At 37.4% G+C, this 56968-nt stretch carries 62 protein-coding genes (1 of these 62 cut by a window edge); 32 read left to right on the top strand and 30 right to left on the bottom strand.

Going from position 1 to position 56968, the window contains the following annotated elements:
• Together H4J67_RS16530 and H4J67_RS16525 are read right to left on the bottom strand one after the other, a co-directional pair.
• Window positions 1-82 carry the 5' portion of a DUF1294 domain-containing protein gene (locus H4J67_RS16530; RefSeq protein WP_182170869.1) on the bottom strand. It extends 257 nt beyond the left edge of the window, so only the first 82 of its 339 coding nucleotides appear in the window; the start codon lies at window positions 80-82; its stop codon lies beyond the left edge, outside the window.
• 188 nt (window positions 83-270) lie between these two features.
• The gene (locus tag H4J67_RS16525; RefSeq protein ID WP_182170866.1) at window positions 271-519 is read right to left on the bottom strand and encodes a hypothetical protein; all 249 of its coding nucleotides are present in this window, start codon (window positions 517-519) and stop codon (window positions 271-273) included.
• 196 nt (window positions 520-715) lie between these two features.
• Here H4J67_RS16525 and H4J67_RS16520 point away from each other — a divergent pair, with 196 nt between their 5' ends.
• The gene (locus tag H4J67_RS16520) at window positions 716-889 is read left to right on the top strand and encodes a DUF3545 family protein (RefSeq protein WP_157470826.1); all 174 of its coding nucleotides are present in this window, start codon (window positions 716-718) and stop codon (window positions 887-889) included.
• Window positions 890-944: 55 nt separating this feature from the next.
• On the opposite strand, the gene H4J67_RS16515 is transcribed toward H4J67_RS16520, so the two are convergent.
• Complete coding sequence (locus tag H4J67_RS16515; protein WP_182170863.1) at window positions 945-1427, bottom strand: GNAT family N-acetyltransferase; 483 nt, start codon at window positions 1425-1427, stop codon at window positions 945-947.
• Window positions 1428-1675: 248 nt separating this feature from the next.
• On the opposite strand from H4J67_RS16515, the gene H4J67_RS16510 reads away from it, so the two are divergent.
• From H4J67_RS16510 to H4J67_RS16495, 4 genes are all read left to right on the top strand, one after another.
• Window positions 1676-3187, top strand: a complete 1512-nt coding sequence (locus H4J67_RS16510) for a dipeptidase (protein ID WP_182170860.1) — start codon at window positions 1676-1678, stop codon at window positions 3185-3187.
• Window positions 3188-3220: 33 nt separating this feature from the next.
• A complete protein-coding gene (locus H4J67_RS16505; protein WP_182170857.1) occupies window positions 3221-3958 on the top strand; it encodes an SDR family NAD(P)-dependent oxidoreductase in 738 nt (245 codons plus the stop codon).
• Window positions 3959-4135: 177 nt separating this feature from the next.
• The gene (locus tag H4J67_RS16500) at window positions 4136-5002 is read left to right on the top strand and encodes an amidohydrolase (RefSeq protein WP_182170854.1); all 867 of its coding nucleotides are present in this window, start codon (window positions 4136-4138) and stop codon (window positions 5000-5002) included.
• 82 nt (window positions 5003-5084) lie between these two features.
• Window positions 5085-5543: an Lrp/AsnC family transcriptional regulator gene (locus tag H4J67_RS16495; RefSeq protein WP_182170851.1), complete on the top strand. Its 459-nt coding sequence runs from the start codon at window positions 5085-5087 to the stop codon at window positions 5541-5543.
• Window positions 5544-5602: 59 nt separating this feature from the next.
• Here H4J67_RS16495 and H4J67_RS16490 read toward each other — a convergent pair whose 3' ends face one another.
• From H4J67_RS16490 to H4J67_RS16480, 3 genes are all read right to left on the bottom strand, one after another.
• Complete coding sequence (locus H4J67_RS16490; RefSeq protein ID WP_182170848.1) at window positions 5603-6787, bottom strand: mandelate racemase/muconate lactonizing enzyme family protein; 1185 nt, start codon at window positions 6785-6787, stop codon at window positions 5603-5605.
• Between the two features lie 84 nt (window positions 6788-6871).
• Complete coding sequence (locus tag H4J67_RS16485; RefSeq protein ID WP_182170845.1) at window positions 6872-7642, bottom strand: class II aldolase/adducin family protein; 771 nt, start codon at window positions 7640-7642, stop codon at window positions 6872-6874.
• Window positions 7643-7769: 127 nt separating this feature from the next.
• Window positions 7770-7943, bottom strand: coding sequence for a hypothetical protein (locus H4J67_RS16480; protein WP_182170842.1), 174 nt, complete (start codon window positions 7941-7943; stop codon window positions 7770-7772).
• A gap of 100 nt (window positions 7944-8043) precedes the next feature.
• Between H4J67_RS16480 and H4J67_RS16475 the strand changes: the two genes are divergently transcribed.
• The 4 genes from H4J67_RS16475 to H4J67_RS16460 all read left to right on the top strand — a co-directional run bounded on the left by H4J67_RS16475 (window position 8044) and on the right by H4J67_RS16460 (window position 11938).
• Window positions 8044-9270: a threonine/serine exporter ThrE family protein gene (locus tag H4J67_RS16475; RefSeq protein WP_070374419.1), complete on the top strand. Its 1227-nt coding sequence runs from the start codon at window positions 8044-8046 to the stop codon at window positions 9268-9270.
• Window positions 9271-9282: 12 nt separating this feature from the next.
• Window positions 9283-9897: a TetR/AcrR family transcriptional regulator gene (locus H4J67_RS16470; RefSeq protein ID WP_182170840.1), complete on the top strand. Its 615-nt coding sequence runs from the start codon at window positions 9283-9285 to the stop codon at window positions 9895-9897.
• Between the two features lie 12 nt (window positions 9898-9909).
• Window positions 9910-10518 carry a PilZ domain-containing protein gene (locus H4J67_RS16465; protein WP_182170837.1) on the top strand — a complete coding sequence of 203 codons (609 nt, stop codon included), beginning with the start codon at window positions 9910-9912 and terminating at the stop codon, window positions 10516-10518.
• A gap of 124 nt (window positions 10519-10642) precedes the next feature.
• Window positions 10643-11938, top strand: coding sequence for a Xaa-Pro peptidase family protein (locus H4J67_RS16460; RefSeq protein WP_182170834.1), 1296 nt, complete (start codon window positions 10643-10645; stop codon window positions 11936-11938).
• A gap of 109 nt (window positions 11939-12047) precedes the next feature.
• Here H4J67_RS16460 and H4J67_RS16455 read toward each other — a convergent pair whose 3' ends face one another.
• The 3 genes from H4J67_RS16455 to H4J67_RS16445 form a co-directional block, all read right to left on the bottom strand.
• A complete protein-coding gene (locus H4J67_RS16455) occupies window positions 12048-12638 on the bottom strand; it encodes a LysE family translocator (RefSeq protein ID WP_070374423.1) in 591 nt (196 codons plus the stop codon).
• Between the two features lie 304 nt (window positions 12639-12942).
• A complete protein-coding gene (locus tag H4J67_RS16450; protein ID WP_070374424.1) occupies window positions 12943-13149 on the bottom strand; it encodes a cold-shock protein in 207 nt (68 codons plus the stop codon).
• Between the two features lie 116 nt (window positions 13150-13265).
• Entirely contained in the window at window positions 13266-13589 is a 324-nt protein-coding gene (locus tag H4J67_RS16445; protein ID WP_070374425.1) for a hypothetical protein, read from the bottom strand.
• A gap of 402 nt (window positions 13590-13991) precedes the next feature.
• Between H4J67_RS16445 and H4J67_RS16440 the strand changes: the two genes are divergently transcribed.
• On the top strand, window positions 13992-14630 hold the full coding sequence (locus tag H4J67_RS16440) for a phospholipid-binding protein MlaC (protein WP_182170832.1): 639 nt from the start codon (window positions 13992-13994) through the stop codon (window positions 14628-14630).
• A gap of 26 nt (window positions 14631-14656) precedes the next feature.
• Entirely contained in the window at window positions 14657-15514 is an 858-nt protein-coding gene (locus H4J67_RS16435) for a mechanosensitive ion channel family protein (RefSeq protein ID WP_182204385.1), read from the top strand.
• Between the two features lie 87 nt (window positions 15515-15601).
• Here H4J67_RS16435 and H4J67_RS16430 read toward each other — a convergent pair whose 3' ends face one another.
• The 7 genes from H4J67_RS16430 to H4J67_RS16400 form a co-directional block, all read right to left on the bottom strand.
• Window positions 15602-16471 carry a mechanosensitive ion channel family protein gene (locus tag H4J67_RS16430; RefSeq protein ID WP_182170826.1) on the bottom strand — a complete coding sequence of 290 codons (870 nt, stop codon included), beginning with the start codon at window positions 16469-16471 and terminating at the stop codon, window positions 15602-15604.
• A gap of 135 nt (window positions 16472-16606) precedes the next feature.
• Window positions 16607-16930: a RimK/LysX family protein gene (locus H4J67_RS16425; protein ID WP_310650619.1), complete on the bottom strand. Its 324-nt coding sequence runs from the start codon at window positions 16928-16930 to the stop codon at window positions 16607-16609.
• On the bottom strand, window positions 16927-17964 hold the full coding sequence (locus H4J67_RS16420; RefSeq protein WP_182170823.1) for a succinylglutamate desuccinylase/aspartoacylase family protein: 1038 nt from the start codon (window positions 17962-17964) through the stop codon (window positions 16927-16929). The genes H4J67_RS16425 and H4J67_RS16420 overlap by 4 nt, the downstream gene beginning before the upstream one ends.
• Window positions 17965-17978: 14 nt before the next feature.
• Complete coding sequence (gene rimK, locus H4J67_RS16415; protein WP_070374431.1) at window positions 17979-18884, bottom strand: 30S ribosomal protein S6--L-glutamate ligase; 906 nt, start codon at window positions 18882-18884, stop codon at window positions 17979-17981.
• A gap of 524 nt (window positions 18885-19408) precedes the next feature.
• Window positions 19409-19660: a hypothetical protein gene (locus H4J67_RS16410; protein ID WP_070374432.1), complete on the bottom strand. Its 252-nt coding sequence runs from the start codon at window positions 19658-19660 to the stop codon at window positions 19409-19411.
• A 26-nt stretch (window positions 19661-19686) separates the two neighbouring features.
• Window positions 19687-19905 (bottom strand): hypothetical protein, encoded by a 219-nt coding sequence (locus H4J67_RS16405; protein ID WP_070374433.1) that lies wholly within the window; start codon window positions 19903-19905, stop codon window positions 19687-19689.
• Window positions 19906-20291: 386 nt separating this feature from the next.
• Window positions 20292-21638 carry a magnesium transporter gene (locus tag H4J67_RS16400; RefSeq protein ID WP_182170820.1) on the bottom strand — a complete coding sequence of 449 codons (1347 nt, stop codon included), beginning with the start codon at window positions 21636-21638 and terminating at the stop codon, window positions 20292-20294.
• Between the two features lie 130 nt (window positions 21639-21768).
• On the opposite strand from H4J67_RS16400, the gene H4J67_RS16395 reads away from it, so the two are divergent.
• Entirely contained in the window at window positions 21769-22245 is a 477-nt protein-coding gene (locus H4J67_RS16395; RefSeq protein WP_220471670.1) for a DUF1353 domain-containing protein, read from the top strand.
• Window positions 22246-22343: 98 nt separating this feature from the next.
• Here H4J67_RS16395 and maoP read toward each other — a convergent pair whose 3' ends face one another.
• The gene (gene maoP, locus H4J67_RS16390) at window positions 22344-22664 is read right to left on the bottom strand and encodes a DUF413 domain-containing protein (protein WP_182170814.1); all 321 of its coding nucleotides are present in this window, start codon (window positions 22662-22664) and stop codon (window positions 22344-22346) included.
• Between the two features lie 101 nt (window positions 22665-22765).
• Here maoP and H4J67_RS16385 point away from each other — a divergent pair, with 101 nt between their 5' ends.
• From H4J67_RS16385 to H4J67_RS20815, 5 genes are all read left to right on the top strand, one after another.
• The gene (locus tag H4J67_RS16385; protein WP_182170812.1) at window positions 22766-23641 is read left to right on the top strand and encodes a LysR family transcriptional regulator; all 876 of its coding nucleotides are present in this window, start codon (window positions 22766-22768) and stop codon (window positions 23639-23641) included.
• A 159-nt stretch (window positions 23642-23800) separates the two neighbouring features.
• Window positions 23801-24082: a hypothetical protein gene (locus tag H4J67_RS16380; protein WP_182170809.1), complete on the top strand. Its 282-nt coding sequence runs from the start codon at window positions 23801-23803 to the stop codon at window positions 24080-24082.
• A 368-nt stretch (window positions 24083-24450) separates the two neighbouring features.
• Window positions 24451-24885 carry a tetratricopeptide repeat protein gene (locus H4J67_RS16375; RefSeq protein ID WP_182170806.1) on the top strand — a complete coding sequence of 145 codons (435 nt, stop codon included), beginning with the start codon at window positions 24451-24453 and terminating at the stop codon, window positions 24883-24885.
• A 475-nt stretch (window positions 24886-25360) separates the two neighbouring features.
• Window positions 25361-26836: a carbon starvation protein A gene (locus H4J67_RS16370; RefSeq protein WP_182170803.1), complete on the top strand. Its 1476-nt coding sequence runs from the start codon at window positions 25361-25363 to the stop codon at window positions 26834-26836.
• A gap of 399 nt (window positions 26837-27235) precedes the next feature.
• Window positions 27236-28144, top strand: a complete 909-nt coding sequence (locus H4J67_RS20815; protein WP_259368646.1) for a hypothetical protein — start codon at window positions 27236-27238, stop codon at window positions 28142-28144.
• A gap of 183 nt (window positions 28145-28327) precedes the next feature.
• On the opposite strand, the gene H4J67_RS16360 is transcribed toward H4J67_RS20815, so the two are convergent.
• Window positions 28328-29323, bottom strand: a complete 996-nt coding sequence (locus tag H4J67_RS16360) for a catalase family peroxidase (protein ID WP_182170800.1) — start codon at window positions 29321-29323, stop codon at window positions 28328-28330.
• 299 nt (window positions 29324-29622) lie between these two features.
• Between H4J67_RS16360 and H4J67_RS16355 the strand changes: the two genes are divergently transcribed.
• The 5 genes from H4J67_RS16355 to cobD all read left to right on the top strand — a co-directional run bounded on the left by H4J67_RS16355 (window position 29623) and on the right by cobD (window position 33794).
• Window positions 29623-30210, top strand: coding sequence for a TetR/AcrR family transcriptional regulator (locus H4J67_RS16355; protein WP_070374442.1), 588 nt, complete (start codon window positions 29623-29625; stop codon window positions 30208-30210).
• A 167-nt stretch (window positions 30211-30377) separates the two neighbouring features.
• Window positions 30378-30992 carry a phospholipid-binding protein MlaC gene (locus H4J67_RS16350; protein WP_182170797.1) on the top strand — a complete coding sequence of 205 codons (615 nt, stop codon included), beginning with the start codon at window positions 30378-30380 and terminating at the stop codon, window positions 30990-30992.
• A 74-nt stretch (window positions 30993-31066) separates the two neighbouring features.
• A complete protein-coding gene (locus H4J67_RS16345) occupies window positions 31067-31759 on the top strand; it encodes a histidine phosphatase family protein (protein WP_182170794.1) in 693 nt (230 codons plus the stop codon).
• A complete protein-coding gene (locus tag H4J67_RS16340; RefSeq protein WP_182170878.1) occupies window positions 31759-32724 on the top strand; it encodes a CobD/CbiB family cobalamin biosynthesis protein in 966 nt (321 codons plus the stop codon). Before H4J67_RS16345 ends, H4J67_RS16340 begins: the two co-directional genes overlap by 1 nt.
• Window positions 32724-33794, top strand: coding sequence for a threonine-phosphate decarboxylase CobD (gene cobD, locus H4J67_RS16335; RefSeq protein WP_182204381.1), 1071 nt, complete (start codon window positions 32724-32726; stop codon window positions 33792-33794). The genes H4J67_RS16340 and cobD overlap by 1 nt, the downstream gene beginning before the upstream one ends.
• Here the strand turns inward: cobD and H4J67_RS16330 are convergent.
• On the bottom strand, window positions 33768-34295 hold the full coding sequence (locus H4J67_RS16330; RefSeq protein ID WP_182170788.1) for an NADPH-dependent FMN reductase: 528 nt from the start codon (window positions 34293-34295) through the stop codon (window positions 33768-33770). The genes cobD and H4J67_RS16330 overlap by 27 nt on opposite strands.
• A 107-nt stretch (window positions 34296-34402) precedes the next feature.
• Between H4J67_RS16330 and H4J67_RS16325 the strand changes: the two genes are divergently transcribed.
• Window positions 34403-35335 carry a LysR family transcriptional regulator gene (locus H4J67_RS16325; RefSeq protein ID WP_182204379.1) on the top strand — a complete coding sequence of 311 codons (933 nt, stop codon included), beginning with the start codon at window positions 34403-34405 and terminating at the stop codon, window positions 35333-35335.
• Window positions 35336-35341: 6 nt separating this feature from the next.
• On the opposite strand, the gene H4J67_RS16320 is transcribed toward H4J67_RS16325, so the two are convergent.
• The 4 genes from H4J67_RS16320 to H4J67_RS16305 all read right to left on the bottom strand — a co-directional run bounded on the left by H4J67_RS16320 (window position 35342) and on the right by H4J67_RS16305 (window position 38757).
• Window positions 35342-36001, bottom strand: a complete 660-nt coding sequence (locus H4J67_RS16320) for a lysoplasmalogenase (RefSeq protein WP_182204377.1) — start codon at window positions 35999-36001, stop codon at window positions 35342-35344.
• A gap of 182 nt (window positions 36002-36183) precedes the next feature.
• Window positions 36184-37422, bottom strand: coding sequence for a 3-oxoadipyl-CoA thiolase (gene pcaF, locus H4J67_RS16315; RefSeq protein WP_182204376.1), 1239 nt, complete (start codon window positions 37420-37422; stop codon window positions 36184-36186).
• 662 nt (window positions 37423-38084) lie between these two features.
• Window positions 38085-38297, bottom strand: a complete 213-nt coding sequence (locus H4J67_RS16310; protein ID WP_182170777.1) for a hypothetical protein — start codon at window positions 38295-38297, stop codon at window positions 38085-38087.
• Between the two features lie 118 nt (window positions 38298-38415).
• The gene (locus tag H4J67_RS16305; protein ID WP_070374451.1) at window positions 38416-38757 is read right to left on the bottom strand and encodes a ribonuclease E inhibitor RraB; all 342 of its coding nucleotides are present in this window, start codon (window positions 38755-38757) and stop codon (window positions 38416-38418) included.
• A gap of 124 nt (window positions 38758-38881) precedes the next feature.
• Here H4J67_RS16305 and H4J67_RS16300 point away from each other — a divergent pair, with 124 nt between their 5' ends.
• Window positions 38882-39754 (top strand): RluA family pseudouridine synthase, encoded by an 873-nt coding sequence (locus H4J67_RS16300; protein WP_220463196.1) that lies wholly within the window; start codon window positions 38882-38884, stop codon window positions 39752-39754.
• A 7-nt stretch (window positions 39755-39761) separates the two neighbouring features.
• On the opposite strand, the gene dapA is transcribed toward H4J67_RS16300, so the two are convergent.
• The 3 genes from dapA to H4J67_RS16285 form a co-directional block, all read right to left on the bottom strand.
• Window positions 39762-40670, bottom strand: a complete 909-nt coding sequence (gene dapA, locus H4J67_RS16295) for a 4-hydroxy-tetrahydrodipicolinate synthase (protein WP_182170775.1) — start codon at window positions 40668-40670, stop codon at window positions 39762-39764.
• 62 nt (window positions 40671-40732) lie between these two features.
• Window positions 40733-41119: a hypothetical protein gene (locus H4J67_RS16290; protein ID WP_182170773.1), complete on the bottom strand. Its 387-nt coding sequence runs from the start codon at window positions 41117-41119 to the stop codon at window positions 40733-40735.
• Window positions 41120-41247: 128 nt separating this feature from the next.
• On the bottom strand, window positions 41248-42018 hold the full coding sequence (locus H4J67_RS16285) for a hypothetical protein (RefSeq protein ID WP_182170771.1): 771 nt from the start codon (window positions 42016-42018) through the stop codon (window positions 41248-41250).
• 183 nt (window positions 42019-42201) lie between these two features.
• Between H4J67_RS16285 and H4J67_RS16280 the strand changes: the two genes are divergently transcribed.
• The 4 genes from H4J67_RS16280 to H4J67_RS16265 all read left to right on the top strand — a co-directional run bounded on the left by H4J67_RS16280 (window position 42202) and on the right by H4J67_RS16265 (window position 46554).
• A complete protein-coding gene (locus H4J67_RS16280; RefSeq protein ID WP_182204374.1) occupies window positions 42202-43476 on the top strand; it encodes a CinA family nicotinamide mononucleotide deamidase-related protein in 1275 nt (424 codons plus the stop codon).
• Between the two features lie 203 nt (window positions 43477-43679).
• Entirely contained in the window at window positions 43680-44006 is a 327-nt protein-coding gene (locus H4J67_RS16275; protein WP_182170767.1) for a hypothetical protein, read from the top strand.
• Between the two features lie 37 nt (window positions 44007-44043).
• Window positions 44044-45729, top strand: coding sequence for a DUF342 domain-containing protein (locus H4J67_RS16270; RefSeq protein WP_182170764.1), 1686 nt, complete (start codon window positions 44044-44046; stop codon window positions 45727-45729).
• Between the two features lie 51 nt (window positions 45730-45780).
• The gene (locus tag H4J67_RS16265) at window positions 45781-46554 is read left to right on the top strand and encodes a DUF2884 family protein (RefSeq protein WP_182170761.1); all 774 of its coding nucleotides are present in this window, start codon (window positions 45781-45783) and stop codon (window positions 46552-46554) included.
• Window positions 46555-47692: 1138 nt separating this feature from the next.
• Here H4J67_RS16265 and H4J67_RS16260 read toward each other — a convergent pair.
• Entirely contained in the window at window positions 47693-49342 is a 1650-nt protein-coding gene (locus H4J67_RS16260) for an electron transfer flavoprotein-ubiquinone oxidoreductase (protein WP_182170758.1), read from the bottom strand.
• A 306-nt stretch (window positions 49343-49648) separates the two neighbouring features.
• On the opposite strand from H4J67_RS16260, the gene H4J67_RS16255 reads away from it, so the two are divergent.
• From H4J67_RS16255 to H4J67_RS16245, 3 genes are all read left to right on the top strand, one after another.
• Entirely contained in the window at window positions 49649-50401 is a 753-nt protein-coding gene (locus tag H4J67_RS16255) for an electron transfer flavoprotein subunit beta/FixA family protein (RefSeq protein WP_182170755.1), read from the top strand.
• Window positions 50398-51324 (top strand): electron transfer flavoprotein subunit alpha/FixB family protein, encoded by a 927-nt coding sequence (locus tag H4J67_RS16250; RefSeq protein ID WP_182170752.1) that lies wholly within the window; start codon window positions 50398-50400, stop codon window positions 51322-51324. The genes H4J67_RS16255 and H4J67_RS16250 overlap by 4 nt, the downstream gene beginning before the upstream one ends.
• A 241-nt stretch (window positions 51325-51565) precedes the next feature.
• Complete coding sequence (locus tag H4J67_RS16245) at window positions 51566-51844, top strand: stress response translation initiation inhibitor YciH (protein ID WP_310650620.1); 279 nt, start codon at window positions 51566-51568, stop codon at window positions 51842-51844.
• Window positions 51845-51863: 19 nt separating this feature from the next.
• On the opposite strand, the gene H4J67_RS16240 is transcribed toward H4J67_RS16245, so the two are convergent.
• A complete protein-coding gene (locus tag H4J67_RS16240; protein WP_259368645.1) occupies window positions 51864-53429 on the bottom strand; it encodes a sigma 54-interacting transcriptional regulator in 1566 nt (521 codons plus the stop codon).
• A gap of 292 nt (window positions 53430-53721) precedes the next feature.
• Between H4J67_RS16240 and megL the strand changes: the two genes are divergently transcribed.
• Window positions 53722-54927: a methionine gamma-lyase gene (megL, locus tag H4J67_RS16235; RefSeq protein WP_182170743.1), complete on the top strand. Its 1206-nt coding sequence runs from the start codon at window positions 53722-53724 to the stop codon at window positions 54925-54927.
• Window positions 54928-54969: 42 nt separating this feature from the next.
• Here megL and H4J67_RS16230 read toward each other — a convergent pair whose 3' ends face one another.
• Both H4J67_RS16230 and ylqF read right to left on the bottom strand, forming a co-directional pair.
• Window positions 54970-55398 carry an HIT domain-containing protein gene (locus H4J67_RS16230; protein WP_182170740.1) on the bottom strand — a complete coding sequence of 143 codons (429 nt, stop codon included), beginning with the start codon at window positions 55396-55398 and terminating at the stop codon, window positions 54970-54972.
• Window positions 55399-55408: 10 nt separating this feature from the next.
• Window positions 55409-56341: a ribosome biogenesis GTPase YlqF gene (gene ylqF / locus H4J67_RS16225; protein ID WP_182170738.1), complete on the bottom strand. Its 933-nt coding sequence runs from the start codon at window positions 56339-56341 to the stop codon at window positions 55409-55411.
• Window positions 56342-56968 lie beyond the last annotated feature (627 nt).

Raw genomic sequence — 56968 nt, 5'->3', positions numbered from 1 at the left:
GCACCCATAACGCTATTTTTTGCATTATAAATAGCAGAACAAAAGCCATTAAAAATAAAACAACAACACTTTTTGAAAACATATTTATAGCTTGCACAATATACTTTGTAAACACAACGCTAGTCATTAGCGGTGGTTACCCTAATTTATCGATAAGAGTTCATCGATATATTGGTTGAAGATAAAATTAAAAAACCGATTATTTAACAATAATCAGTTTTGATTCACTTTCTTACTTGTTAAATATCAATTGACGATAAGCGGTTAAAATCATCTAGGTGGACGTTCTTTCTTAAGTTTAATAATTAAGTCAATATGAGGGATAAGCTCCTCTATTTCTCGAATATGGTCCCGCAAGCTTTCCCATTGCGTTAATTCTAATTTACCAGAGTCTAATATGGCGAGTTTTAGTTCACTGACTAACGAATTCTCATCAACTTGCTCTATAAATTCATTAATACGTAATAGGTTGTCTAATTCTGCTTGAGAAATTATTTCTATATCACTACTTTTTTTCATCGCTAACTCTATAAAAAATACTATAAAAATAAGTATAGGCAAGCTTTATAAAAATAAGTATAGCCAAGCTTTATTTTTTTGTTCAACATCGATAAAGCTAAACGTATTTGAATCGTCACAATTTAGTAAGAAAAAAGTCATATTCAACTTGTAAAGTGCCTCACGTTAACTAAATAAAGCTCAATAAGGGATACTCATGGAACATAATAACTTTGATGAATATGATGAAATATTTAGCCTTTTCGACGGTTTACTCACGGATCAAAAAGAATCGCGCTCACGAAAAAGAAAGTGGCGAGAAATTGAAACGTATAAAGATAGAAAACGATTACGCCAAGAGCTTCATGATTTACAAGATTACTCGTCTTAATCATTAGCGTTTGGCATAAGTAAACATTACGCCAAACTCTGCATAATTTAATCCGTTATGATTGGGCAAAATCAACCAACGTTTTGCCAGTCATGCGGTAACCTACCCATTCATCTTGAGAAACAGCGCCTATCGCTTGATAAAAGTCACGTGAAGGCTTATTCCAATCTAAACAGCTCCATTCAAAACGTGCGCAATCATTATCAATCGCGGTTTTTGCCATATTTTTTAATAATTTTAAACCCGCTCCTTTACCTCTATGCTCTGGCGTTACATATAAATCTTCAAGGTATAAACCTGATTTTGCTAACCACGTTGAATAATTATAAAAATAAATCGCCATACCAATAGCCACACCATCGAGTTCACAAATTAAGCCGTGTACTTGGGTATTTGTACTAAACATACTGGCTTTTATGGTTTCAACTGTTGCGTACACTTCATGTTCAGCTTTTTCATAAATAGCGAGCTCTTTAATAAAAGTTAATAAAAGCGCGGCATCATCTATGCTTGCTTCACGTATCGTTATCTCAGACATTTTACTTCCTTATTTTTTTCATTAATTTTTTCTATAGCATACCAGTACCAAGATATTTAAACACCTGATCTGCAATGCCACATAAATAAATAACAAGGTTGAACTAATATCAAAAATTAGCTCTAAGTAAGAGATTAAAAGATAATAAAACACTTCTCGTAAACTTTTTAAAGTTTGTCTCTATTTAGTAAATCACTTTATCGATACAATATAACAAATGAATTATCGCCATTAAAAAAGGAAAGTCTGTGTTCAATAAAATAGCTTCACTCGCCTTATTCACCTTTATCACTTTACCGGTATTTTCAGCAGAGGTCAGCTCGACAGCAAAGTTAACCGCCGATTACGCCGTGCAAACTTATCAAAAATCTATGGTTGCTAGCTTAGCCGAGTTAGTAAAATACAATACCTTAGCAATTGATGGTGTTTCGGCTAATGACAACCCTGAACATATAGCTTTTAAAGCAGAGTTAAAAAAACAAACTGAAGATTTAGGCTTTGATTATACCGACGACGGTTATGTTGTTGTTATTGGCTTAGGCGAAAGCACAGAGCGCTTAGGAATAATTACCCACGGTGACGTACAACCAGTAAACCCCAAAAAATGGCAAAAATCTCCGTTTGAACTTGATACAACTTCAGAGCCCGGCAAACTTATCGCTCGCGGTACCGAAGATGATAAAGGGCCAATATCAACCGCGCTCTTTGCAATGAAAGCCATTAAAGACAAAAATATAACGCTCGACAAGCGTATTGAATTGTATGTTTACATGGCTGAGGAATCAGACTGGGGTCCATTAGAAGCTTATATTAAGACCCATACATTGCCACAAACCAATATTACCATTGACGCAGAATACCCTGTTGTCACCGCTGAAAAAGGCTACGGGACAATAAAAATAGCCTTTAATAAAAATAAATATACCGGTTTAGATGCTTATCTCAGTGAATTTAGTGGCGGTTTTTTTGGTAGTCAAATACCTGAAGATGCTAAAGCGGTGATTGAAAATGCGGACCTTAGTTTACTGCAACAACTGATGGATAAGGCAAGAGAATACCAAGGTGTTAGTTTTGATTTAGAATTAAAAGGAAACACCTTAACGATTACTGCACTAGGAAAATCAGCTCATTCATCGAAGCCAGAAGAAGGCTTAAATGCCATTCCATTTTTAGCGGGTTTATTATCGCAAACTCGCTGGCCTAGCAATGGTGCGGGTACATTGGTTAACTTTATTAATGACAATATTGGTTTAGGCTTAGAAGGAAAAAAGTTTGGTAACATAGCCTACAGTGATGACTTTATGGGACCTATGACGGTTTCACCCACGGTTATTAAGCAATTCAAAAATAATATTGAATTGAATATTAATATTCGTCGTCCGCGTGGCAAATCAGCGCAACAGTTAACGGAAGAAATTAATCATGTCATCGCAACTTGGAAGCTAACAAATATGGCTGACATTACCGAGCTTGAACATTATATTGGTGACCCTTTTATTCAAAACGATGCGCCACATATTGACACATTACTGGCTGTATTTTCTCACTTTACCGGTATAAAGGACGCTAAGCCTATTGCTATTGGTGGCGGAACAAATTCACGCTTATTTCCAAATGCAGTAAGCTTTGGGCCATCAATGCCAAATGCTAATTATACCGGCCATTCTGAGCATGAATTTATTACCATGAAACAGTTCGTTTTAAATTTAAAAATGTACACCGCCGCTTTAGTTGAAATGGCTGCAGCCAAAACACAGTAACGAGAAGCGCAGCACTAAGGAACAGGAGAGGTTATGAAAAAAACATGTATTGTTACCGGTGGAAGTTCCGGTATAGGTCTAAGCATAGTGCAATTATTTACAGATAAAGGCTATCAGGTTTTTAATTTAGACTTACAACCAAGTAACCTTGCCACACTGCGCGGTGCTGATCTTAACTGTGATGTCACTAATGTTCAGCAAGTGCAAAGTATTATCAGTAATATAGCTAAAACAGCAACTATTGATGTTTTAGTCTCAAATGCTGGCATTCATTTTTCAGGAAATATTGAGAATACGTCAGCCACTGATTTAGATAAAGTCCTTAACATTAATGTTAAGGGCGCGTATGCCGCAATAAAAGCGGTACTCCCCCATATGAAAGCCAATAAAAATGGCGCTATTATCTTAATGGCATCTGACCAAGCATTAATTGCCAAGCAAAATTCATTTGCTTATAACATCAGTAAAGTCGCGCTCGCTTCAATAGCAAAAACCACCGCGCTTGATTACGCTAGCTTTAACATTCGTGCCAATGCTGTGTGCCCCGGCACGATAGAGACCCCTTTGTATCATCAAGCGATTGATAATTATTGTCAACGCTCTGGCGCCAAAAAAGCAGAGGTTCACGCTGAAGAAGCGGCTTTACAACCCTTAGGTCGTTTAGGTCAACCCGAAGAAGTCGCAGAGTTAGTTTATTTTTTAGCATCAGATAAAGCTAAGTTTATCACTGGCAGTTTACAAGTGATTGATGGTGGCTATACTGCGCAATAATTCACTTAGTAGTTATAAAAACTAGCGTTCAACGACAGTACAAAGAGAATAGTAGAAGTTGAAATCTCCTTTTTTTTGTTGGTAATAACAACTAAGTAGCCACTTCTCTGTAGGAAAATTCAGCAGAGTGTTTTCAATGATACATTTCAATCAAAGCGTTAATGAACATAGGGTAATATGAAAATAATTGATCCTCACTTGCATTTATTTAACCTTGAACAAGGCGACTATCAGTGGTTAAAAGCTGATAGTCCACCTTACTGGTTGGATAAAAATACCATTAGACAAAGTTTCACGGAAAATGACTTAGCTTTATCTGATCCTCTGCAACTCGCGGGTTTTGTTCACATCGAAGCCGGATTTGATAATCAACAGCCTTGGCGAGAAATTGCTTGGTTAGAAGATAATTGCTCCCTACCCTTTAGAGCTATTGCTGGCGTTAATTTACTTTTACCGACAAACGAGTTTCAACAAATACTAGATAAGCTTGATAAATTTGAGTCCGTAGTCGGTGTTCGTGACATTCTAGATGAAAATGCCTGCGCATATTTATCAAATCCGCACGTTAAGGAAAACTTAGCACAACTTGCCCAGCAGCAGTTGATTTTTGAATGCCAAATGCCGTTAACTGATGTGGAAGCGACCGAGCAATTAATAGCGGTTATCACTGAACTGCCGACACTAAAATTAGTCATTAATCATGCCGGTTGGCCACCCGAAGATATTGACAGTAAACAATGGCAAAATTGGCAAAGTGGCATACAAGCACTAAGTGGTTATGATAATGTTGCCATTAAATGCTCGGGGTTTGAAATGGTTAATCGCCAATATAGTGAACCGTGGCAACAGCATGTCATCAAACATTGTTTAACCACCTTTGGTTTAGATAAAACCATGCTAGCCAGTAATTTTCCTTTGTGTTTATTTAAAAGTAGCTATCAAAAAAACTGGATAATCCATTTCGAAAACCAACCATTATCAACAACTGAACTTGAATTGTTATGTTATAAAAATGCCTTGCACATCTACCAAATTCCTATTTAAGCTATAAATTAAGAAGAAAAATCTACCCATAAGACCTTAGATAAAATATTATTTCATTACTTCGCACTTTCATGGTGAATTAATGGATAACTTCGACAGAAAAATTCTTAAAATATTACAAAATGACTGTACGCAGCCAGTCAGCGAGGTTGCCGCTCAAGTGGGGCTTTCAACAACCCCATGCTGGCGACGTATTCAAACTATGGAGAAAAATGGTGTTATAAAAGGGCGGGTTGCCTTGGCCGATCCTGAAAAGTTAAATGTTGGCTTAACCGTTTTTGTGATGATTAAAACCAACCAGCATAATTCTGATTGGCTTGATGATTTCAGTATCAATTCAAAAGAGTTTCCAGAAATTACCGAGTTTTATCGAATGAGTGGCGAAGTAGACTATTTACTACGTGTCGTTGTTTCTGATATGAAAGCCTACGATGCTTTTTATAAAAAACTCATCGGCCAAGCCAGCTTTGCCGATATTAGCTCAAGCTTTGCCATGGAAGAAATTAAATATACGACCGCACTACCCGTTGATTATATGTAACGTGTGATAAAAAAGGATGGCGATTAGCCATCCTTTTTACCTTCAGATATTGAAGCTGATTACTTTAATGAATTAACCGTAACATGCGGTGAGCGTTTCACGACTTCGTCATTTAATTCAATGCCTAAACCAGGTACTTCTGTCACTTGGAAAAAGCCATTTATCGGTTGTGGGTCTTGCAAACACAATTCACGATTCCAATGCTTAGTCGCATAAGTATGATGCTCATGGATTAAAAAGTTAGGAATTGCTGTTTCTAAATGCAAAGACGCTGCTGTTGCTACTGGGCCGCCACAAACATGGGCTTGAATACGAATATCATAGACATCAGCATAGTCACAGACTTTTTTAGACTCGGTAAAACCACCACATAAACCCACATCAGGTTGAAGCACATCAATACTTTGATCTTCAAAATACTGGCGTACATCCCAACGATGATATAAACGTTCACCACCGGCAATGGGGACATTAACCCGTTCAGCCACTTTTTTATGCACTTTCGCGTTTAAATAATTAACCGGCTCTTCGTACATCATACAGCCAACTTCTTCAACAATTTCGCCCATTTGAATCGCAGATGCAGCGCCCATTAATGAATGTGATTCGAAAATAATATCAACATCTTCACCGACGGCATCACGAATAGCGCGTAATCGGTCTCCAAATAAACGCATCTGCGGCTTGGTAAATAATTTAGTGCGATCGAACGATGATGTGCCATCGGCATTATAAACAATAGGGTCTACTTTTACCGCATCGTAACCTTCAGCCACCGCTTTTAGTGCAGCTTCAGCATATTCTTGAGGTAAAAATAACTTCTTAACTTCAACGTCCCAATCAAACTGTAATTGGCTAGCGTAGGTACGTAATTTATCATTAACTTTGCCGCCAAGCAGTTGATAGACAGGCACACCTAATGCTTTACCCTTTATATCCCAAAGTGCGGTATCAATAGCACTCATGGCAGAATAAAGCACCGGTCCACCACCTAATCCCCAAAAGCTTTCGCGCAGCATTCGAGACCATAACAATTCGGTTCTAAAAGGGTCAAAACCAATTAAAACCGCTTCGGTAATTTCTTTAATCATCGCCGCTGCAGCACTATGCCCCCAATCGTAAGCAAGGCCTGCTTCGCCAACCCCCGAGATACCTTCATCGGTATGAACACGAATAAAAACAGGATTCCAACCGGCGCGATCTGGACATTCAATATCAAAAATTTCTACGTGAGTAACTTTCATTTTATCTTCTCTAAATATGTGAGTGTTTGTCGCAGAGAACTTATTTCAATAGCGGCATAAGGAGGTGTAAAGACAACTTTATGATTAGGTCGCAAAGCTAGGATCAGCGCGATAGACTTTCCTGACCATGGCCGGCCAAGCCTTTTGACCGCCGGTACTACCCGTATGAACAATATTTGCTTGCGCTTTTATACCATCGACAATACTTTGATCGACTAAAATAGTTGCCATACCGGTTGCCATTACTTGTAATTGCACTTGACAAGCACGTGTTAAATCATACATGTGCATAAAAGCATCGCCAATAGTTTCACCTAAAGTCAAACCTCCATGGTTTCTTAATAACATAAAGTTTGCCGAGCCCAAGTTATTTTGTAAGCGAAGTTTTTCGTCAGCATTTACCGCTAAACCTTCATAATCATGGTAGCTAAGAGAAGCCAATGCGAACATAGCATATTGACTTAACGGCAATAAACCTTCTTGTAAACTCGCCACAGCAATAGTTTCATTAGTGTGTAAATGCAAGACACATTGCGCGTCATGGCGAGCTTCATGGACAGCGCTATGGATAGTAAAACCCGCAGGGTTAATTTCAAAAGGACATGCTGGGTCAATAATATTACCTGCTATATCTATTTTAACCAGATTCGATGCGGTAATTTCATCAAAAGCTAAACCGAAAGCATTAATGAGTAAATGCTCAGAATCAGGTATGCGTGCTGAGATATGAGTGTAAATTAAATCATCCCAGCCATGCATAGCGATAAGACGATAACAAGCCGCTAAATCGATGCGTGTTTGCCACTCTTGTGCTGATACTTTATTTTTTAAGTTAATCTGTGGGATAGTTAACATTAAAGTCCTTTAAAGAATTATTATTCTATAATTTTAAATCATCGATAATACAAATCAAACCGCTAGTGTAATAAATTACAATTAAAGGCTAGATAAAAATCAGCTAAGTTAAGCAAATTGGTATCAATTAAATAAACATCTTAATTAAACTACCAATGAGTAAAATAAACACCAAAATAGGAATGATTTTTGAATACTTAGCTTGCTCTTCTTCACCCATAGGTTTGCCAAAACGCTCACCTAAAATAACCATTAGGGCAATACCGGCAAAAACAGCTAATAAAATCATGATTAAAGTCATTATTTCTCCTATTATTAATCTCTAAACCAATTGCACATTGCATTAGCTAATTATTCAATTACCATAGCAAGATAACAAGCAAAAATATGTAAACAACAATATGACTGCACCTGATAACTTTGCTGAGAAGCGACGCTTTATTATAAGATTAGGCAAAGCTTTGCATAAGTTTGGCACGCCTGCTTATCGTCTTGAAGCACATCTTCAAGATGTTTCGACATTTCTCGAATTAAAAGCATGTTTTATCATCACACCAACAGCTCTGACTTTTGTCTTATCTGAAGATGAAGAGAACCAACAATATAATCATGTTATTCGAGTAAAGCCAGGTGATCTTGATTTAGGTTCACTGGCACGAACAGATGAATTAGTTGATGAATTAAGTTCGGGTCAACGCACGTTATCTGAGGCCATTGAACGACTTGATGATATCGCCAATAAACCCAACCCTTACGGTCGTTTTCTTACCTTTTTAGCGTTTGGTGCTTCAAGTGGTGCTTTTTCCATGCTAATGCACACCAGCTGGAACGATGTATTTTGGTCAGTATTATTAGGTTTTGTTGTTTGCTTATTTACCTTTTGGGCCGAATACTCACGCCGAGTTACCGAGACATTAGAACCAATTGCAGCCATTACCACCGCCCTACTCGCCTCGGCCATTACGCTAATTGACCCAAGTATTAATATGCCCTTGGTTATTCTTTCAGCCATCATTGCTTTTATACCCGGCTTAGCATTAACGCTAGGCTTAGCTGAATTAGCCGCTCGACATCTAATGTCAGGTACTGCCCGTATTATGGACGCGGTAATGATGCTATTTAAGCTTTATTTTGGCGCGGTATTAGGCATGGCGTTAGGAAAGTTATTTTGGGGCGAAGTATTATATGTTACCCCCGCTAGCATGCCTGTTTGGACAGCATGGGCGGCAGTGACCACTTTATCTATAAGCTTAGTTATATTATTTCGCGTTCGTAAAAAAGACGCTCCATGGGGAATTATTTCTGGCTATGTTGCTTTTGGTGCTAGCATTATTGGTGCCGCTTACTTAGGCCCAGCGCTTGGCGCTTTCGTTGGTGCCTTTGTTTTAGGCATGTATGCTAATTTATTCTCACGCATAATGAGATTACCTTCAAGCATTGTTAAGCTATTAGGTTTAGTCGTGCTGGTGCCTGGAAGTAAAGTTTATATCGGCTTAAACAGTGCGGTATCTGGAGTGAATATGTTAAATACCAATAATATTGGTTCTGAAGCCTTCCTAATTTTTATGTCGCTTGTCGCTGGCCTTGTTTTTTCAAATGTTGCCTTACCTTCTCGTAAAACGTTGTAATAAAGAACGCTAATGAAACCAGTTAACAAAAAAACAGCCTATCACCATGGCGACTTACGCAGTTCGCTCGTTGAAACGGGCGCCGAGATGATTGAAGAGACAGGAATTGAAGGACTTTCATTACGTAAACTTGCTGAGCGTATTGGTGTTTCTCGTACAGCAACCTATCACCACTTCAAAAATAAAAATGATTTACTTTGTGCGATAGCTGCACTGGGGTTTATTCAATGGACAAGTATTTCTAATGCCATATTTGACGATAATGAGCTTTCCGGGGAAGAAAAATTTCGTCAGTTTGTTTATCATTACATAACATTTGCTACCGAAAATGCTTCAATTTACGAATTAATGTTTGGTAAAACAATTTGGAAAAAAAACAATAGCGATCAAGCTTTGCGTGATATCGCTTATCCTAGTTTTAATTACCAACTAGAAATGACCAAAACTTGGCAGCAACAAGGCTTATTGATTGAAGACGAAAATAGCTTACGTTTAGCACAAGTAACTTGGGGAACATTGCACGGTATTGTGCGTTTACTCATTGATGGAATTTACCTTGATACCAGCCATATTGATGAAATGTGTGAATGTGTCGTCAAGGTTTTTATTCACCAACAAAAATTATAATAAGGGTTAGGCATGTCTGAAGACAATAACAATAAAACCGCTCAGTTTGACCAGTTTTTTTCTATTAGTTATCCTTTCAATGTCAATGCAACTATCATTGAAACAGATACAGCGCCAAGTTATCAATGTTTTATGAACACCATGCCGATGCCGTTTAAAATGGCCTCTGAAATAGTCACCCTTGACCAAGCTGCATTGCGCCCACTGCAAACACTTGGTAGCGTTGCGGGACAATTAGTTGATTATTTACATCATCAAGCTAAAAAAATAGACTTATTGGTTAGTTATATTTTGAGCGAGCAAGACAACGAAATGCAACGGTACCAAGGTACTGATTTTGGTGGTGGCGGCGTTATTTTTACCAGTAAAAACCTTTTTGATACTGGCCAATTTATTACCTTGAAAATATTTCTCCTTGATGATAATTGTGCAATTTACTGTTGTGGAGAAATAATTTCAGCAACAACGACAAGCGATGAACTCACTAGCTACAAAGTTATTTATCATCATATTAGAGAAGAAGACCGTGAAATATTAGTACGTTGTAGTCTTCATCAGCAATCAAAACAGTTGCAGGTTTTAGCGCAACAGCGCAATGAGCTATCAGCAAAAGAAAAGTAATTTAGCGCGTAAAAATATTTCTGCGTTAAGTCTAGCTGATATAAAGCACACTTTAGCGCCTATTCCTTGTTGAGCAAGTCAAAAACCGTTAGCGTGATCACGATATAATTTCAGGAAGATAGTTATGAACATGAATAAAAGATCTTTTTTAAAAGCGGGTGGTGCAAGCATTGCTGCGTTATCCGTATCAACTTCAGCATTTGCCTCATCAACGAAAGAAAGTCAGTCAAATAGCCAAGTACTAAAGGACATCACCAAAGATATTGCTGGCATTACTTCTGCAGAGCGTGAAGCTCGAATAATAAAAGCTCAGCAATTAATGCAGCAAATGAATATTTCTGCGCTTATTATTGAGCCAGGTGCTGCCATGGATTATTTCTCTGGTATTCAGTGGTGGCGCAGCGAACGCTTAACCGCTTTAGTGATCCCTCAACAAGGTAAAGTAGCGGTAGTTTGTCCCTTTTTTGAAGAGCCTAGTATTCAAGAAAGTTTAGCTATTGATGGCGATATTCGTGTTTGGCAAGAACATGAAAGCCCGTTCGAGCGTATCAAACAAATACTAGCAGACCGAGGTATTAGCCTTACCAAAGGGACGATTGGCTTTGAAAACTCGGTACGTTATTTTGTTCAACACGGTGTAATGAGTTTATTATCAACTCTTCAACATGTCAGCGCTGAACCCGTTACTCGTGGTTGTCGCATGTTTAAAAGTCATCATGAATTGCAATTGATGCATAAAGCAAATGAAGTAACACTATTAGCCTATAGCGAAGTATATTCAAAGCTAGAAGTGGGTATGACTTCTGCACAGGTTAAGAGCTTGATGAGCAATGCACAAGCGACGTTAGGAGGAAAAAGCGCGTGGAATATGGCCTTAATTGATCAAGCAAGTGCTTTCCCTCATGGCAGTAAAAAGAAGCATCTAATTAAAGAAGGTTCAATTGTATTAATGGACTGTGGCTGTAATGTTCATGGTTATCAGTCAGATATTAGCCGAACCTTTGTGGTCGGTGAGCCAACAAAGCGTCAACGTGATGTTTGGCAAACGGTACGTACCGGCCAAAAAATAGCCTTTGAGCAAGCGCAAATAGGTAATGCTGCAGGTACTGTTGACGATGCAGTACGAAAATACTATCAAGCACAAGGATTTGGTCCTGATTATAAATTACCTGGCTTGTCGCACAGAACTGGCCATGGCATAGGTATGGAAGGTCATGAAAGCGTTAATTTTGTTCATGGTGAACAAGAAAAGTTAACGGCTGGTATGTGTTTTTCTAATGAGCCTGGCATTTATATACCTGGCGAATTTGGTGTAAGACTTGAAGACTGTATTTACATGACCGATAAAGGCCCACAGTGGTTTACTATTCCCCCAGACTCGCTAGATTCTCCGTTAGGCAAGCTTGCTAAGTTCACTTAACGCACTATTTATAATCTACAGTAGGCTGTTTTTAGCAAACTAATCAATAACAGTGGCTTCACTTTATCCTAAAAAAAGGAGTAACGGATCTTCCTTACTCCTCCCGTTTTTATAACGCAGGATACAATGAAATAACCAATAAAAGTGCCATGGTAATGTTAAAAACTCTCAAGCGTTTTTGGTTAGTTAACAACACTTGTATTTTTTGCCCTAAAACAACCCAAGAACTGATGCAGGGTAAATTGATTAGCCCAAAGACAATCGCCACTAACAATACCGAGGTAAAACTCTTTGATGGAGCATAAAGGCTTATTGACGTTAGCGCCATTGTCCAAGCTTTTGGGTTAACCCATTGAAATAAAACAGCTTGAATAAAGCTAAAAGGTTTATGATTTGACGTTTGTTGTTCGATATTACTGGTAGAGCTAGCTATTTTGAATGCTAAATAGAGTAAATAAACAATGCTGACCACTTTTAGTATTTGATAACTCACCGGGAAACGATCAAATAATTGAATAACACCTAGCCCAACTAAAGCAATCATCAGTGTAAAACCAATGCCAACTCCTAATAAGTGAGGGGTCGTTTTTTTGAAACCATAATTTGCACCAGAATTCATTAACATCAAGTTATTTGGGCCTGGTGTTATTGAAGACACAAAGGCAAAAATAGTTAAGGCTGATAGTATGTCTAAATTCATTGTTATTTTGCTCTTAATTGTTTGAGAGGCAGGTAAATTTCAAGCTATTTTCACTTAAATGCTCAGATGTTATATCACAAAGTTATACTGGAAAATCAGCTAAGGGCGCTTATTATCAAAATAGAAGTCTTAAATACTAAATGCAGAGGCTCGATGACCTAACCCTTGGTAGTGCCAAAGATCAAAGAAAGTTGGGTAAATGTATCATTTTTACATGGGGATAACGCGAAGAAAACATCTATAACGCATAGGTAAGTGGGTGAACATAGCCCTCCCATCTTACCCATTTGTTATATATTATTGCTTAGATAGCAACAACTTTATTTGCACATGGACCTTTTTGTCCTTGTCCAACTTCAAACTCAACAGCTTGGCCGTCAGCCAATGTAGCGTATTCACCGCCAGATTGGATTTCTGAATGATGAACAAACAAATCTTTACTGCCGTCTTCTGGAGTAATAAATCCGAAACCTTTATCCGCATTAAACCACTTAACTATACCTTTACTCATAACACTCTCTTTATCATTGGTGAAAAATATAAACCTAACTTGCTATCACCATTACAAGTCAGGATTTGAATCTCATTAATACAAACTATATTTAACATTATATACTGTATTTATAATTAACGGTGCGCGCCACCTTTCTTTTTCATGTTGACTACTTTTCGAGCTATATCAAGTAATTCAGGTGAAACATCATCAGCACCATCTTTTATTAGTTTACTCACATCACCAGATGAAAAGAATGAGCCCCGCTCAGCTTTTACGCCTAATGATCTTACAAAATCTTTTGTTTTACCTGTACTCCCCGTATCAATATACTTAAAAATAATTTGTTCATTAAAGCTTTGTGGTTCTTGCTTTAAAGTAGCAATGGTATTGGTAAGTAATGTTATTTCCGATCCTAACATTTCTATTAACTCGGCAATATCTGAATATGGTTTCATTAAATTATTTAGCTCTTATAATATTATCTGACAATGCCAACAGGCTATCATTTTACAGGAGAAGCAAGTCAGTATGACTAACCTACTTAAAAAAATTATTATACAGTGAATGCCTCTGAGTAAACAGTCTCTATTTAAATAGCTAAGAGCAATGATGAATTATTGTTACTTTTTTAATAATATAACTTAATGAATCCCACCTTATTGGTCGATAAAGCCGCTAATGCCGCATACTTAATATTCACAACAACTTTACTACAACTTTACTACAACCAGATTATATTATTTAAAATTCTGAGTTCAATCACTTTTTTTGATTAAAAGCTGTGATTTATTACGCTTGATTGTTTCTCTTGTAAGTCTATAATCTGCATAATTATTATATAACTAAGCACAATATAAATGAAAAAATCATACAAAAATAACGTAAATCTATATCTTGTCATTTTTTTGTTGTTAAGTATTTGTATTTCCTTTTTAGCGGTAGCGACAACAGATACCCCAGAGATAAAGACTAAGGCCGTTTTTAGTCAAATAGAATCGGCTTTATTAATTTTAAAAAGTAACAATGAATTCACTAAAAGCAATATCAGAAGTGTATTAACCCAATATCTTTTGCCTGAGGTAAATATTCAATATTTTAGTTATAAAGTTATTAATCAAAATTTGCCCAAACTATCTGCCGAACTTAGGACTGAGTTTGTTACTGAGCTATCAAATCAATTAATAAATACTTATACCAACTTATTAAGTAAATATAGTGGTGAATCAATGACTATAGGTACAGGGTCATTATCAAAAAGTGGTAAAATGTCGATGATCAATATAACGATTACCGGTGAAAATAAAATCAACAAAGCGGTAGTAAAGTTACTGATATCGAAAGACGGCACTTGGCAGTTTTTTGATATTATCATTGAAGGTATTAGTTTATTAGATGCAAAGCAAAAAGAAATAAACTCAAGTTTCAGTAAGTTAGGTATCGAAGGTACGCTGTTACATCTAAAAAGTATTAATCAAAGAAGTCTCACTTCTTCATAAAAATAAAGGTAGGTACAATCGTTCTAATGGAATGGCTTAATCATACGAATAATTTAAAAGCACTTTCAACAGTACTCGCCAATAATAAATTTGTTATTGCGCTATTGTTTATTTTTCTTTTTTATATGATTAAACATCTCATTGTTATAAGAATAAAACAAAAATCAAAACAAGATAAAAGATTACAAATCGATGTAGTTAACAATATATTTACAGTATTAATAATTGTGATGGTTTTTAATATTTGGTCTGAAGAAATTCAAAAATTTGCTTTTTCGATTGCTGCCTTTATTGTAGCAATTGTTTTAGCAACCAGAGAGTTTATTCAATGTTTTATTGGTTTTATTTATATCCTGTCAAGTCGACCATTTCGTATTGGTGACTGGGTAAAAGTCGGCAATCATTACGGCGAAGTGCATTCAACAGACTGGGCAAAACTAACGCTGTTAGAGGTAAATATAGATGATTATCAATACACAGGTAAAACGCTATACCTACCCAATAGCCAGCTAATTACTTCGGTTATTAAAAACCTTAACTTTTTAAAACGATATGCAATACATCATTTTACCATTGTCAGAGATGACAGTGTTAATCCCTTCAAGTTTATTGATGAGTTGTATACTAGAGCAAGTTTATATTGTAGTGACTTCAAAGAAGTTGCAATCCGCTATAATCAACTGATCGAAAATCGTTTAGAGGTTCACATTGCAGGCCCAGAGCCACATATTCAAGTAGCAACTTCTGAGTTTGGTGATACGCAAATATTTTTTACTATATTTTGCCCAACAGAGATAGCATTAGAAATAGAGCAGAAGTTAACTGCTGATTTTATGTCATTGTGGTTTAAGCAAAAAGTGTCTTCATCAACTTTATCAAACTAATGTAATATCACTGATTATCAAGTCACTAATCACGATCTTTTTCTTGACTGAGTGACTTGTCATACGCTAACACTGTGACAAATAAAATTATTTTTTATCGTTATTCAATAAAGTAAGCGTGCCATCGAGGTGCACATCGCGTTGCGGAAAAGCAACAACAATATTATTCTCTTCAAACAATTCCTCTAATCGAAATCGAATATTACTTCTAGTCACTCTTAAAGCCGTTTCTCCAGTTGAGTTTATCCAAAAATTTACATAAAACACTAATGAATTATCACCAAAGTCTTCAAAAACGACGACGGGCATTGGCTTGGTCAATACTTCTTTTTGTGCGAGTGTCGCTTCTAAAATAAGATCCGCTACTTTTCTAGCCCGAGTACCATAAGCAACCCCAACAGAAACACTTGTTCTCACTAAACTGTCTCGAAGCGTCCAATTCACTACCGTATTTTCAAGTAGTTTACTGTTAGGAATAAGCAGATGAACACCATCAACACGCCTAATACGCGTTGAACGGGTATTAATTTCTTCTACGACACCTTTGGCATTTTCAACTTCTAAAAAGTCACCAATTTTAATAGGTCGTTCCCACATTAAAATCCAACCACTGATAAAGTTATTAATGATGTTTTGTGCACCAAAACCAAAACCAATCGCGATTGCACCCGATAAAAAGGCAAAAGCGGTGATAGGCACATTAATCAAATCTAGGGTGGTAATCAACAATATAACTATCGCAATCACATAAAAAACACGCTGTAATAAGTGTATAATATTTGGATCAGTTTTTTTGGTCGTTAAACGCTTGGTTATAAACCTTACGCCCCACTTAGTGAGTAACAACCCCAGGTAAATAATTAGCGGAATTAACAGTAACCCGCCCAATGTTACCGGTTGATCAGCAATAGTAATAACCTTAGTAGATAAGATTTCTTTTATTTGTGTAAAATCCATAAAATCCCTTAATTTAACCGACTTTTTATTTTGATCCTAAAAAGACTTTTGATGGGTCACGAGAAAGCGTTTACCCAGTGCTTCTCTTCCTAACAGCATTAAATAACTCATATCAGAGCGGTCTGTCAAGGTTATTTAGATTGACCACTTTTCTTCGCCAAGTACGATGGGTGTTTCTATAACGTAGCGTTGCTCTGTAGTGCCATTTGACGATTTAACTTTACGCATATCACTAATAGGCGCCGTACATTTCTGCATGGTATCGACATTATGCATATCAGGGTGTAGATAAAACGTCACACTATGTACGCCATCAACAATTAATTTTTTAATATTATCAACGTGTAACGACGACGTTTTTGCACCGGTATCAACTCGCACTTGTAAGTCGTCAATAGCTAAGTCTGGCAAAGCTATTGATTCTAAACGGCCGATAACAACTTTATTCACTTTTTTCATACGGTTTCATAGCTGTCGTCATTTACAGGTAAAAGCTGCTCTTGTACATTTTCAATATGATCTGCAATTTCTTCATCGTCTTCACTGAAATAAGCGACATGAAACATGGCTTCACCTTCTTGAACTAAGGGTATGTTTTGCTTACCAATTAAAATGCCTGAGCGTGTTGCTTTAACCGAATCAAATATTGCACCGTATGGACTACCAATTTCGGCTAACACTTGACCTTTAGTGATCTGATCGCCCAAATTTACAATATTATGAACAATACCACTGGCATTTGCACGCACCCATTGACTGCCATTAGCAATAAACGGCATACGTTTTTTCTTCTTGGTGCGAACAACTTTTCTAGTCATACCTAAATGGTGTAATACATTTAAGATACCTTTCATACCTGCTCGAATTGAAAACTCATCAAAACGCAGCGCTTCACCCGCTTCATATAATAATATTTTCGTTTCGTTTTTAACGGCTGACTCTCTTAGCGAGCCATCAACTAAAGTAGAGTTCAACACAACCGGTACGCCAAACACTTCCGCCAAGGCTTTGGTATCAGGATCAGACATATCCGCCCTAATTTGCGGCAGGTTTGAGCGATGAATTGCCCCGGTATGTAAATCGATACCGTAATCACAATGCTTAACGATTTCATTAAGAAATATATGTGCAACGCGTCCCGCTAAAGAGCCTTTCGCAGAGCCGGGAAAACAACGGTTTAGATCACGACGGTCAGGCATATAGCGACTTTGATTGACCACGCCATAAACGTTAACCATAGGTACGGCAATAACCGTGCCTCGCGTTATTTTAAGTTTCTTTTCGTGGATCAAGCGTCGAATAATTTCAATACCATTTAATTCGTCGCCATGTACCGCCGCACTCAAAAAAATAGTGGGCCCGGTTTTTTTAGCGCGAATAATATGAACGGGCAAAGAAACGTCGGCATCGGTATATAACTTAGCAACTGGCAACTCTATTTTTCGCTGCTCTCCAGGTAAAATTTCGAACTCACCTATACGTAATATATCCATAAAATTCTCTTTAATTATCCTTTGCCACGTGTCTTAGTATCATGAGGTTTGGCATTTTTTTCTAAAAACTCAAACACCATACCTGCAACATTTTTGCCCGTCGCTTTTTCAATACCTTCAAGGCCAGGAGATGAATTAACTTCCATGACCATAGGACCATTTTGCGAACGCAGTAAATCGACACCACACATGTTCAAGCCCATAGCCTTTGCGGCTTTAACTGCTGTGTCACGCTCTTCTTTCGATAATTTAACCACAGTAGCAGAGCCGCCGCGATGTAAATTAGAACGAAACTCACCTTCAGCGCCTTGACGTTTCATCGCAGCAACAACTTTACCGCCAATCACTAAACAGCGAATATCTGCACCACCCGCTTCTTTAACAAATTCTTGTACTAAGATGTTCGCTTTTAAGCCCATGAACGCTTCAATGATGGCTTCGGCCGATTTAGCCGTATCGGCTAATACGACGCCTATGCCCTGCGTACCTTCGAGTAACTTAATAACCACTGGCGCGCCGCCAACATTTTTAATCAGATCTTTAGCATTATCTGGCTTGTTTGCAAAACCTGTTCTCGGTAGTCCCAGACCTTTGCGCGATAGCAACTGTAATGACCGTAATTTATCGCGTGAGCGGCTGATAGCGACGGACTCATTAATGTTGAAGGTACCCATCATTTCAAATTGTCTTGCCACCGCTGTGCCATAAAAAGTCACAGAGGCGCCAATACGAGGAATAATTGCATCATACTTTGGCAATTCTTTACCCTTGTAACGCACAGCTGAACGAGTACTCGTAATATCCATATAACAGTGTAGTGTATCGATAATATCAACTTCATGGCCCATAGCTTCGCCGGCTTCTTTTAAACGGCGCGTAGAGTAAAGGTTTTTGTTTCTAGATAAGATAGCAACTTTCATAATAAGTCCTGTAGTGCTCACCTTTATTTAAGGCTAAAGAGTGAGGTAATAAGTAATATCGAGTGTATAGTTAGCTCATTAAATAATAAAGCGTCATATATCGATACGTTTAATCAAATAAAATGATTAGAAGGCGATTTATATAATTATAAAGTCGTTATTATAGAATGTTTTACGTCAACAGTTGAAAAAAATAACGATTAAAATTTTTTAAGACAAGTCACTGAGCAATTTTTACTTGTTTAGACAAATTTATTGGCTCTACAACATTGGACTAAACTGTGATTTTTCCGGGTAAAATGGCTTAAATCAATAATGGCAGATTATTTTGTATAGGATTTTTAAAGTCGCAATACTGGCAGAGTTTAAGAAAAAATGAGGGGTAAGCTTGTTGAGAATAATTAATAGCTGTGTTTATTTATGTACGAATGAAGTGAAGTAAGTGAACTCAAATTATAAAAACCACTTATATTAAGTGGTCTAAATAATTTGAGTGACTTAGACAAGCTGATAATACAAAACGATTACTCGTCTTTAGGTAAAACCTTTATTGCTTTGTAATCGCCTTCTTTTAATTCGTCATTGATACAATTTAATAAATAAGTTTTCATGTCAGCTTCTGCTATTTCATCTTCAATAGCGTATTCTTTACATTGACTTAAAAGACTTGATACGTAGTCACTAGGTGCATCCATTAAAGCAGGTTCTGCTTCTTCACTGTGTGCTATGCCTGAAGTTAGGGCTAATAAAGCGATAGCTAAAATTGTTTTTTTCATAAATATTCTCTTTAAATTAAAATTACTTACATGTCCCAATAGTCACTTAATGAATTAAGTTGACGGTCAAGAAACCTTTTTTCATTTAAAATATCTAATCTTTCTTTAACCAGATATTTTTGTTTGGCGATATTGCTAATTTCTTTTTTGTTTGCAGAGACACTCGTTACTTCGAATCCAGTGATACCAGGATTGAAATTCAAATTGCTACCTATGCCAGTACTTTCGTATGTATCAATATTCATTTTTTGCCTTCAAAAAAATCATAATTAGATTCTGGTTGGATAATGTTCCACTATTTGAGAATTGAAAAGCAAAATATTTTCGTTTAACTAATCAATTTTTTTTGTTAAAAAAGGAAAATAGCTAACCCTTGATATATTGAGTGCGAGTATAGAAAGTTCAAAACGTGACGGGGAGAGAATAAAAAAGGCATAAACCTTTAAAAAACAAAAAGATAAATTTCAAGAAGATTATTTAAATCGATTATTCCTTAACAATAAAGTAATTCCCAGCGGCTTAAAAATTCAATTGACCTGCAATAAGCAGCAACATTATTCTTTTCAGCGCTGAGAATATCCACACTCTTTATCGCTAAAATAACGATAAAACGTTAATTAAGCTGATTTTTCTAAAGCAGTAATAATGTACCACAGCCAAGAAAGGCTATAAAACCAAATATATCTGTTACGGTTGTTAAAATAACAGCTCCAGATAATGCGGGATCGATGTTAAATTTATTTAATATCCAAGGTATCCATACCCCAGATAACGAAGCCACTAAAATATTACCTAAAATAGCGATACAAATAGTGACTGATAGCATAGGATTTTCAAACCAGTAAAAAGTAATGATGCCAATGACCGTCGCCCATAACATGCCATTAATTGCGCCAACTTTAAGCTCTTTTTTAACGATAGCCTGCCTATTAGCATCACTAATTTGCCCTAACGCTAAACCACGTATAATCAAGGTTAACGTTTGACTACCTGAAATACCGCCCATTGATGCAACCACAGGCATAAGCACGGCAAGTGCAACAACTTGTTGTAAGGTCGCTTCAAATAAACCAATAAACCAAGAAGCTAAAAATGCAGTCACTAGGTTAATACCCAGCCAAATCGCTCGGTTTTTACTACTTAACCAAACACTGGCAAATAAATCTTCTTCATCACTCAAACCAGCCGCTTGCATTAATTGATTATCTTTTTGCTGGTCTTTGTACCTATAAGCAGAGTGCAAATCTAAACGGCCGGTTAAATGGCCATTTTCATCAACGATAGGTAATGCTGATTTTCCAGAAAGGATCACTTCGTCAATTGATTCATCTATATCTTTACTGGCTTCTAACACTTGAACATCTTGATACTCCACACTGGCTAAGGGAGTATCACCATCTAAAAGCAACAATTTATTGATGGGGATTTCACCAAGTAATTGGGCATTATTATCAACAATATAAATAACTTCAGTTAACGGTAATAAATTTTTTGCACACACTTTCTTTGCGGCTGCCACTTTCAATTTTTGCGAAATTCTTTTTTCGTCAAAGCTTTGCCAACGTCCCACTTCATCTTCAGAATAATCTTGAGCCTTTTTTAAGTACTCTCTTTGTTTAGCTGTCATTTTTGTGACAGCATATTCAATAAAGCGATCGCTTAAATCTTCAGTAAGTTCTATTAAGCTGTTGGCATCTAATTTATCAAACAAAGGAAAACAGGCGTCGTCATCCATTGCATTTAATAACATCTGCCGAGATTCATTTTTCATCTCTAGAAAAATATTTTGTTGATAATCTGCGCTCAACAACACCCAAAGACTTAATCGAGGTTTGATAGGGAAAGCTTCTAAAAGAATTGCTACGTGCTCTGGCATGAGCGTATCTTCAATCTCAGCAGCTAATTCATTTAATTGAAGATCGTTGGCTAATAGTTCTTCGATTTTTTCAATATAAGTAGGGAGTAGTTCTAGGGACATTTAATTTCCTAATAAAGATTTCAACAAATTTTTTGAATCAAACTAAGTAAAATTTTGCGTTTTATTTTATGGGTTATTTAACTATAGAATCGCATTATTCTCTAATCATTAAACTAGAAAACTAATGAAAATGCCAAAATTACAACCTTTTGCTATAAAAACGCAAAAGTTTTCATTTTATTCCAAATTGTGGCGATTACTTTTTAAGAAGCGGCAATGGCAACTTATCGAAGATTGGCATTATAGCTTACCTAACAAAAGAATCGTTATAATTCCAAAAGGCTTTATTTTTGATGGTAGTTCGTATCCGGCAATAGTCTGGCTTTTCTTCTCGCCAACAGGGTTATTACTCATCCCAGTTATTTTGCATGACTTTTGTTTTGAGTATAATTATTTATGGGCTAAGCAGGATGATAAAATATTTAAATTTAAAGAAGGCTATGGTTTTTTAAAATGGTCAACACTGATCCGCAAAGTCGGTATAGAAAGAAACGAACTACTGCTAATTGATTATTTTATATGGATACTGTGTATGGCTTTTGGTTGGGTAAATTGGCTAACATTTCAGCGCAAAACTAAGCCTACGTTATTACCGGAGGACAAATAAGAAAATTTTAAAAGTCTCAACCTAGAATTTGTTAAGAAGAGGATAAACTTATTGGTAAGTTTATCCTTAAATCTACTGCATATTGATTGTTCTATCGACTAAAGGGCTGCTGCTTGAGTAAATATGCTGCCATTTAAACAATGAAACGACTTATGCCTAGTTATTTTTATGTATTTTTTCCACAACAGTTCAACTTTAGTTTGACCTTCAAGTTGTGATCCACACATGTTGACAAACTGTATTTCAACGTCATTTTCTGGCGAACAAATAGCTTTTTCTAACATCAGTAAACGTTTGCCTAGCTGTGTTAATAATTCTGCTTCGGCGATATTGAAATCTCCAGATTTTCTGAAACCACGTGGGAAATTTACATCATCGTAAAATTGTGTTGCAGCAATAAATCCATGTATTAAAGTCATTTGTGCCTCTATTGACAGGGTATAGGTTTTAGCGGATTATGCGGCTAACAAGCAAGGCTGTAAAACAAATAATAATTATCGTATCGATAAGAGATTGCAGTATGGATATTGAGTTAATTAAAACCTTCTTAGAAGTTAAGGATTGTCGTCACTTTGGTAAAGCGGCCGAAAACCTATATCTGACTCAAGCGGCGGTTAGTACCAGAGTTCGTCAGTTAGAGAAATACTTTAATGTGACCTTGTTTCAGCGCACCAGAAACAATATTCAATTAACACCCGCAGGAGAAAAGCTTGTCCCCTACGCGGAGCTTATGATCAATACTCTTCGAATGGCAAAACAAGATATTGCCATAAGCACTGAAAAAGTTGCGCACATTTATATTGCCGGCACACCTAATACTTGGGATGTTTATATACATGATGCCATTTCAAAGATATATATCAATGAACCACAGATCAGTTTAATCGCTGAAATATTATCGCGAGAGCAATTAACCAGACAACTACTTGAGCGCACTTTAGATGTTGCCATTCTATTTGATCCCCCAAAAGTAGAAGAGCTAAAGATTGAATCTTTGCATATGTTTAATTTAATCCCCGTGACAACTTTTAATAACAAAATAACAACCGCCGCAGACCTACAGCGTTATATTATGATTGATTGGGGAACAAGCTTTACTCACTGGCATGCTAAAGAATTTCCTGACATCTCAATTCCTGCAATTAGAACGAGTACAGCGCGTATTGCACTTGATTTAATGCTGCAATGTGGCGGGAGTGCCTATCTACCAGACATGCTAGCAAAACCTTTCATAGAACAAGGAAAGTTATTTGAAATCAAAACTTTACTTGTTTTCGAACGTGAATTATTTATTGCCTTTCATAAAGAAAATGAGAATGAAGAACGCATTATTGATATTAAAAATTTACTGAGAAAAGATCAGCCCGAAGCCCCCGCTATTATGAGCCCACAGTAAGATTAAAAACGGATACGCTTGCTAGCGAACCAGCACAGTCAATACAAAATGTTTTTAGTAAAAATCATTTATCGTTAACGTAAAAATATTTTACTTTTCTTGTTAGTAAAAAGCGTAGATTATGCTGTTTTTACTTGAGTATCCTTTGGTGATATAACAATGAATATCAATTCTAATTATGAGTTATCAGCTTCTGATGAAATAAGTTTTAACTATGATCTGTCTTCAAACGAAGGAGATGATAATAACAATGATGATGATAATGATAACGATAGTGACAATAACATTGCTGAATTTGAGTTACATACCTCACCTAGCGATGTAAAAAAATCAAGACACAGTAACAAACGTACTTATTTAGCCAAGAAAAAAATTGAACAACTGCAAGAAGAACGACAACTGAGAAGGTTCACTCAAGATTACTATGATGATTGGGATTAAGCGCATAATTAACGCTTAATTGATAAAATAATAGTAACGCGAATTAATGATGAATTAATTCGCGTTTAGTTCTTTAGCAAAAAAGATTACCCGCCACTAAATTGCCATTGAGTGAGTCAAACAAAACGTTGTTATCAACTAACTTCCATTAAAAAAGTGATTAAGTTTATTACTGAGTCATAGCTCTTCAATTTTCAGGTCTAAACTAGTCTAAAGTTAGAACTGGTGTTAAAATATCGAATAGCCCATTTAGGTTTCAATAGTGACACAATAAGGCTTGATAACATCAAAAACCACAAATCAAGAATAGACCTTGCAAGTCAACCGCTAGCACCTAGACCTCAAACAACTTAAGAGTACTAATAACCATGAATACAAAAATCTATAAGCGCGTATTTGCTTTGGCTGGAGAGTTAATGCTTGCTGCTCAGGAAAGAAATCAAATCAACTTTGACAATTGCTACAGTGAATTAAAACAACTCTGTGATGATAATGAAAGTACTGATAAAGACCATCCTGTACAGTGGGAAACACTGGCTGACTTTACCGATGATTTACCCTTAGCCATTTCAATTTACGAGAAAGCATTACTTAAAGCAGAAGAGATTAATTCAAAAGATTTTCGTTCATCAATTGGCTTCTCCGTTGCATCACTGCAAGTTGAATTAGGTGAAAAAGAAAATGCGATTGAAAACTTAGAAAAAGCAAAAATCAGCTGTAATAAAATTGTCGACAAAGAATTAAAAGCTGAAATTCATGATTTATTAGAAGCGTTAAAAAGTGAAGTATCGAGTCCTTACTAAATAACTCATAGCCCAACGAGTAACTTTATTTAACTTTGATCAATAATCAAGTTACACCTAAATTGATACAGTCGCCTGCTAGCGTAGACGACTGCAATGCCTAATTTATAAGCTATAGTAAGGTCGCTTTACCTTATGACTTCTGGTTCTTATTTGCTTTAGTTGGAAAGTTAATATCCGCCTGTTGCATTCAATGTATGCCTTTATCGACGCTGTTCGCCTAATATGAACTCAATATATCCCCGAAATAATTTTTCATACTGAGTATGACTTTATAAACGTTATGTAAAGCCAAAAAAATAATAACCAAACAAAGAGCATAAAGTATTGCCCAATGCTAAATAAAGTGGGGGAATAAACATAAATTCTCCTTTGATACTCAATATATATAGGTAATACTTAGCAAATATTCGCTTGCACACATCTGTGCTCCCCCTGAATGGATCTATTCACTAGAACGGAGTAATAAACAATCATGATTATCTTTTTTATCTGCATCACTCTATTAATATTGGGCTATAAATTTTATAGCCCTTTCATTGAAAAACAAGCGGGCATTGATGAAACAATCAAAACACCTCAAGTACGTTTTGAAGAAGGGGTTGATTATGTTGCCATCCATCCAGTTAAAGCCTTTCTTATTCAGTTTTTAAATATTGCCGGGGTAGGTCCTATTTTTGGTCCTATCCTTGGTGCTCTCTATGGACCGGTTGCACTTATTTGGATTGTACTTGGTAATATTTTAGGTGGCGCAGTACATGATTACTTTTCTGGGGTCATGAGTATTAAAGAAGATGGTAAAAGTTTGCCTGAAATTGCAGGTCACTATTACAACGTTTACTTTAAAGGGATAATGTTGATATTCACCACCATGCTACTGTTTTTTGTTGGCGTTGTCTTTATCATGAGTCCTGCCGGATTATTAAGTAATTTAAGTTATTTTGAAGGCACATTTTTAGCCGGTAATACCTTTTGGGTTTTAGTTATTTTAGGCTACTATTTACTGGCAACACTTTTACCGATAGATAAAATAATAACCAAACTCTACCCCCTTTTTGGTTTACTCATGATAGTGATGACCTCGCTTATCGCGATATCATTACTTATGAATGCGCCACACTTACCTGTCGCTGGTGATTTTTTGGGGTATTTTAACTCAGATCATTACAGTCATGACTTTTTAGAGCCTAATACTGACGGTCTCCCTGTCTGGCCGTTATTATTTATAACAATTACCTGTGGTGCAATTAGTGGTTTTCATTCGACACAAGCACCGATTATCGCGCGTTGTTTAACCAATGAAAAATATGTACGCCCAGTCTATTATGGCGCGATGATGTGCGAAGGCATTGTAGGTTGTGTTTGGGCCTTAGCCGGTATAGCAGCATTTCCTGAAGGTTACTCAGAACTTAAAGCATTGCTTGACCAAGGGGGGCCTGGCTTAGTGGTTAACCATATTGCAAACAGCTACCTTGGCGCACTCGGTGGCATTATGGCTATTATTGCCGTTGCGATATTCCCTATCACTTCTGGAGATACCGCTTTTCGGTCCTTGCGTCTAACCTTAGTGGATGCATTTAATATCCCACAAAGTTTACGCAACCGCCTCTTGTTAGCCGTGCCTATTTTAGTTATTGCTTATTTTATGACAAAATTAGATTTTTCAATAATATGGCGTTATTTTGCTTTTTCAAACATGCTACTTTCTACCAGCGTATTATGGCTGGCCACTAAATTTTTGTTTGACCGTGGCACTTTCCATTGGATCGTCAGTTTACCTGCCATTGTTGGTACTAGTGTTAGTGTCTCTTATATTATGACGGCAGGAATAGGCTTAAATTTACCCAGTGAATATGGCAAATTAATCGGGGCTGTGGTCGGTGTTATCTCACTTATCTTATTAATAGTGGCACACAATAAACGGGTAAATATTGCCTCAACAACAGCTTAATGTTTAAGGTGTTTAATGTTTAACATTAAGAAAAAAGCAGTGCTAATTAGCACTGCTTTTTTATTTGTATCAGCCCAATAAAACACTATTACTGTTAATTATTTAGGGTGAAAAATCAAAGAAAATCATTAGTCCCTAGGGAGCTCAATCAGACCTAGGCCAAATTGATAACTGATGATAATTAACGTATTCTAAGCAATAACAGCCAACATTAAGGCGTGCACTTATATTTTTATATTTCCCTAGCCTTTGAAACCTTGTCAGTAAAAATAAAATATTATTGTCGCGCAAAACGGCCATAATTATTATGCTGCCGCTAAAAGTATTGGGTATTAGTACCTTTATAGTAAAAAAACATTATTGTGTTAGTGACAATATGCCAAGGGAATTGCTAAATTTATGCAAAATTTTTTTAAAAAAGGACTCAATGTCGTTCGCTCAGTTGCCGACAAAGCCACAGGAGAGTTAGCGGCTAATTACTCCATTGTTAAAGAAAAAGTGAATGGTTTACCCGTCTTTATTTCCGCAGAGAAGTCAGATAAGTATGATGATATCGAGTATGACGAAAAACACTATTTTGTTATACCTTTCCAACTCTCAGAATATAAATTTGCCTTGCACACCATGCGGTGTCTCCCGAATGCTGTTCCAGAAATTAACAACCTACCCAAAAGGCGTGTTTTTCACTTCCCCAACCAGCATTCAGAAGAAATGCTTAAAAATTATATGCGCCAATCCGCAGAAGAGATGGTAAGAAATAAAAGCGCAAGTAATCCAAACAGTATTGAATCTTTGGCCGATCAAATTGACGCGCTAGATAAAAAGCTCACATATGGCATGCTATTAGTGGGTGGTTTAGCCGCGGTGGTAAATCCATTATTGGGCGTAGGTATTGCGGCAAAAGCATTGTTACCCAGTGTTGGCGGTATAATTAATAAGTACGGCTTGCGCCCTACGGGAGAGAAACTTTCCCAGCATCTGCTGAATAAATCAATAGAAGAAGCTGATGCTCATATTGCAAAAGAATTTGCTGATGCAAGTACACTGCAGGTTATTAATCCTATATTACAAGAGTTAGAGTTGACACTACGTACCACAGAATTGCAGCACGACCCAATAACTGACGCCAATTTAGCTGATGGCAGTATTCCTGAGCTTGATGGAGAAAGATGGCGAGAACTAACTGAGGTCGCTATTTGTCATGTTTACAAGGAGGTTTATCAAACGCCATCTCTGCACAAAAAAGCGAGCCTTGGGCCTAAAGACTTAAGATGGCTAAAAATAATGTTTGAAGTAAACAGTAAATAAAGCTTAATTGCATAAAGACTTCACTAGAAGCAATAAGCTATTGAACTTTTTGTATTTATAATAAAAATAAGTAACAACTGCCCTTTGCTAACCGTTTATTGTCAAATCAATGACACTTGGGGCCAGTTTTACTGACCCCCATTTCATAAAAGCAATGCAGATTTATACCTGCTAACGAGTCACTTATTGACCACTCAACCTTTTGCCAAAAGATATAGCATAAGCTGGTGAGCGCATTCTTAATACCGGATCATCACTTGGCGTAAAGCCTACTGACATCATATTAGGATCAAAATTAGTATTTTTACATGCATCGCTGCCACTGGTATTAACGGTCACTGTGCCTAGCGTTACTTGAGGACGTTCACTTGGCCACTGTTGTGATGGGTCAATATCACTGTCTTGTGCTTCACCTAAACTTGCCAGAATGTTAAAACTAACCGTCTCATCTTTAAGCTGTTGCGCAAAGGTATCCGCTAAAAACTCAGTAGGCATTTTAGCAGCCTCAGCTTTTTCTAATGTTTTCACCCCTAAATTAGGCTCGATGGTCCAGCGAAATTTAGTTTTCTGTTGATTAGGTTGGTCAAAGTAAAAAGTGTGCAGACCAAAGAACTCAGTGTTGGCAAATGAAGCGGCTGTTTTAGCCGTTTTATTCCACATAGCATTAGCTTGAACACTCGGATGTTGTTGAATATATGCCATGGTTTTAGCGGGATCAGTTTTACCATTTTCGTCAGGAAGTAAGGTTGATAGAAAACCATGAAAAACTTCTGGGTTTTTACCGGCAAACACCGGAAAGTTATTACCAGTAAAAGTGTGGAAAGAGCCATCAGGTAACTTTATTTGCATGCCCATGCCGCGTGTGCCAGCCGCTTTTTCATCACTATTGGGATTTGAACCACCAACGGAAAAGCGAATAGATACCGGTAGTTCGCCGTTCGATAACAAAGCAGCCCCCGTAAAATGTTGATTAGGTGTTGGTATAAAAGTACCCGATGCACACAAACCTTTAGCATGTGCTTTTCTATAGCCAGGATGTTTCCCGCCCAATTTTTCAAATATTTCAACAAAATCATTAGCGACAACTTCTTTATCAGTGGCTGCAGCGTTCGATGTTGCTGTAGCAGTAGCGATGAGAAAAAAAGCACTAATACTAGAGGTGATGAGATTATGTTTCATTGGTTTCCTTAGAGTGGTTATTTCAATAGTTCAAATGACGAAAAATGTCATCGATAAGATCTAGAGTATTATCTACAAGCATAGCAAAGGACCTTAATAGTGTAATAAATATTTCACGACCAACGAGCATAAGACTAAAAAAATTTGTTGTCAGAGTTACGGTGAAAATAATGATGACTTAATGACACAAAACATTCTTATTCAACTTCAAATCTTTCATCAATAAAAAAGCTGGGTTTACAACCTACCCACCGGTCGGTTAGAATGAATTATCATTAATAGTTAATTAAGTCCTGAATATGAGAGACGCAGAGCTAACTCGTCAAAAGATACTAGAAATAAGTGCGGATGAAATTCATAAAAAGGGTTTCATCGCAACAAGCTTATCTTGTATTTTGGTGCGCTGTGAAGTTTCAAAAGGTGCATTGTATCATCATTTTAAAAATAAAATGGAGCTGGGCTACGCTGTTTTTGAAGAAATTTATACACCCATGTTTTTAGAATTATGGCAGCCAGCAGTAGAGGTAGATGATCCTATTGAAGGTTTATGCGACTTTTTTACCGCTATGTATACTAACTCATCTTGTGACGAGATTGTTTGTGGTTGTCCTTTAAATAACCTTTGCCAAGAGATGTCTGGCGTAGATGAAGGCTTTCGCTTACGTATTCTAAACATGCAGCAACAACTCAACCAACTTATCGCCATTAACTTACAACGTGTCGCTAACCAGCTTCGTGACGACATTGATTTTAGCCAAGTTGCCTATTTTATTGTTTCAACTTTTCATGGTTCTTCTAGTTTAAGTAAAAGTTCTAAAAACAAAGACCTCTTTGAAAAAGTCATCAAAGAACTGTGTAACTATATTAGAAACCTTAGAAGTCATTAACGCCACTCTTTTCATTTATCTCCTTGGCTTTTTACAGCCGATATAGCAAATAGTAATAAAAGATATCAATTAAGTATTTACATACCGCATGGTCGGTATGTAAAATACCCTTAATGAATTAACAATGACTCAGCACTTAATGCGCTCTCTCAAATACGGACAAAAACATGAAACACTTAATGGCAATATTTACTCTCTTATTCATGACTTCATTGGCAAGCTTTTCCAGCAATGCCTACAGCATTGAAAACTCTCCATACACGGTAATTGCTGAAACAGGTGAACGATTGTTTTCTCGTATTGCTAAAGATCAAGAGTCACTGAAAAAATTCCCTGAACTGATGCGTGATATTGTTGAAGAAGAGCTAATGCCATCAATAGATTACAAATACGCCGCATTCAAGGTTTTAGGTAGAAATTTGAGAACGATGACTCCAGAACAGCGTGAAAAATTTGTTGTTTCTATGCGTAGTTACTTAGTAAGAACTTACGCAATAGCGTTAAAACAATATAAACAACAAGACGTTGTATTTGAGTCTCATAAATCAACAAATGGCGCAAGAATTGTTGGCGTTAATTCAGTTATTCGTAATGCCAATGCGCCTGAAATTAACATTACTTTTCAAATGCGCCAAGACAGACAAACAAGTCAATGGAAAGCTTATGATATGATCATCGAGGGTATCTCTTTACTCAGTAGCAAAGAAGCTGAAATAAGCCAACGGATCCAAAAGAGTGGCATTGACCAAGTGACCTTAGAGTTAGCTTCTTTTAATCAATAAGTTCTCTAATTCCGTTATCAAGCTATGCTAAAATATTTTTAATATTATCAATGCATCAGTAAGTATTAGCATAAATGACGGTTATTAATTTTTATCTTACGCGCCACGGCGAAACACAGTGGAATAAAATAGGGAAGTTTCAAGGACAGTTAGATAGCCCTTTAACCGATAAAGGCTATCGACAAGCTGATGGAATTGCTAGGCAACTAGTTGATCACAAGATAGACCTTATTGTAAGCTCAACATTGCCAAGAGCAAAAAGTACCGCTGAAATTTGTCAGGTGACCGTAGATTGTCCACTTAACTTTGCGCCGGCCTTAATCGAGCGAGACTTTGGCCTCTGGCAAGGAAAAGTTATTGACGAAGTAAAATTAGAAAAAAACTTCCACGCTATTTTTCATCAAGTAAACGGTTCCGCACCGCCGAGTGGAGAATCGGGTATTGACTGCGCACTTCGCTTTCAACAAGCATTAATTGAGATTGCTAATACTGGTGATGATGATCAAAAAACTCCACAAGATAAAACGACCACCAAGCCGAACGACATAACGATTAAGAGTATTCTTGTGGTTAGTCACGGCGATATATTACGCTGTTTTTTATCTTTGTTTGTTGAAAGTTTTTCTGATAAACAAGCAATTAACAGTCAACAAAAAGCCTTTGATAATGGCTGCATTTTTCAGCTTGCCTACCAGTGTAAAACTAAAATATTTACCCTTATAGCGACACACGACATCACTAAACCTTCAGCGGTGATAATGCGGTGATGATAAGCTCAGTGATCATGGTGATGGCATACCTGCTAGATCGTTGGCTCGGCGAAGTAAAACGATTTCATCCTTTAGTGGGCTTTGGTTGGTTAAGCACCGCAATAGAGCATACCTTTAATTTTCAGCATGTGACACCGAAAACAACCTCATTATTGTTGCCTCGATTATTGGGGGTTTTATCTTGGCTTATCTTATGTTTACCTTTACCTATTATTTATTATTACTTTCACCAAAACCAGCTACTTTTTTGGTGCTTAGATGCCTTAGTCCTTTATTTTGCTATCGGTTTAAAAAGTCTGAAATTACATGCTTTACAAATTTTTAATCCCCTTAATAAAAATGACTTAGCCACCGCACGATATTTTTGTGGTTACTTAGTTAGCCGAAATACAGCAGACCTATCCGAACAAGAAATTTCACGTGCAACCGTTGAGTCTGTCCTAGAAAATGGTCATGACGCAGCTGTTGCTAGCTTTTTTTGGTTTATTATTGGTGGTATTCCGCTGGTGATTTTACATCGACTCGCCAATACATTAGATGCAATGTGGGGCTATAAAAATCAACGTTTTATTCATTTTGGTTGGTGTGCTGCCCGCATGGACGACTTACTCGGTTGGCCAAGTGCAAAAATTACCGCATTACTTTATGCTTGCCAAACAAATTTTTCTTGCTCAAAAATGATCAGTGCGCTAAATAATGGTTATCGACAAGGCCAGCATTATAAAAGCCTAAATGGCGGTTGGGTAATGGCTACGGGCGCCAGCGTTCTAAACTTTACGCTAGGTGGAACAGCAACTTATCATGGCAAGACAGTAACGTCGACACCATTAGGTTGTGGTAATAGCGTTGTTAAAAATGATATTTTTCGTAGTATAAATCTGGTCAATAAAGCGGTTATTATTTTGATGTTTACTTATTTTTGCTATCAGCTCCTGCATTACTTTTATAGTGTAAATTTGTGATGGACAATCAAGCTGATGGAAGTTCGCCCCTGTTAGTACACGGTGGTCAGCTCAATGAAGTTGCCCAACGCTATCAAATTCCCTTGGAAAAATGGCTAGACTTGTCGACAGGTATCAGCCCAATTAATTACCCGATCCCCGCTATTCCTGAAAATATCTGGCAACAGTTACCGCAGCCAAACCAAGCAATGCTATCTGCGGCTAAAAATTATTATGGTACACAGAATATTAGCGTAACGAGCGGTAGCCAAGCGGTTATTGCCCGTTTACCTGCGCTCTATCTTAATCATATCAATCAGCCAGCAAACGGGATAGAGGTATGGTTACCGGAAGTGGGCTATAAAGAGCATGAACGAGCATGGCATGATGCTGGTTTTACCATAAAAAATTATCAGCATTTACCCACTTGCGAAGTGCTATCTCGCTACGCGATTGTTGTGGTGATTAACCCTAATAATCCAACCGGTGAATTACAGCAACAGCAAACATTAACCACACTGTTAACGACTCTGGAATCATTATCGGGTTGGCTAATTGTTGATGAAGCTTTTATGGATGTCATAACACCTAGTCAATCGCTGATCCACTTAACAGCCAACAAACATCTTTTTGTGTTACGTTCAATCGGTAAATTTTTTGGCTTAGCGGGAATTAGAATCGGCTTTGTAAGTGCGCATCCTTCTTGGATAAATAAACTACAGCAGTTATCTTCACCTTGGGAAGTTAATGGCCCGGCTCAATTTATTACTGAGCAAGCCTTAAAGAATAAAGTATGGCAAGTAGCGCAACAACAGCAGTTAATCGCCTTATCAATAAGGTTAGAAGCGTTATTGGCAAAAACTTTTTTACCTAACCAAGATAAAAGCAATGACCCAAGCATCACCATCAGTGGGTGTGGTTTATTTAAAACTCTCGTTCATCCCCAAGCAACAGAACTTTATCAAAAATTCTGTTGCCAAGGACTCTACGTGCGTTTGTGCGATGAAAAAAACGCTCTGCGTTTTGGCATACCTGATCAAGAGCAATACCAGATATTAGCAAAATTATTGGCTGAGCATAGCCATAGCTGAAGCGAGCTTTTCAGCTAACTCACCCTTTTTTAACTGTCCTTTGTCGACATCAAAATTATCATAAAAACTAGGAATAGATAAATGGGCTTTTACCTCGCCATCAAAAAAGGGTGCCGACCCTACAGCGGCGGCAAGAACAGTTGCTGCTCCACCGGGTCCTGGTGACGTTGCTAATAGAACCAAAGGCTTATGCTGGTAGACTTTTTGTAGCGTTCGAGAGCTCCAGTCAAATAAGTTTTTATAGGCGGCCGTATAAGAACCATTATGCTCAGCAAAACCAATGACCAAAGCATCTGCAGTGGCTATTTTATCAAGAAAGTCTTGTGCTAACTGCGGTTTACCGAGTTCAGCTTCTCTATCAGCACTATATAAAGGCATTTCATAATCGTTAATATCAAGTACTTCAACTTGTGTATTTTCAACGAGACTAGCGGCATAGCTCACTAACTGTTTATTAATGGATTGACGACTACTACTGGCAGCAAAAGCGATAATTTTCATATAAACTCCAAAGGTAAGAAAAGGTAACAATAGGTATTTCAGTGAAGATAGTGTAATTTGTTTCCTATACAAGATTAATAACTTACTTACAGATACATTATTTCCATATGAAAGCTAATACATTATTTTCTTTTTCACAAAGTCAAAGTAACTTACTTGATGGTATAGCTGTTTTTGTCCAAGTTGTGCAAAGCAAAAGTTTTGTCAATGCCGCTGAAAAAATGCAGCACTCTACGTCTTATATCAGCAAGGAGGTTAGTAAGCTAGAAACCCGTTTAGGCGTCCGCTTGCTGCACCGCACGACCCGAACTTTAAGTTTAACATCGGAAGGCGAAGTCTATTATCAACAATGCCAACAGATCATTGAAGATGCTTTGCACGTTGAAAATAGCCTTTCTGGACGTCAGCAAATACCGCAAGGTCGATTAAAGTTAAGCTGTCCTATTGGTATAGGTGTTTCTCGTATTAGGCCTATCCTCGCTGAATTTATGGCTAAGTATCCGAAAGTAACCTTAGACATCGACTTAAACGATCATAAAGTTGATTTGATTGCTGATGGCTTTGATATTGTAATAAGAGCCGCTATGCAACTTGAAGACTCAAGCTTAATTAGCCGACGTTTTATGAACTCAACCAGCTTAACACTCGCTTCTCCCGAGTACTTAACACAATATGGTCGACCTAAACATCCCGATGAATTGGTCGATCATCACATGATCAGTTACCGTAACTTAAAAACACCTGAAACTTGGCAGTACCGCAGCCAGAATGGCCAAGTAACACAAACACATGTAACCAGTCGAGTATCATGTAATAACTCAGAAATGATGATTTCGTTATGCTTAGCAGGACAAGGTATTATTCGTATGCCGTTATTTAATTTACGTGAAGAAGTGGCAACAGGGAAATTAGTGCCCTTGTTTGAAGACTTTATGCCAATAAACATTGGTGTTTACTTGGTTTATCCCAGTAGAAAAAATATGCCAGCTAAAGTGAAATGCTTTATCGACTTTATTGTCGATAAGTTAGGCGATAGTTAACCACAACTATGCTAAATTATTATCCTGAGTAAACATGCCGTTAACTAATGCCAGTTGAGCGAAGTAATAGCTAGTCATGATCCAAACACTCGCATAAGGTATTTGATGATAAAACTGATTAAGCCCAATGAGTGAATCAGAAAGAATAAAGCTGAGCCCACCGATAATTAGCCAAATATTAGCTTTTTGTGAAAGTAAGGTAGTGATCCCCATTAATAGCAATATGGTCATATAAACCAATACCGGGATAAATAAATCGCCTAAGCCAGCATATATGATCAAAAACACGCCAACGCCATAAATACAATAGAGCCCAATAACGGGTAAACGTTTACTGACAATAGGCATGGCTACTAAAGGTTTTAAGCTAAATATGTAAAAAAGATGAGCCACTAAGAAAGCCGCTAAACCGAGTACAAACCAATTAACTCGGTCATAATCTAAAAAGAAATCGCCAAAAATAGAGAAAACCAAGCCAAGCATAAATAACTTATGAGCGCGTTCTTTAGTACCTCTACTGTTTTGCCATGAAAAATGCAATAGCACTAATATCGGCAAAATTTTTACTAACCAGCTCAGCGGATAAGGCTTAAAAAAAAGACCCACCATAAAACTACAGGCAGTAAGCAAAAATAAAAGTAAATGGGATCGGGTCATTGCTGTCATCTTCTTTGCTATAAACCTTTGTTATAAACCTTCGCTAAAAAACACTATCTACTGAAAAACAGAAATAAGTCATCATTCAGTTCGAGATAATATCGCTAAACTACTGGTCGCTATTTATTAGCACCGACAACAAAGGGAGTATACCCTACCCCCCTTTGTCAGCTATTCGGCTTTTAAATGGCTTAAACCCTCTCAATAATTAAGGCTATGCCTTGGCCGACACCTATGCACATAGTACACAGTGCATAACGCTTGTTGGTACGTTGTAGTTGTCGAGCCGCAGACGTTATTAAACGCGCACCACTCATGCCCAAAGGATGCCCCAAGGCAATAGCGCCACCTTGTGGGTTAATACGCGGGTCGTCATCTTGTAAACCTAATTCGCGAATACAAGCTAAAGCTTGTACTGCAAAAGCTTCGTTAAGTTCAATAAGGTCGATATCTTCAAGCGATAAGTTTAAACGTTTTAATAGTTTTTGTGTTGCCGGTACTGGGCCAATCCCCATAATACGTGGCGGTACACCAGTGACAGCCATACCTAGCACTTTAGCTATCGGGGTTAAGTTGTTTTTTTGTACCGATTGACTTGACGCCAATAAGATTGCGGCAGCGCCATCATTAATCCCTGAGGCATTACCCGCGGTAATACTGCCTTTGGCATGAACAAAAGGTTTGAGTGCTAACATTTTTTCTAAGCTTGTTAGGCGAAGATGCTCATCTTGAGAGAAAATAATCGGCTCTTCTTTACCTTTTATAACACTGACAGGCATTATTTCTTCGGCAAAAAATCCAGCTTGTTGGGCACTCGCCGCTTTTTGCTGGCTAGCAAAAGCAAACTTGTCTTGGTCTGCTCGACTAATGTTAAACTCTTCGGCAAGGTTTTCTGCTGTTTGTGGCATACTTTCAGTACCATAAGCGCTATCGAGTGCTTTGTTAACAAAGCGCCAGCCCATAGTCGTATCAAACATTTCTTGAGTACGCGAAAAATTACTTTCCGCTTTGCCGATCACAAAAGGCGCACGAGTCATGCTTTCAACACCACCAGCAATAATCATTTCAGCTTCACCTGACTTAATCGCTTGCATAGCAATGCCGACAGCATTCAACCCTGAGCCACATAAACGGTTTAGCGTTGTTGCGGGTACTTGGTAAGGTAAACCGGCTAATAACGTTGCCATACGAGCAATATTACGGTTGTCTTCCCCTGCTTGGTTAGCACAACCTAAAATAACATCGTCTACTTGGCTAAAATCTAGAGTTGGATTTCGTGCCATTAATGCTTTTAAGGGTAAGGCGGCTAGGTCATCAGCCCTTATAGTCGCTAGCGAGCCGCCATAACGGCCAATGGGTGTTCTAATCGCATCGCAAATAAAGACTTCATTTTGTCCGCTATTTTCAGTTTTTGTTGAAAAGGCACTCATCTATATATTCTCTTTTGAGTTTATCGGTGCTGCGATCTAACTGACCTCAGCATAATCTTAAGCGCCATGATAAGCACTTTTTAATCTAACTATTTTTTATTTACTGGTAAAAGCACAAGAAATAGCTGACAACGCCAAGTCTGTTCTCCTTCTTTTTACTGAGAATAACGATTTATTGATAAAATCACCGAATAGATTGAAGATATCAAGTTAACCTTGATTGACCCACAATAACCTTGTGACAGACGTTTTACTCGAGCTGATTCAGTTAAAAACTACCAAACTTCATTGCTATCTGACAAGACTATTATCTAACAGAACAACCATCAACTCACTGCGCAAAAGGTTGACTTATTGCTCAGCAACCTTGAATTTATATGGCGAAATGACAAGCTATGCCCTTTATCAATCGAGCACCCTGTGATGCACTCGATAAATTAAAAGTGGTTATGGTCGATGAATCAATAAGGTTTAGCCACCTGCGAGTATTAAACTATTGAATCTGCTTGGCAATCAGTCTGTACTGGCATTGGTGCTTCAATACTCCCTGATTGGCAAGAAGTCTTAGAAACTGAAGCGATCGTATAAATACCGTTAGAAAATAATAAATTAATAAAAGAAATTTTTCGCTCTGCTCGAGTGAGTTAAATTTACTTTATCGCTTAAATAAAGTCTAAACAGATATCGGTACAGCCTTTGCCACAATAAACACCCGGAGTACTTTTATCTTCAGGGACAATTAAACGCAGTATACTGCCGCAAGTTTCACATTTCATTTGACGGCCCGCCATCACTTTTTTAATCAATGCTTTTTGATCGTTAAAGGACTTTGCACTGCTTTTTTTTAATAGGTCAAACTGAGTTATATCAAGCATAAAGCTGCCTTATTAATGCTAAATAGCCTTCAGCATCTGGGTAATAGTCAATGAAAATCATCAACCGATATTGACGTTCTCAATGGTTCTGCACTTTTATTAATATAAGAGCGCTAAGTTAAACAGCCGCGCAATAAAACCCGTCATATTGACCACCTAACGGCTCAGCGCTTGAAATCAATAAATTTTGGTAAGAACTAATATTTTCATAACTGGCGCCAACAAAAGGATAAGCGGTAATTTCCCAAGGAAAATCATCATTGCCTTCATAAGGACAAAAAGAGAGTTTTTGGTTGTTTTCTAAAAGTAACTGACCAAATTTCAAAGCGGCTTCTTCGTTAGGAAATATCACTGAAAATTCAATTTCACGGGCTTGGTTTAAATCATCACCATCAATCATCATTTGCCATAAGGCATCACCAACATTGTCTTGTGGAAATAGGGCTAAATCACGGTTCATTATTTTTCATCTTATCTTTGTAGGCATTAATTCGCCATTTTATCTGATGAAAAACATAATACCAATTCAGTTAGCGATTATTTTTGGTAAACTAGCGATATAACTTACCAACGAATCACTCACCTTGAATATAGCCTTGCATAAATTTGAGCTTCATATCGATGTTAATACAGAAAATAGCAGCATTATTGGCGAACTTAACCAAGCATGCTCATTAAGTAATGCTCAATTAAAACAGGCTATTCAACGAGGTGCGTTATGGTTAACCCGTGGTAAAAGCACACAGCGTTTGCGACGCATCAAAAAGCCATTACAAGTAACCGATACCCTCCACTTTTATTATGACGAACAAGTATTAAGCCAACAGCCTAATGAAGCGTTATTAATTAATGACGATGTTGATTATAGCGTGTGGTATAAGCCTTACGGTATGTTATCTCAAGGTTCAAAGTGGAGTGATCACTGCACGATTGCCCGTTGGGCTCAAACACATTTAACCCCTGAGCGCCCCGCATTTATTGTTCACCGTTTAGATAGAGCAGCCACCGGATTAATTCTAATAGCCCATAGTAAAAAAGCAGCGCGCGCATTAAGTGCGATGTTTGAAAAGCATGATTTAGAGAAAATTTATCATATTATTATTCACGGCGATCATCGTTTACGACCACAACCTGAGACATTAACCTGTGATGTCGATGGTAAAAGCGCCAGCAGCCATTTTAGTCATCTTGCTTATAATGAAAAAAATAACACCTCGTTGGTACAAGTTATTATTGATACGGGGAGAAAACACCAAATAAGAAGTCATGCTGCAAGTATTAATATGCCGGTGGTTGGCGATAGATTACACGGGGAAGTTGGCGACGCCAGCATTGAAAAAACGATTAACTTACAGCTGTGCGCGGTGGCACTTAATTTTATTTGCCCACTAACCGCAGAACAGCGGTCGTTTAAAGTGCCTGAACATTTAATGCCCTCATTAAATGTTCTTGGCTAAGTGTTTTTTATGAACAGTAATTAAAATCACTATCATTAAGCATAGCTAATTTATCACCAACAATTTCAGCCGCTTCAAGTTTGGCTAACAGGTCAAAACCGATTTGACGTTGCTCTAGTGTCAACGCTAAATAAGGTAATCTAAAGTTAGCTTGAACGGCACCTGTCATCATTAACGTGGTGTTTATGGCAATAGGGTTAGGCTCACAAAACAACCATTTCATCAGACTTTGTAAACGTTCATTTAGTTCGTTATCTTCACTGTCCATTAATGTTCTCATTAGGCCAGGAACCAGATTCGAGGTTACAGAAATAACACCGTGAGAGCCAAATTGGTGGCGACCAACATAACATTCATCATCATTACCTGACCAACAAGCAATACCTTGCTTTTCATAATAAGCAATACGGTCATTACCGCCACATTCTTTCACACCAATAAAGTTTTTATGCTTTGACAAAGGTTCGATCAAATCAGGCGTAAGGTCTTGGCCCGTTCTTCCTGGTACGTTATAAATAAACGCAGGACCAATATCTAAGACTTTGTTAAAATGCGCGGCAACACCCGCCATTGAGGTTCGCCCGTAATAAGGATTAATTTGCAATGCTGCGTCCATCCCCATGGCAAAACCATTCTGTGTGGCTTTAATCGCCTCACGGGTATTATTACTACCGGTATTACCAACAATAATAAGTTTGTCACTATACTGATGAACGGTATGAGCGATTAACATTAAATGCTCTTCCCAACTTAATAAGTGTCCTTCACCTGTAGTACCACCGACAACAATACCGTCAACACCCGCCGCTATTTGCTTTGCAACCAGCTTGTCATAAGTAACAAGGTCAATTTCACCCTGTGCGTTGTAAGGGGTTTTTATCGCAGTAATTAAACTTGCTGCCTTTATATTTTTCATTTTTTCTCAACTACATATTAGGTAAAAGGGTAATTTTTCTTATTTTTGAAGAATAACTGAATTTAACAATGACCGATTTTATCAACAACTCGGCGTAGGATAAACACTTCATTACTAACAATGTGCTGATATTTGAAAATTTGACTGTCTAAGGCTAAAACTTTATAAGCCTGATAGTTATTTTCATCATTTAAATCGGCTCGATAATGCTCACTGTCAACAACTTCTTCTTGTGTGATAGTAAAGTGAATATCTCCCACTAATCCCCAATCGCCTAACTCAATAATTTGGCTAACAATTTCGCCCTGAGACGTTTGTTCAACAAATGAAAACTCAAAACTACCATCAAGGCAAAGCTCAGCATACTCAACAAGTTGGTGACCGACGTCGTTCATTTCCATACGATACCAACGGCCGGCTAATAATGCTCGGTTATATTGTTCACTCACTTAAAACACGCCTTATAACTCTGTCAGATATAAATACTATTGTGCATTATTTTCACCGACAACCAAATAAAAAAAACCACAACATTGATTGTTGTGGTTAAATAAAGCGCTTGACGTTTTATGAAAAATTAGTTTTTTAAGACCTTAATACTACCATTGACACTTTCTAAATTAATCGTAATATCGCCGCTACCAACCGTCCCAGATAAGTGACGACCACTAAACATTTTTTTATCACTTGAAAGCCCAAATGCCGTGTCAATACTACCGTGCATGGTTTCGGCATTAATAGTGGCATTGAGCTCACCAAGCATATAAAGTTTAATACTGCCGTTGACCGTTGTTAGTTCTACGCTGTCGATGTTGTTGCCAACTTGCTGGTAGGTTGCATTAATACTGCCATTGACTGAATTTAATTCAAGGTTTGCAGCTAAGCCTTGCACACTAATAGTACCGTTGACTGTATTCGCTTTTATGTCACCTTGTACTTTATCAATCACCAATGAACCATTTACTAATTCAATATCGGTTAATGCCGCGCCAAACGGAACCATAACAATATAATCAACTTTGCCAGAGCTATTATTATGCCCCCAAGATGATTTTTTTTGGTATGTAGTTTCAACACTAACCCCCCTAGAACTTTCAGAAAACTCAAGGTTTATACGGTCTCTATCAGTTTGATTTTCCGTGGTCACTATTGCTGTTATTCTAATTTCATCGTTACTCCAACCTTGAATATCAACATCACCATTTATATTAGCTAAACGTAAACTTGTTTGTTCACCAACAACAAATGATTTTTCAATGGTATCTTTAACCTCTGCATATACGCTGCTAATACTCGCAAGTGATAAAATTGTGACTAAAGTAAGTTGTCTCTTAAATGACTGTTTCATGAAATTTCCTTAGGGTTTATTAACTATTTTAATGGCTATAATGGTTAAGTACACAATGGCATTGAAAAGGTTTAAATTTTATTTTACTTTTTTAAATGACTTTTCCTACTTTTAATAACTAACAACAATTCAACTTTTACAGTAACCTAACAGTAATTTTCACCCTATTGACAGGATTAATAAATGACCATCGCTAACGTACACTTACTTCTTACTGGCAATGAATTGATGACGGGAGATATTGTCGACAGTAATTCAGCAATGATCGCTCAACAATGTAAAGCCATTGGCATAAAAATTAGTCGAAAAGTAACCTTAGCTGACGATCTTGATTTACTTGCAAAGGAAATAGAACACTTAACAAAAGATGCCGATGTATTAATTATTAATGGCGGGCTTGGTCCAACGACAGATGATTTAACCGCACAAGCATTGGCGTTGGCGACACAACGTTCTTTAAAGCAACATCCTATAGCACTGGCCCATCTAAAGAGCTGGTGTGAACAACGTAATGCTCATTTAGGTAAGGCTAATTTAAAGCAAGCCCTGCTGCCAGAAAATTGTAATATTATTGCCAACCGAATTGGCAGCGCAGTAGGTTTTTCCTTAACACTGAATAATTGCCAAATCTTTTGTACGCCGGGGGTACCCCGTGAACTTAACATAATGCTTGGTGAAGAAATAATTCCTGAATTGGCCTCACAATCAAACTTCACCGCGGAAATGGATATTACTCGCTTACAATTATTTGGTATTGGCGAGTCAACCCTTCAGTCAATGTTGCTAAAAAACTTTCCCGATTGGCCTAAAGAAGTTGAAGTTGGTTTTCGCGCTTCTTCGCCATTAATAGAATTAAAGTTAACCGTTGAAAAAAATGAGTATTTATCAATAAAAGTCGATCTTATTCAAAAAATTAAAACATTATTAAACGATCACATCATTGAAGAGATTAAAGATAAACCTTATTCTTTAGCCGAACTAGTTTTGCAATTATGCCAACAAAAAAATCTTAAAATAACGACAGCAGAGTCTTGTACCGGCGGTTTAATCGCCAGCGAAATAACCAAAGTTTCAGGGTCATCATCTTCGTTTGAAGCTGGCTTTGTAACTTACTCAAATAATATGAAAAGCAAACTACTGCATGTTGATGAAAATATACTTGAACAATATGGCGCGGTTAGTGAACAGACAGTAATAGCAATGGCAGAAGGTGCATTATCCATAGCAGGGGCTGATTTAGTTATTGCCGTTTCTGGTATCGCTGGCCCAACGGGTGGCAGTAAAGAAAAACCCGTTGGCTCAGTTTGGATAGCTTGGGGTAATAAAGATAAAATACACACCAAATATTTTTGTATAAAGGCAAATAGGGAAAACTTTCAACGTATGGTAGCAGCACGGTCTCTTGATTTAATAAGACGGTTATTAATTGAGAGTAGTCAAACACCACTTTATTTTTAATATATAGCCTTAATATGTTGTATGCATGTTAACGTTAGGTATTAACTATACTGATATTGCAAGAAACGTGATTTTTATTGCGCCACAAATCAAATCTTTATATATTTGTAGGTAAAATAAACTAGAATAGAATTATGAAGCTGCATATTAGTTATTTGGGTAACTAATATTGTTAGACGTTTGAGTAGAAATAGGAGCATATTTTGATAGAAAAAAACTTCATCACGAGTGGTCGTAATACCATTATCCATAAGATGAGAAAATTTGATTTACTGATTATAAATGGTGGTCACCCTGTAGTGATTGTAAGTAACCGTGGTATAGGTATTTACAAAGGTGAAGTTCCAAATAAAAAAGCTGATGCTAAAAAAGCCTATCAAGATGTTGTTGATGTTAGTACAACAGACGTTTTTGGAGAGTATAAAACATTAATTTTTATACAAGCATTAGATAACAAAGAATATAAAATTGATTATTCAAAAGTAAATACTGGCTCTTTCATCAAAATTCACCAGGAAAACTACATTTAATCGATATTTTAAGTGGTAATATTGGAGTAAGTCTAGCGTGACTCAAGTAAGCTTAGTAGCAAATAAAAAAAATAATATTGACCTTATTTTGCAACCGGTTAAAGATGATATACAGGTAACAGAAGCCAGCGTCCATGAACTAATAGAAAGTTCTGAATTTAAAGACTTATATGTTGATAATGGTAATATAAAGAATGCCATCGCGGAACTTAATAGTGTTCTAAAACCTCTTCAAACGAATAAATCTGGTCGAGAAATTAGTTATCAAGTGCTTGAGCGCAGAGACGCGACTATTTCAATTACCATTGATAAAGATGAAATGTCTGCAACAGCTGAGATTTCAACAGCGCTTGGTGGTAAACATTTAACCGCTAAGGCCATTCTCAACTCTGCTCAAGAAGCGGGTGTCAGCAAAGGCTTTAGCAAAGAGCAATTGTTAAAACTTGCTCATAAAGCCGCGAAAGAACCTGCTGGCTCTATAATTACTGGCGAAATTGCCCACGGTAAAATTGCCGTTAATGGCAAAAATTCATCAATAAAATGGTTAGTACAAAGCGCCCAAGATAGAATTTTACGTCCTAAAGATCGCGAAGATGGAAGTGTTGATATGCGTGATTTAGGTGATATAATTTGTGTAAAAGTTGGTGAACCGCTCGCGAAAAAAATTATGCTTACCGAAGGCGTTAAAGGTTTTACTGTGACTGGCTCTCCCCTCGAGCCTCTGGCAGGAGATGACATCACGCTAACCGCTGGCGAAGGTACAACAATAAGCCCTAAGAATGATAAAGTCTTAATCTCAACACTGGTCGGCTTACCAAGAGTTATTGATAACGGCATGGAAGTTGACCCGGTTTATCGCATAAAAAATGTTGATATTAGTACAGGGCATATCAAATTTGAAGGCAGTGTTATTATTGATGGTGATATTTGTGAGGGTATGAAAGTAACGGCTACCGGCGATATCACTATTGGTGGTTTTGTTGAGTCAGCAACCTTAGAAGCTGGTGGTGACATTACTATTGGCAGTGGTATTATTGGTAAAAAACAAGACATTGAAGGTCAATCTCTCGATAATATTAAAATGAGTGCCTATATATCTGCTAAAGGTGATATTTTCGCAAAGTATGCCCAATATGCTCAAATATATTGTCACTCTTTACGTATTGAAAGCCAAATGATGCACAGCATTGTTGATGTTGAAGAGATACTTTGGTTAGGCACTGAAAATAAAGCTAATGGTAAGCTAATCGCTGGTTACATAAAAGCGGGAAAATCTGTTCATGCCGGTATTGTAGGCGCAACAGCAGGAAGCAGCACCATTATAAGCTTTTCCAAAAAAGTAGATCTAATGAAAGAACAGTTAGAAGATATTGAATTTATATTAAAAGTTGATTCTGATAAATCAACAGAATTACAATCAGCTGTTAACAAACTCAAAAAGTTGCCTGCCGATAAAGTAAACCCTGAGATGCTCAGTAAACTGGTTTCTACTTATAAGTTTCATGCTCATCGCGTAGGTGAGATCCTTAACAAAAAAGAAGCTTTTGAAGAACAAATACAAACTTATATGGCAAGTGTATATGTAGAAGCAACAGAGAAACTTTATCACGGTGTACAAATGATTGTTGGCGATTTCCAAGATAAATCTCGTCGTGAATATGGACCAACTAAAGTGAATTATAAAGAAAGAAAAATTCATTTTAATCCTATCGTTAATACATAGAATATTACTGAAAATCTTCTATTAATATCATTTAGTTATATTAGGAAAACGATGAAATTTAATACTCTTGCTTTAATTGCAACGAGCTTAATTGCTAGTACTGCTTCAGCACAGCAATGCGATATAAACTTTAATCATGGTGTGGTAATCAATCCTTCTCATGTACGTATTTTGAAAGAAAGCCAAACCTACGTTCAAATTAATAATGATCAACAATTATTTATTCGTGGGCGAGAGATAGCCCTCAATGAAGAGCAAAGACAATTACTCACGCAATACAGCCAAGGCATTCGTAAACAAATACCTGAAATAGTGGCAATAGCGATTGAAGGTGTCGATATTGATTTAAAAGCAGTAAACAAAGTTATTGCTAGTTTAACTGGTGAAAACAGCGCCTCACATCAAAAAATTCAAGAGCGCTTCGATGAGATGCAATACCGTTTAAGAGAACGTTTTAACCATAGCGATACTAATTATTATATTGCTTCGCAAGATTTTGCTGATTTTGATGAAATTTTTGCTGGCGCCTTTGAACAAGAAATTGAAAGTATCGTAACCGAATCAATTGGCACTATTTTAATGGCCGTTGGTGAAGCAATGACTACAAACGAAGAAAGCAGTAGTGAGCAGCGCGTAAAAACCTTTGACCAACGTATCAAAGGTATGGAAAAGGATTTACAGCTTGACATTGAACCCCGAGCACAAGAAGTTAAATTAAAAGCTGCGCAGTTTTGTAAAAGCTTAAAGAAGTTAGATCAACTAGAGTCTAAATTACAGCAAAGTATCACTGCACTAAGTGAATTTGATTTGATACAAACAAAATAACTCCATTGCTCCCAAAGAGCAACATTATCCTGATACAGGCACCGTCATCCTAAACACAACACCTTCATTTTGAGCAAGCATAATCACCTAAACACAACACTGTTATCATCAACACAACGTCGTTATCCTCAACCCAAACCCTGAACATAACACCGTCATCCTGAACACAACTCCGTTATCCTGAACTTGTTTCAGGATCTGTACTTGCAACAACAAAGACCAGATACTGAAATGAATTCAGCATAACGACAAGAGGACTAAACGATCACCGACTTCCTGATAGCATCACCGTCGTCTTTAACACAACGTCGTTATCCTGAGACGGGCACAGTCATTCTCAACACAACGCCGCCATCACCAGCACAACTCCGTCATCCTGAACTTGTTTCAGGATCTGTACTGATAACAACAAAGACCAGATACTGAAATAAATTCAGCATGACGACAAAAGGACTAAACGATCCCCGACGCTCTGATCAAATCACCTTCGTCTTTAACACAACGTCGTTATCCTGAGACAAGCACAGTCATTCTCAACACAACTCCGCCATCACCAGCACAACTCCGTCATCCTGAACTTGTTTCAGGATCTGTACTGATAACAACAAAGACCAGATACTGAAATGAATTCAGCATGACGACAAGAGGACTAAACGATCACCGACTTCCTGATAGCATCACCGTCGTCTTTAACACAACGTCGTTATCCTGAGACGGGCACAGTCATTCTCAACACAACGCCGCCATCACCAACACAACTCCGTCATCCTGAACTTGTTTCAGGATCTGTACTGATAACAACAAAGACCAGATACTGAAATAAATTCAGCATGACGACAAAAGGACTAAACGATTACCGAATTGCTGATAGCATCATCGTCGTCTTTAATACAACGTCGTTATCCTGAGACAGGCAACGTCATTCTCAACACAACACCGTTATCCTGAACTTGTTTCAGGATCTGTAATTACAACCACAAAAATCAGATACTGAAATGAATTAAGCATGACGACTAAAGGACTAAACGCTCACCGACTCTCTGAAACCATCACTATCATCAACACAACAACTTAATCCTAAACATAAAAAAACCTGCATCAGCAGGTTTTTTATAATTAAAATCATACAAATAGTAACTTACATATTTGGATAATTCGGACCACCGGTGCCTTCTGGTGTTACCCAAGTTATATTTTGGCTTGGGTCTTTAATATCACAGGTTTTACAGTGAATACAGTTTTGCGCATTGATCACTAATTTGTCACCCTGCTCTGTCGATTCAATTTCGTATACGCCAGCCGGACAATAACGCTGAGCAGGCTCTGCATACTTAGCTAAGTTAACCGTAATTGGAACATCAACGTCAGTCAGTCTTAAGTGACAAGGTTGTTCTTCTTCATGGTTAGTATTTGACAAAAATACTGAGGTTAATTTATCAAAACTTAGTTTATTATCTGGTTTTGGATAATTGATAACCGCCGACTCCGAGGCTAATTTAAGCTGGTCATGGTCAAGCGTATCGTCCTTGAGGTTAAACGGTAATTTACCATTAAATAGGTTTTGATCTATGGTGTTATAAGCACCACCCAAGGTCATACCAAACTTATGCATAGCCGGGCCAAAATTGCGAGAGCTATAAAGTTCGTCATATAACCAAGAGTTTTTAAACCTTTCAGTATAATCGGCAAGGTCTTTACCACCTTCATCACCGGAAACGATCACTTGAAAAATACTTTCAGCGGCTAACATACCGGATTTCATTGCGGTGTGATTACCTTTGATTTTAGCAAAGTTTATCGTTCCAGCATCACAGCCAACTATAATACCACCTGGCATTGTCATTTTAGGTAATGAGTTAAAACCGCCCTTTGCCATCGCTCGTGCTCCATAAGAAACACGTTTACCGCCTTGAAGGTACTGACTAATTTTTGGATGATGTTTATAACGTTGAAATTCATCAAATGGGCTTAAGTGCGGGTTGCTATAATTTAAATCTACAATAATACCTACAAATACCTGATTATTTTCTGCATGGTATAAATAACCACCGCCCGTTGCACCTTGATCTAATGGCCAACCGGCTGTATGTACCACGAGACCTTCTTGGTGCTTAGCGGGGTCAATGTCCCAAATCTCTTTAAAACCTAAACCATAATGCTGTGGAGAGACACCTTCATCTAAATTAAATTTACTGATCAGTTCTTTACCTAAGTGACCACGGCAACCTTCAGCAAAAACAGTATACTTAGCGCGAAGTTCCATTCCAGGAACAAACGAATCTTTTTCTTTACCGTTAACATCTAGACCCATGTCACCGGTAATAATACCCGCAACACTACCATCATCGTTATAGAGTACTTCATGTGCAGGGAAACCAGGAAAAATTTCAACCCCTAATTCTTCCGCTTGCTCTGCTAACCAACGACATACGTTGCCCATGCTAACAATATAGTTTCCATCGTTATGCATAGTTTTTGGTACAGAGATGTTTGGTAATTTTATCGCGTTGGTTTCGCTATTAAGTAAATAAAGATCATCGCCGGTAACTTTTGTATTAAGTGGCGCACCTTTGTCTTGCCAATCTGGGAATAATTCATTTAGCGCTCTTGGCTCAAAAACAGCCCCCGATAAAATATGTGCTCCAACTTCTGAGCCTTTTTCAACAACGCAGACTAAAAGTTCTTGATCTTTTTCTTTTGCTAACTGCATCAAACGACAAGCTGTTGCTAAGCCAGACGGACCAGCACCAACAATAACAACGTCAAAATCCATCGATTCGCGTTCCATAAATTTCCCCAAAAAATATTGATTTAAATAAAATCAAACACTCGTTTGATTTTCAAACACCTGTTTGATAATATCACTCATTATAGATATTTTGTTGATAAATACTATCTTCTATTGAAAGATATTGCGACAAAAGCTATTTAAGCTCAATTTATCGAGACAAGCACCGTATTACGTTGACGTTCACGTAGTCTAGTATTAGTCTGTGGAGCAATATTGAGAAATACTTGCTAATGTTAGTTTAATTAATCAAACCTTAGCTTTACACTATAAATACAAACACAACAAACGCAATCAGAGGCTACGATGAAAGTATTAGTACCTATTAAACGTGTAATTGACTATAACGTCAAAGTTCGCGTAAAAGCAGACAATTCAAATGTTGATCTTGCTAATGTAAAAATGGCAATTAACCCTTTTTGTGAAATCGCTGTAGAAGAAGCGGTTCGTTTAAAAGAAGCTGGCGTTGCCACTGAAGTTATTGTGGTATCCGTTGGTGACAAACCTTGCCAAGAACAATTAAGAACGGCTTTAGCATTAGGCGCAGACCGCGCTATTCAAATCGAAACTGATGAGAAGTTAGACGCTCTTAATATCGCCAAACTTTTACAAAAGATTGTTGAAGAAGAACAGCCACAATTGGTCATTCTAGGTAAGCAGTCTATCGACAGTGATAATAATCAAACAGGTCAAATGCTCGCTGCCTTAACAGGTATGCCGCAAGGTACTTTCGCATCAGTTGTAAAAGTTGAAGGCGATAAAGTTAATGTAACACGTGAAGTTGATAGCGGCTTACAAACTGTATCCCTTAACCTACCTGCAATTGTTACTACCGATCTGCGTTTAAATGAACCTCGTTATGCTTCATTACCGAATATCATGAAAGCAAAGCGTAAACCATTAGTGGTTAAACCCGCTGCAGATCTTGGCGTTGATTTAAGCCCACGTTCAAAATTAATAAAGGTTGTATCACCTGCAACACGTAAAGCCGGTATTATTGTTGATGGTGTAGATACATTAATTGAAAAACTGAAAAATGAAGCGAAGGTGATTTCATGAGTATTTTAGTATTTGCTGAACATGATAACAGCACATTAAAAGCTGACACGCTTAAAACAGTTGCTGCAGCTCAAGCAATTGGTGGTGACATTCATATATTAGTTGCTGGTAGTAATTGTCAGAGTGTCGCACAAGAAGCCGCTAAAGTTAACGGTGTAAGTAAAGTACTTGTTGCTGATAATCCAGCTTATGAACATCAGTTAGCTGAAAACATTAGCTTATTGGTAACAGAACTTGCTGCTGATTACGAACACGTTTTAGCAACAGCTTTAACGACAGGTAAGAACTTTATGCCTCGCGTTGCCGCTTTATTAGATGTTGCACAAATATCAGATATTATTGCTGTAGAAAGTAGTGATACTTTTGTTCGTCCTATTTATGCAGGTAATGCTATTGCCACAGTGCAAAGCTTAGACAGTAAAAAAATCATTACGGTTCGTCCTACCGGTTTTGACCCAGTTGCCACTGATGGTAGTGCTGAGATTGTAGCAGTAGACTCAGTAACAGATGCTGGCATTTCAACGCATGTAAATGATGAACTCTCTGTATCTGAACGTCCTGATTTAGGTGCAGCAAGTATCGTTATTTCAGGTGGTCGTGGCATGCAAAACGGCGATAACTTCAAATTACTTGAAGGTATTGCAGATAAGCTTGGCGCTGCTATCGGTGCTTCACGTGCCGCTGTAGATGCTGGCTTTGTACCAAATGACATGCAGGTCGGTCAAACAGGTAAAATTGTAGCTCCTGACTTATACATAGCTGTAGGTATAAGTGGTGCAATACAACATTTAGCTGGTATGAAAGATTCTAAAATCATTGTTGCGATCAACAAGGATGCCGAAGCACCTATTTTTCAGGTAGCTGATTACGGTATTGTTGGTGATTTATTTGATGTATTACCAGAGCTTGAAGGTAAACTGTAAACTATAACGTTTTCAGACTTATTTTCTAGGTATAATAAAGCCACTTTAATAGTGGCTTTATTTTTATCTTTTATTTAGCCATTCAGACAATTAACAATTGGATATCGACATCATGAAAAATAAACTTTCTAGTCTTAGCGATCTTGCTGGTGCATTTGGTAGAGAGACATCCACGGCTGAGCATTCAGCCAAACAGCAACCAGTCGATAGTGCATTAGTCTATTCAACAGATAGTGGCCGTATCAAGCAAGACAATAACGCCCAAACAATAACAGCCAGTGATGGCTTTGCTAAAGTTAGACGTGAAACTAAAGGCAGAAAAGGTAAAGGCGTCATCACCATTAGTGGATTAGGCCTAGATGCAAAAGCACTAAAAGAGCTTGCTACAAAATTAAAGAAAACCTGTGGCACCGGTGGCAGTGTTGTAGGTGAAGTCATCGAAGTGCAAGGCGATAAAAGAGAGCAAATAAAACAAGTCCTTGAGAGCAATGGCTTTAAGGTAAAATTTGTTGGCGGTTAGTCAGCAAATATCTAACGGGCTAGCTTATATCGTACTTTCGTAATTTCATTGCTATTTTGTTGTGTGAAACCTTTAGCCGCTCTGCTAGTTTCCTCGTTGTTGGATAAAGCGGATACAACGTTTTAAGCAAATCTCCTTCAAATTTTTCTTGAGCACTATTCCAGTCCGACCATTGAGGCTGCTCAGCAAAATTATCACCATCGCTAGCAGAACCAGCAATATTGTGACTTATTGGCACAACGACAGCTGAAAATTGTGATAACGCACCATCAATATCAGATTTTTCAATAACACCACTATCATTAAGGGCCACTGCTCTAAATAAAATATTTTGTAACTGGCGAATATTACCTGGCCACGGGCATATCTTAAGGGCAGCAAGTGCTTGCTCTGTTAAAGTAGGTACTTTTCGTGCAACTTGAAGCGCCGCCATTTTAATAAAGTGTGCCGCTAATAAAATAATATCATCGGGTCGTTCACGCAGTGGTGGTATCGACAAATTCAATACATTGAGGCGATAAAATAGGTCTTCTCTAAATAATTGTCGTTCAATCTGTTGCGGTAAGTGTTGGTGACTGGCACTGATTATACGCACATTCGCTGTTAACTCTTTCGTGCCACCTAAGCGACGATATTTATAGTCCTGTAAGAATCGTAATAACTTAGCTTGTAAATATACTGACATTTCTGCAATTTCATCTAAAAAGATAGTTCCTGTTTCTGCCAATTCAAATAGCCCGGGTTTACCCCCTTTTTGAGCCCCGGTAAAAGCACCTGGCGCATAGCCGAACAATTCACTTTCTAATAAGTTTTCAGGTAATGCTGCACAATTCAGCGCTAAAAAAGGTGCATCAGCACGTCGACTGGCATTATGCAAAGCACGAGCTAGTAACTCTTTACCAGTACCTGTTTCACCACTGATAAGTACCGGTAATTCTAATTCTGAAAACCTGAGTGTTTGAGACTTTAACAGCCGAATAGCTGAGTTTTCACCAATAATATTATCAAATTCAGCTTGCTCTCGACTCTGTATTAACGCGATATGCTGACCAACGCGGTTCATTGAACGTAAAGTGAGTATAACACCCGATGAACTATGTTCTGAAAATATCGGCGTGATGTCAGCTAAATAAGAATGTTCGAGGAATGAAAGTGAAAAATTACTCATTGAAGAATTAAGCATATCTTGAAAGGACTGATCTATATATTGATCGATATGATGTCCCTCAATTGTTATCACTAAACCTTTTAATAACGACTGAGCGGCCGTATTAATGATAACAATAATACCATTTTGGTCGATATCGAGTATAGGGTCAGGAATAGTGTCTAATAAGGTCTTTAAATGAGCTTCACGTCTCTGTGTCGGTAATAAATCGACAGATAAACAATGAACTATATCATCGCGATGTGACAGAGAATTTTGCACATCTGACAATGCTAATTCATTGGACATAAAGTGGACATAAATAAAGTGACTAACCACTTCAAGTGAACGTATATTCCAACGATTATCAGCAAAAATAGCCAAGATTTCTTGGCTTATACCAATACGATCTTTTACTTTAATTTCAATTCTCATCATTTTATCTCAATGTTTTATAGCCATCTTGTAATAGATTAATTACAATGTATTAATTATATTACAGAATAGCTGATAAGCGATCGATTTGTAATAATTTAATTACAAATCAGTGAGGGCATACACTAAATAAAACATAACACATTGATATAAATAACTTATATATTGATGGCTCTATTTTTGCAGCTGTAAAATAAACAGATCAATATAATAGAAATTAGCGGCGCAACCTATAAATAATAACAAAGTGCGCTGTTAATTTTCTCAATCAAAATGCTTATTAAAGAGAAAATTTATGAAAAATAGTAAATATGTTGAAACACAAGCAATCCATTCAGGCCGAATTAACGATGAGCAATTTGGCTCTTTAGCAACACCACTATACCAAACATCTACTTTCATTTTTGAAAACGCTAAACAAGGCGCCGACCGTTTTGCGGGTGAAGCTGAAGGATATATCTATGGACGATTAGGTAACCCTACAGTAAGACAATTAGAAATGCGTGTTGCTGCCATGGAAGAGATGGAAGATGCCGCTGCCACAGCAACAGGCATGGCAGCTGTTTCTGGCGCCTTATTAGCTAATTTGCAATGTGGTGATCATATTATTTCCTCTAGTGCCTTATATGGCTGTTCATATGCATTGATCAGTCATATGCTAACCAAATTCGGCATTGAAGTTTCATTTGTTGATATGAAAGTGCCTGAAAATATTGAAAAAGCGATAAAACCAAATACTAAAGTTATATTCCTAGAAACACCAATAAACCCAAATTTAGTAGTTTTAGATTTAGCACGTATTTTAGCTATATCAAAAAAACACAGTATTCTTTCAATCGTTGACAATACTTTCCTAACCCCTGTTTTACAGCAACCTGGAAAATTTGGTGCTGACATCGTTGTTCACAGTGCAACTAAGTATCTAAATGGTCATGGTGATGTAGTAGCAGGTATTATCTGCAGTAATGCTGAAATGATAGAACATATCAAATTAACGGCACTTAAAGATATTGGCGCAACAATGAGCCCACATGATGCATGGTTAATTATGAGAGGATTAAAAACCTTACCACTGCGTATGGAACGTCACTGTTCAAATGCACAAACAATTGCTGAGTTTTTAGAAAGTCACCCAATGATAGCTAAAGTTTATTACCCTGGCCTTAAATCGCATGACGGTTATAAATTTATTGGTACGCAAATGAAAGCGGCCGGTGGAGTTATCGCTTTTGAATTAAATGCAGATTTAAAAGGTGGCGAAGAGTTTATAAATCGGATGAGTTTATTTTCGATCGCAGTAAGCCTAGGTGATGCAGAGTCTCTTATTCAGCACCCTGCTTCGATGACTCATTCACCTTATACACCAGAAGAGAGAGTGGCGGCAGGTATCAGTGATAGTTTGATTCGAATATCTGTTGGTTTAGAACACGTAAATGATTTACTTGACGATCTAAAGCAATCGTTAGATCAAATAGAAAACCGCCAAGAGCGAGTTGCCTAACTTAGCGTTTTATAACGAGTAAGTATAATTACCCGTAAAGTATTAATCCTGCGTTATAATTTTAGTTAGCGCAGGCAGTACTTTTTCTTTTAACAAGGTTAATTCACTTTCTGTATAAGCCTTCGTTGCAAACTCACCCCACACAGGCTTAGGCCAAGCAATATCATCCGCAAAGCGAACAATGTGATGGACATGAAGTTGTGGACAAATATTACCTAATGCCGCTACATTCATTTTTGTGCCATTAAATAACTGTATTAAGATTTCACTTAACAAGCTTGATTCATTGAGAAACTGCTGTTGTTGCTGCCAATCAAGTTGATAAATATCTTGAATATCATCGACCCTAGGTACTAAAACAAACCACGGATAATTACTATCATTCATTAGTAATAGTGTTGACAGTGGTAACTCAAGTAACTCAATGGTGTCACGTTGTAATAGCGCGTGAAGTTGAAATGTATTAGACATATAGACTCTCTTAACGTTTATTTTTACGACCGCGACCGCGGGCAGTTTTCTTAGCTTCTCTAGCCGCTACCTTTTTAGCCTCAAGCTCTATAAAATGAAGTGTTTCAATCTCTATCATATCGGGAGTTTCAAAGGTAATGCCGCCCAGGGTATTATCGCGTATCTCATTGATTAATATTGCTGCGGCTTTATGATAATCAATACGACCACCTGATTTAACACAGCCGCGTCTACGACCTATTTCTTCAAGTAACTCTACTTCGGTTTGTGGCGTATCGTCAAATTCATAACGTTCTTTTAATCGTTGCGGGTAATGCGCTAATAAATATTCACCAGCAAACGAGGCAATATCTTCATGGTCGAAGGCGGTATCTTTAACTGCGCTGGTAATCGCTAATCGATAGCCACTGTTTTCATTAACAATTTTTGGCCACAACATACCTGGAGTATCATACAAGTAAAGACCTTCGTCTAAACGAATTCGCTGCTGACCTTTAGTCACAGCGGGCTCATTACCCACTTTAGCTTTTGCTTTTCCAACAAGAGTATTTAATAAAGTAGATTTACCTACGTTAGGGATACCCATAATAACAACGTTGATCTGTTTACCCGTTTCATTTTTACTCGGTACTAATTTACGAATAAGACTAGGGAGTGTCTTCGCTACAGAAGGGTTATCTGTGGTTAGAGCGATTGCTTTGACATTTTTTTGAGACTCTAAATATTCTAGCCAAATTTTTGTTTTTGCAGGATCGGCAAGATCAGACTTATTGAGAATTTTAATAAGGGGGATATCACCTCTGATCTCAGTGATCATCGGATTTTCACTGCTAAACGGCAATCTAGCGTCACACACTTCTATGACCACATCGATTTGTGGAAGAATTTCTTTTATTTCTTTTTGGGCTTTATGCATATGCCCAGGGAACCAATTAATAGCCATAACAACACTAAGTAATTTACTAATGTGTAGATTTTAGCAAGTTACGCATTGATACACACGTTACATTGAAAATAAATATGATATTACAAGCATCGCCAGTTATAAGATAAGTTTTCGAGCTGAAAGATATTAAGTTTAACTCGCCTTAGTGGCAAGTTTACAAAGATTAGAATACAAATAAACATTACGTTAATCACAGGCATGCTTATTAAAGCCAGACTAGCCATAAAGTATTACGTTTAAATGTTACCTATTGATTTATTTTGATGAGAATTAGCAATTTTTGCTAAGTTTATTAAACGACAGAAAACAAAAAAACCAACTCTTTCGAATTGGGTTTCTGACGTGTAGGAATATACTAATGTCGTGTTGCCAAAGATGGCAAAGAGCGACCTAAATAGAAGCTTAACAATGTACTACTCTCACATGAGAATGTCGAACATAAGTCACACTAATGTTGGTGCTACGACTCTACAGGTATAAATGATTTATTTTTAAACGTCAGAAAGCAAAAAACCCGTAGCATCAGCTACGGGTTTTTCTAAATAGAAGCCTAGCAATGTCCTACTCTCACATGGGAACTCCCACACTACCATCGGCGCTACTGCGTTTCACTTCTGAGTTCGG

The organism is Colwellia sp. BRX10-4, from assembly GCF_014077465.1.
Lineage (GTDB): Bacteria > Pseudomonadota > Gammaproteobacteria > Enterobacterales > Alteromonadaceae > Colwellia_A.
This window is presented reverse-complemented; position numbering and strand designations above follow the sequence as displayed.

What these genes read in the sequence shown, in the direction of transcription:
- H4J67_RS16500 (WP_182170854.1), top strand. Translation starts at nt 4,136, where the DNA reads ATGAAAATAATTGATCCTCACTTGCATTTATTTAACCTTGAACAAGGC.
- H4J67_RS16330 (WP_182170788.1), bottom strand. Translation starts at nt 34,295, where the DNA reads ATGAAAATTATCGCTTTTGCTGCCAGTAGTAGTCGTCAATCCATTAAT.
- H4J67_RS16305 (WP_070374451.1), bottom strand. Translation starts at nt 38,757, where the DNA reads ATGAACCGTGATTTAGCCCTATTTCCACAAGACAATGTTGGTGATGCC.
- H4J67_RS16490 (WP_182170848.1), bottom strand. Translation starts at nt 6,787, where the DNA reads ATGAAAGTTACTCACGTAGAAATTTTTGATATTGAATGTCCAGATCGC.
- H4J67_RS16265 (WP_182170761.1), top strand. Translation starts at nt 45,781, where the DNA reads ATGAAATTTAATACTCTTGCTTTAATTGCAACGAGCTTAATTGCTAGT.
- H4J67_RS16380 (WP_182170809.1), top strand. Translation starts at nt 23,801, where the DNA reads ATGAATATCAATTCTAATTATGAGTTATCAGCTTCTGATGAAATAAGT.
- megL (WP_182170743.1), top strand. Translation starts at nt 53,722, where the DNA reads ATGAAAAATAGTAAATATGTTGAAACACAAGCAATCCATTCAGGCCGA.
- dapA (WP_182170775.1), bottom strand. Translation starts at nt 40,670, where the DNA reads ATGAAAAATATAAAGGCAGCAAGTTTAATTACTGCGATAAAAACCCCT.
- H4J67_RS16435 (WP_182204385.1), top strand. Translation starts at nt 14,657, where the DNA reads ATGGAATGGCTTAATCATACGAATAATTTAAAAGCACTTTCAACAGTA.
- H4J67_RS16345 (WP_182170794.1), top strand. Translation starts at nt 31,067, where the DNA reads ATGACGGTTATTAATTTTTATCTTACGCGCCACGGCGAAACACAGTGG.
- H4J67_RS16310 (WP_182170777.1), bottom strand. Translation starts at nt 38,297, where the DNA reads ATGCTTGATATAACTCAGTTTGACCTATTAAAAAAAAGCAGTGCAAAG.
- H4J67_RS16340 (WP_182170878.1), top strand. Translation starts at nt 31,759, where the DNA reads ATGATAAGCTCAGTGATCATGGTGATGGCATACCTGCTAGATCGTTGG.
- H4J67_RS16420 (WP_182170823.1), bottom strand. Translation starts at nt 17,964, where the DNA reads ATGGATATATTACGTATAGGTGAGTTCGAAATTTTACCTGGAGAGCAG.
- H4J67_RS16520 (WP_157470826.1), top strand. Translation starts at nt 716, where the DNA reads ATGGAACATAATAACTTTGATGAATATGATGAAATATTTAGCCTTTTC.
- H4J67_RS16445 (WP_070374425.1), bottom strand. Translation starts at nt 13,589, where the DNA reads ATGAAACCATATTCAGATATTGCCGAGTTAATAGAAATGTTAGGATCG.
- H4J67_RS16455 (WP_070374423.1), bottom strand. Translation starts at nt 12,638, where the DNA reads ATGAATTTAGACATACTATCAGCCTTAACTATTTTTGCCTTTGTGTCT.
- H4J67_RS16250 (WP_182170752.1), top strand. Translation starts at nt 50,398, where the DNA reads ATGAGTATTTTAGTATTTGCTGAACATGATAACAGCACATTAAAAGCT.
- H4J67_RS16385 (WP_182170812.1), top strand. Translation starts at nt 22,766, where the DNA reads ATGGATATTGAGTTAATTAAAACCTTCTTAGAAGTTAAGGATTGTCGT.
- H4J67_RS16370 (WP_182170803.1), top strand. Translation starts at nt 25,361, where the DNA reads ATGATTATCTTTTTTATCTGCATCACTCTATTAATATTGGGCTATAAA.
- H4J67_RS16360 (WP_182170800.1), bottom strand. Translation starts at nt 29,323, where the DNA reads ATGAAACATAATCTCATCACCTCTAGTATTAGTGCTTTTTTTCTCATC.
- H4J67_RS16395 (WP_220471670.1), top strand. Translation starts at nt 21,769, where the DNA reads ATGCCAAAATTACAACCTTTTGCTATAAAAACGCAAAAGTTTTCATTT.
- cobD (WP_182204381.1), top strand. Translation starts at nt 32,724, where the DNA reads ATGGACAATCAAGCTGATGGAAGTTCGCCCCTGTTAGTACACGGTGGT.
- H4J67_RS16430 (WP_182170826.1), bottom strand. Translation starts at nt 16,471, where the DNA reads ATGGATTTTACACAAATAAAAGAAATCTTATCTACTAAGGTTATTACT.
- H4J67_RS16355 (WP_070374442.1), top strand. Translation starts at nt 29,623, where the DNA reads ATGAGAGACGCAGAGCTAACTCGTCAAAAGATACTAGAAATAAGTGCG.
- maoP (WP_182170814.1), bottom strand. Translation starts at nt 22,664, where the DNA reads ATGACTTTAATACATGGATTTATTGCTGCAACACAATTTTACGATGAT.
- H4J67_RS16460 (WP_182170834.1), top strand. Translation starts at nt 10,643, where the DNA reads ATGAACATGAATAAAAGATCTTTTTTAAAAGCGGGTGGTGCAAGCATT.
- H4J67_RS16505 (WP_182170857.1), top strand. Translation starts at nt 3,221, where the DNA reads ATGAAAAAAACATGTATTGTTACCGGTGGAAGTTCCGGTATAGGTCTA.
- H4J67_RS16255 (WP_182170755.1), top strand. Translation starts at nt 49,649, where the DNA reads ATGAAAGTATTAGTACCTATTAAACGTGTAATTGACTATAACGTCAAA.
- H4J67_RS16325 (WP_182204379.1), top strand. Translation starts at nt 34,403, where the DNA reads ATGAAAGCTAATACATTATTTTCTTTTTCACAAAGTCAAAGTAACTTA.
- H4J67_RS16450 (WP_070374424.1), bottom strand. Translation starts at nt 13,149, where the DNA reads ATGAGTAAAGGTATAGTTAAGTGGTTTAATGCGGATAAAGGTTTCGGA.
- H4J67_RS16480 (WP_182170842.1), bottom strand. Translation starts at nt 7,943, where the DNA reads ATGACTTTAATCATGATTTTATTAGCTGTTTTTGCCGGTATTGCCCTA.
- H4J67_RS16485 (WP_182170845.1), bottom strand. Translation starts at nt 7,642, where the DNA reads ATGTTAACTATCCCACAGATTAACTTAAAAAATAAAGTATCAGCACAA.
- H4J67_RS16320 (WP_182204377.1), bottom strand. Translation starts at nt 36,001, where the DNA reads ATGACAGCAATGACCCGATCCCATTTACTTTTATTTTTGCTTACTGCC.
- rimK (WP_070374431.1), bottom strand. Translation starts at nt 18,884, where the DNA reads ATGAAAGTTGCTATCTTATCTAGAAACAAAAACCTTTACTCTACGCGC.
- H4J67_RS16470 (WP_182170840.1), top strand. Translation starts at nt 9,283, where the DNA reads ATGAAACCAGTTAACAAAAAAACAGCCTATCACCATGGCGACTTACGC.
- H4J67_RS16240 (WP_259368645.1), bottom strand. Translation starts at nt 53,429, where the DNA reads ATGATGAGAATTGAAATTAAAGTAAAAGATCGTATTGGTATAAGCCAA.
- H4J67_RS16410 (WP_070374432.1), bottom strand. Translation starts at nt 19,660, where the DNA reads ATGAAAAAAACAATTTTAGCTATCGCTTTATTAGCCCTAACTTCAGGC.
- H4J67_RS16285 (WP_182170771.1), bottom strand. Translation starts at nt 42,018, where the DNA reads ATGAAACAGTCATTTAAGAGACAACTTACTTTAGTCACAATTTTATCA.
- H4J67_RS16465 (WP_182170837.1), top strand. Translation starts at nt 9,910, where the DNA reads ATGTCTGAAGACAATAACAATAAAACCGCTCAGTTTGACCAGTTTTTT.
- H4J67_RS16495 (WP_182170851.1), top strand. Translation starts at nt 5,085, where the DNA reads ATGGATAACTTCGACAGAAAAATTCTTAAAATATTACAAAATGACTGT.
- H4J67_RS16280 (WP_182204374.1), top strand. Translation starts at nt 42,202, where the DNA reads ATGACCATCGCTAACGTACACTTACTTCTTACTGGCAATGAATTGATG.
- H4J67_RS16405 (WP_070374433.1), bottom strand. Translation starts at nt 19,905, where the DNA reads ATGAATATTGATACATACGAAAGTACTGGCATAGGTAGCAATTTGAAT.
- ylqF (WP_182170738.1), bottom strand. Translation starts at nt 56,341, where the DNA reads ATGGCTATTAATTGGTTCCCTGGGCATATGCATAAAGCCCAAAAAGAA.
- H4J67_RS16440 (WP_182170832.1), top strand. Translation starts at nt 13,992, where the DNA reads ATGAAAAAATCATACAAAAATAACGTAAATCTATATCTTGTCATTTTT.
- pcaF (WP_182204376.1), bottom strand. Translation starts at nt 37,422, where the DNA reads ATGAGTGCCTTTTCAACAAAAACTGAAAATAGCGGACAAAATGAAGTC.
- H4J67_RS20815 (WP_259368646.1), top strand. Translation starts at nt 27,236, where the DNA reads ATGCAAAATTTTTTTAAAAAAGGACTCAATGTCGTTCGCTCAGTTGCC.
- H4J67_RS16350 (WP_182170797.1), top strand. Translation starts at nt 30,378, where the DNA reads ATGAAACACTTAATGGCAATATTTACTCTCTTATTCATGACTTCATTG.
- H4J67_RS16400 (WP_182170820.1), bottom strand. Translation starts at nt 21,638, where the DNA reads ATGTCCCTAGAACTACTCCCTACTTATATTGAAAAAATCGAAGAACTA.
- H4J67_RS16260 (WP_182170758.1), bottom strand. Translation starts at nt 49,342, where the DNA reads ATGGAACGCGAATCGATGGATTTTGACGTTGTTATTGTTGGTGCTGGT.
- H4J67_RS16475 (WP_070374419.1), top strand. Translation starts at nt 8,044, where the DNA reads ATGACTGCACCTGATAACTTTGCTGAGAAGCGACGCTTTATTATAAGA.
- H4J67_RS16425 (WP_310650619.1), bottom strand. Translation starts at nt 16,930, where the DNA reads ATGAAAAAAGTGAATAAAGTTGTTATCGGCCGTTTAGAATCAATAGCT.
- H4J67_RS16525 (WP_182170866.1), bottom strand. Translation starts at nt 519, where the DNA reads ATGAAAAAAAGTAGTGATATAGAAATAATTTCTCAAGCAGAATTAGAC.
- H4J67_RS16515 (WP_182170863.1), bottom strand. Translation starts at nt 1,427, where the DNA reads ATGTCTGAGATAACGATACGTGAAGCAAGCATAGATGATGCCGCGCTT.
- H4J67_RS16375 (WP_182170806.1), top strand. Translation starts at nt 24,451, where the DNA reads ATGAATACAAAAATCTATAAGCGCGTATTTGCTTTGGCTGGAGAGTTA.
- H4J67_RS16230 (WP_182170740.1), bottom strand. Translation starts at nt 55,398, where the DNA reads ATGTCTAATACATTTCAACTTCACGCGCTATTACAACGTGACACCATT.